Source organism: Kitasatospora sp. NPDC028055, from assembly GCF_040637885.1.
Classification (GTDB): Bacteria; Actinomycetota; Actinomycetes; order Streptomycetales; family Streptomycetaceae; genus Kitasatospora.
In genome coordinates this window covers 1-41,788 of the sequence record NZ_JBEZXE010000063.1, presented here as the reverse complement: position 1 = coordinate 41,788, position 41,788 = coordinate 1, and the positions used below count along the sequence as shown (strand labels likewise).

The window sequence follows — 41,788 nt, the reverse complement described above, 5'->3', positions numbered from 1 at the left end:
CCGGAGGGCGGGCGGGGCGGCGTTGGGGTGCGTGCATCGCAAGGCGGAGGAGGGAGCCCAATGCAGCGCATTGGCGACCGACGACAACGCAGCGAGGTGCGTGCCCCAGCGCCGCCCCGCAGGCGGGGGTTTGACGACGGGCCCTAGATCCCCTGTTTGCGCAGCCGGGCCGTCGCGAAGCCTGCGAGCCCGGCGGCTGCGGGGGCGGTGAGGTCGCTCCAGGACAGCGGCGCGGTGTCCAGTACGTCACGCAGGAACGGCAGGTAGAGGGCGGCCGCCGCGAGTGCGGCGGAGGTGAGGACGGCCAGCGGGAGGAAGAGGTTCGCGCGGGTCAGCAGGCGTTCGCGCAGCCCGAGGACGGTGCCGAGCTGGGCCGTCAGCAGGGCGAGGAACAGGACGGTCTGCCACGGGCGGCCATCGCCGTGGGCCCAGAGCCCGGCGCCGAGCGAGGCTGCTGCGACGACGAGGCCGAGCAGCAGCACCCGCTGCCACACGCCCGAGCCGAGGATGTGCTGGTGCGGCGGGCGCGGGGGCCGGGTCATCGCGCCGGGGGAAACGGGCTCGGCGCCCATGGCGACGCCGGTGAGGCCGTGGGTGAGCAGGTTGATCCAGAGGATCTGGCCTGCCCGCAGCGGCAGTGCGAGGCCGAAGAGCGGTCCGGCCAGCATCACCAGGATCTCGGCCGCACCGCCGGCCAGCCCGAAGACCAGGAAGCGGCGGATGTTGTCGTAGACCCGGCGGCCCTCCTCCACCGCGCCGACCACGGTGGCGAGTTCGTCGTCGGCGAGGACCAGGTCGGCGGCCTGGCGGGCGACCTCGGTGCCACGCCGGCCCATGGCGACGCCGATGTCCGCCTGGCGCAGGGCGGGACCGTCGTTGACGCCGTCGCCGGTCATCGCGGTGACGGCGCCCCGGGCGCGCCAGGCCTGGACGATGTCCAGTTTCTGTCGGGGGTCGGTGCGGGCGAAGATCCGTGCCCGGGTGAGGTCGGTGACCGCACCGGTGGCGATGGCCTGCCCGTTGACCACGACCTCCGGTCCGGCGCCCGGTTCGAGCAGGCCGACCCGGACGGCCAGGGCGCGGGCGGTGGCGGGGTGGTCGCCGGTGATCAGGACGGGAAGGATGCCGGCGCGGCGGCAGGTGGCCAGGGTGGCGGCCGCCGACGGCTTGGGCGGGTCGGCCAGGGCGGTCAGGCCGAGCAGCCGCAGGCCGTGTTCGGCCTCTTCGGGCGGCTCCGGCAGGCGATCGAGGTGCCGCTCGGCCACGGCCAGCACCCGGTAGCCCTCGGCGGCGAGGGCGGCGGCCGCCCGTCGGGCCCGCTCCAGCAGTTCCGGAGGGTCGGCCAGGACGGCGGGGTCGAGGACCGCCTCCGGGGCGCCCTTGAGGCAGGCCACCAGGGCTCCGTCACGCCTGCGCTGGACGGTGCTCATTCTCTTGCGGGTGCTGTCGAACGGAGTCTCGGCGACCCGGGCGTAGGTCTCCCGCAACTGTCGGTAGTCGAGGCCCGCTCTGGCGGCGGCCGTCAGCAGGGCGGCTTCGGTGGGATCGCCGAGCGCTCCCCATTGGCCGTCCTTGTCCGTCGGGGGCCGCAGGGCGGCGTCGTTGCACAGCGCGGCGGCGGTGAGCAGACTCTTCACCTCGTCGTCGGGGGTTCCGTCGATCCGGATCCCACCGGCCGGTCCGTACCCGGGACCGGTCACGGTGGCCGTGGAATGCGGTGTCCAGAGGCGCTCGACGACCATGCGGCCCTCGGTGAGCGTGCCGGTCTTGTCCGTCGCCAGCACGGTGACCGAGCCGAGCGTCTCCACGGCCGGCAGCCGCCGGACCACGGCGTGGCGGGCGGCCATCCGGCGCGCGCCCAGGGCGAGGGCGAGCGTGACGACGGCCGGCAGCGACTCGGGTACGGCGGCGACCGCAAGGCTGATGGCCGTCACCCCCATCTCGCCGGGCGGCTGCTGCCGGAGCAGGCCGAGGACGAAGACCAGCGCGCAGAGTCCTATCGCCACGGCGGCCAGCACCCGTCCGAGCCCGGCCAGCCTCCGCTGGAGCGGCGTGGGTTCGGGCCGGGGCCGCAGCATGGCGGCGATCCGGCCGAGCGTGCTGTCGGCGCCGGTGGAGGTGACCACGGCCAGGGCGCGGCCCCTCAGCACGACCGTCCCCGCCCGGACCCTGTCTTCCCCCGGGGCCCCGGGTTCGACCGACTTGGGCACCGGCAGGGACTCGCCGGTCAGCATCGACTCGTCGAGCAGGAGCGCCGCCGCCTCGGTGAGCCGGGCGTCGGCCGGCACGATGTCCCCCTCGGCGAGGGCGACGACGTCTCCCGGGACGATCTCGGCCGACGACACCGTGCGCTGCACCCCGTCACGCACCACCAGCGCGGCCGGGGCGGAGAGTCGGGAGAGTGCTGCGACGGCGCTCTCCGCCCGGACCTCCTGGACCACGCCCACGCTGGTGTTGATCACGATGACCAGCGTGATGACGATCGCGTCCGGGTGGTCGCCGATCGCCAGTGTCAGTGCGACGGCTGCGAGCAGCACGGTGATCAGGGGATCCCGGAGCTGGTCGGCCACCCGGGCCCACAGCGGCACCCGGTGGTCGGCCGCGACCTCGTTGCGGCCGTGCTCGGCGAGCAGTCGCGCGGCCTCGGTACTGGTGAGTCCACGCGCTGGGGCATGGGCTGCGACTGTCACGGCGGTGGCCCGTCAGTCGGCGAAAAGGTGCGGATGGGGCGGCGCGGTAGCGGCGGCCTCGGGATGATGGCGGAAGTGGTGGATCTGGGCGTCCGGACCGGGGAAGTACTCCGTCACCCGGCCGTCCTCCGACCAGCGCACGTCGTACGGCGGGCTGCCGTCCGGATGGTGCAGGCCGACGATCTCGCCGTCCCTGCGCGCGGCGCCCGGCCGGGTGCCCTGGACGATGATGCGGTCTCCGACGGCGGCTCTCATGGCGTCCTCCCTGACTCGGTGCGGGGCCGGGGCGCGGCCGCCGTCCACCTCCTATCGCACCACCGGGCACCGGGCCGGGGCTGGGGCCGGTCGGTCCCTGATCCCGGGCCCGTCAGACCCTCGGGGAACCGCGGCGGGCTCGCCAGACTGATCCGTGAGAACAGAAGCCGCCCGACACCGAGGAGGCGCGCCATGTTCGCCGCAGCCGCCACGCACAGGCGCCCCGTATCGCGCACGTCCCTGCGCGGGCACGTCCGCCGGGCTGCCGGCCGTGACCACAACCCGCTCTGCCGTCCGCTCGACCGGGCGTACAGCCGCCTGGTGACCGGGGCGGCGCTGATGGTGCTCGTCACGTTGGTGCTGGCTGCGGTCGCCGCCCTCCTGGTGTACCGCTCGGAGGCGCACGACGCGGCGCAGACCGCCCGCCACCGGCATGTCGTCACCGCCGTCACGACGGGTCCCGCGCAGTCGGACGACCCCAGGGCGGGCAGCGCGCGGGAGCACGCCCCGGCGCGGTGGACGTACCCGGTCGGGCCCGGTGCGGGCAGCATCCCCGTGCCGGACGGCACGATGACCGGCGCGGCGCTCCCGGTCGGGCTGAACGACGCCGGGCAGCCGGTCGGCGCCCCCCGGTCGAACGGACTGCTCGTCTCGGACGCCGTCCTGGTGGGTGTCGGCGCGGTCACCGCGCTCGGATTCGGTACGGAGGGCTGGGTCGCCCTGCGCCGCCGTCGGCTGGACCGGCGGGCGGAGGCGGACTGGGAGTCCGCGTGGGAGCAGGTGGAACCCGGGTGGTCCGGGCGGCGGTGAAGTCCTGGCTACAGGTGGAAGCGCCGGGTCTCGCCCGGCCGGATCGTCGCCTCGGCCCCGCGCAGGCGGATGCGGACCGGTTCCTGGCGGTCCTCGCGCAGACTCACCGTGACCGTGCGGCGGTCGACGGAGATTCCCAGGCCCCAGTGGCCCCGATAGCGCAGGTCCAGGTCGAGCCGGCCGAGGGCGGAGGGCAGGTGCGGGTCGAGCCAGAGGGCGTCCTCGCGGACCTCCAGGCCGGTGTAGCAGCGCTGGAGGAGGTCCACCGCGCCCGCCATGGCGCCCAGGTGGACGCCTTCGGCCGTCGTGCCGTGCTGGCTGTCCCGGAGATCGGCCACCAGGGCGTCACGGAAGTACCGCCAGGAGGCTCGGCGGTCGGAGCGGGTGAGCACCCAGGCGTGCACCACCGAGCTGAGCGTCGAGCCGTGGACCGTGCGCCGCAGGTAGTAGTCGGTCGTGCGGCGCAGCAGCTCGTGGCCGGCCGGGTGGCCGAGGCGCCGCAGCAGGTCGCGGACCTCGCGGGCGGAGAAGAGGTACCAGAGCATCAGCGCGTCGGCCTGCTTGGAGGCCTTGTAGCGGTTGACGGTGTCCCCCTCGGCTTCCAGGATCCGGTCGAGTCGGCGCAGGTCGGGGTAGCGGAGCCGGTAGGCCGTCCAGTCGAGTTCGGCGAGCCGCTCGTAGCCGTCGAACTGGCTGAGGACCCCTTCGTGGAAGGGGACGTTCAGGCGCCGACCGACGTCCTGCCAGCGTTCGAGCTCCGCGTCGTCGAGGGCCAGGCGCTCGCGCAGTTCGTCGCGTCGGTAGCCGGGCAGGACGTCCAGGGCGTCCTGGGCGCGGGCCAGCACCCAGGAGGCCAGCACGTTGGTGTAGGCGTTGTCGTCGAGTCCCGGCCGGTCCGCCCACGGGTAGGCGTCGTGGTACTCGTCGGGGCCGAGGACGCCGCGGATCGACCAGCGCTCCCGGGGCCGGTCGTAGGAGGCGGCCGAGGACCAGAAGCGGGCGATCTCCAGCAGCGTCTCGGCGCCGGCCGTGGCCAGGAAGTCCCGGTCCCCGGTGGCCTGGTAGTACTGCCAGATGTTGTAGGCGGCCGCCGAGCCGACGTGGCGCTGCAGGTGACTGTGATCGGGCAGCCAGCGGCCGGACAGCGGGTTGACGTGCAGTTGCTGGGACTCCTCGCTGCCGTCGCTCGCGCTCTGCCACGGGTACATCGCTCCGCGCAGTCCGGCTTCGCGGGCCTCTCGGCGGGCGGCGTGGAGGCGGCGGTGGCGGTAGCGCAGCACGGCCCGGGCCAGTTCGGGGAAACGCAGGTTGAGCAGCCGGAGGACGAACAGCTCGTCCCAGAAGACGTGCCCCCGGTACGCCTCGCCGTGCAGTCCCCGGGCGGGAATGCCGACGTCGAGGTCGACGGAGTGCTCCGAGTAGGCCTGCAGCAGATGGAACAGGTTCAGGTGCAGTGGACCGGCGCCGTCGAAATCGGCATCGATCCCGCAGCGGCGCCACAACTCCGCCCACCGCAGGGCGTGTTCGGCGAGCAGCTGCCCGAAGTCGCCGGCCTCGGCGGCGAGCCGGCGGGAGGCGCGCAGCGGGGTCCCGATCGCCCGGTCGCGGGAGGTGTGCACGGCGACCGTCTTCGTGACGGTGACGGACCGGCCCGGTTCGGTGTCCAGGGTGAGGAGGTGGGCCGCCCAGCCCTCGCGGCACTCGGCCGCCGGCTCCGCGGCAGCGGCCGTCGTCCGGCAGCAAAGAGCGATCCGCAAGGGCGAGTTGACAGCCTCGACTTCGAGTCGGAGCAGCCCCGCAGCGTCCGCCCCCTGTCCGGCCGGCAGAAGGTGACGCGAGGCCAGCCCCCGGTAGCGGGCGACCCCCGTGTTGGCCACGTTGCCGTCCAGGCCCGAGCGGACCTGCAGCGGGCCGGACCAGTTCTCCGGCGTGAAGCTGCTCTCCAGGGCGAGCAGGTGCGGCTGGGCCTGGCTGGCGATGCGGCGCTGTACGAGCCGGGTCCGCCGTCCCTGCTCGTCGACGACGAGGGCGGTGCGGGTGAGCAGCCCCCGTCGCAGGTCCAGCTCCAGCACCTGCTCGGCCGGCGGTCCGGTGAACCACGATCCGCCCACCGGCCGGAACGTCAGCGGCAGCCAGTTCGGGCTGTTGATCAGGTCCTCGTTGCCGATCACCCGCCCGGCGACCGTCGACTCCGCCCGGTCGTAGCAGCCCGCCAGGTACGTCCCCGGGTAGTGCACCCCGTCGGCCACCGCCTCCGGCGCGGCGCCCCGGCTGACCACGTACCCGTTGCCGAGCGCGCACAGCGCCTCCCGTAGCCCCTCCTCAACCGGGTCGAAGCCCTCGTAGCGGAGCGTCCACGGGTCCGGCATGTCGGGATACCCCGCGGGTGGGTCTGGTGCCACGAGGTGACCTCCCGTGCCGACTGGCCTGCCTCCAGTCTGCCCACCCGGCTGCCGCGCCGCCTCACGCCGGTCGGCGGGGGCGGCCAGGGCCGGTCGGCCCTTCCACCGGCCTGGGCGGGCGCGGAGGCTGGAACGGAGCAGGAGGTGCGCCATGCCGACCGTTCCACCGCAGACCAGCGCCGAGGCCCTGCTGGCCGACGGCACCACGGTCGAACTCCGGCCGCTCGGCCCGGACGACCACCGCGCCGTGCTCGCCCTGCACGCCGAAGGGATGTCGGAGGAGAGCCGCCGGCTGCGGTTCTTCGGGGTCAGCCGCAACGCGCCCGTGCGGGCCGCCGACCGGCTGTGCGCGCCGAGGCCGGGGCTGCTGGCGCTCGGCGCCTGGGCCGGCGAGGACCTGGTCGGCGAGGCGGACTGCGAGCGGCTGGACCACCCGGCGGAGACCGCCGAACTGGCCCTCGCGGTGGCCGACCGCTGGCACCACCGAGGAGTGGCGACCCTGCTGCTGGAACACCTGGTGCACCGCGCCCGGGCGGATGGCATCCGCTTCTTCGAAGCCGACACCCTGTTCGGCAACCGCGCCGTCCACCAGGTCTTCGCCGACCTCGGGCTACCCGTCGAGCGCCGTTACACCCAGGGCGAGGTCAGGATCCGGGTACCGCTGGAGGAGAGCGACGAGCGCTACCGCTCAGCCGTGGACGAACGCGGCCGCCTCGCCGACATCGCGAGCCTCACGGCCCTGCTGCGCCCGGGCTCGGTCGCGGTGGTCGGGGCGTCCCGCCGGCCGGGTTCGGTCGGACGGACCGTCCTCGGGAAGATCCGGCGGGGCGGCTTCACGGGCACGGTCCGGGCCGTCAACCCGCACGCCAGGGACATCGACGGGGAGCCCGCGTATCCCTCCGTCCGTGCGCTGCCCGCCGTGCCGGACCTCGCCGTGCTGGCCGTGCCCGCCGGGGCCGTCCCCGGGGCGGCCGAGGAATGCGGCGCCGCCGGGGTCCGAGCCCTGGTGGTACTCACCTCGGGTCTCGACGCGCAGGAGGCCCGCGGGCTGATGCGCGCCTGCCGCCGGCACAGCATGCGCCTGGTCGGGCCGAACAGCCTGGGTATGGCCCAGACCGACCCGGCCGTCCGGCTGGACGCAGAGTTCGGCGGCGCCTTCCCCAGACCGGGCACCGCCGGAGTGGCGGTGCAGAGCGGCGGCGTCGGGATCGCACTGCTCCAGCGGTTGGCCTGGCTGGGCGTCGGGGTGTCGAGCTTCGTCTCGCTCGGCGACAAGTACGACGTCAGCGGGAACGACCTCCTCCAGTGGTGGGAGGCGGACGGTCGCACCGACCTCGTGCTGCTCCACCTGGAGTCCTTCGGCAGCCCACGCGCCTTCGCCCGAACCGCCCGCCGCGTCACCCGCACCATCCCGGTGCTCACCGTCGACGCCGGGCGCTCCACCGCCGGCCGCCGGGGCGCCGCCTCGCACACCGCGGCCGCAGCCACCCCCACCGTCACCCGCGAGGCGCTGTTCCGGCAGGCCGGCATCACCGCGACCCGCAGCATCGAGGAACTCGTCGAGGCCGCCGCGCTGCTGCACGCCCAGCCGCTGCCCGCGCCGCGCGGCGCGGTCGCCGTGGTGTCCAACGCGGGCGGCATCGGCATCCTGGCTGCGGACGCCTGCGCGGAGGCCGGACTGGAGCTGCCGGAGCTCCCGGCAGGCCTCGGTGAGCTGCTGCCGCCCGGTGCTTCCACCCGCAACCCGGTGGACACCACGGCGGCCGTACGGCCCACCGAACTCGCGCTGTTCCTCAGAGCGTTGGAGCGTGAGGAGGCGGTCGACGCCATCCTGGTCTGCCTGGTGCCGACGGCACTGCGCGAACCCTCCGGCCAGGACCCGGCACATGCGCTGCTGGAGGGCCCGGCCCGGCGCCGCGTCCCGATCGCGGCCGTACTCCTCGACCAGCAGGTGCCCGTCTGCTACCGCGGCTGCGCCGACGGTGGCCTGCTGCCGGCCTACTCGGACTCGGTCGCCGCCGCCCGTGCCCTCGCCCACGCGCGGGACCGCGCCCGCTGGCTCGCCGAACCTCCGTCCGCGCCCGCCGACGCCCCGGACTGTGACGTGCACACCGCCCGCAGCCTGGTCGACGGCTACCTCACCGCCCACCCCGAGGGCGGCTGGCTCGACCCGCTGACCACCGCCGACCTCCTGGAGGCCTACGGGCTGCCGCTGACCACCTCGGTGTGGGCCCGCGACGAGCACACGGCGGTGGTGGCGGCGAACGGGCTGCGCGGCCTCGGGCACGAGCGGAAGGTGGCCCTGAAGGCGTACTGGCCGGACCAGGTGCACAAGAGCGCGGTCGGCGCCGTTCGCACCGGTCTCGCCACCGACGCCGAAGTGCGTGCCGTGTACCGGGAGTTCGATGAGCGGTTCGGCGCGGAACTGGCCGGAGCGGTGGTCCAGCCGATGGCCTCACCGGGAGTCGAACTTCTCGCCGGCGTGGTCCAGGACCAGGTGTTCGGCCCACTCGTCGTGCTCGGCATGGGCGGCACCGCCGCCGACGTCCTGGCCGACCAGGTCGCCAGGCTCGCCCCGCTGAGCGAACGCGACCTGACCACCATGGTCACCGAACTCCGGAGCGCGCCCCTGCTGACGGGCACCGGCGTGGCGCCGCCCGTGGACCTCCTGGCGGTCCGATCCGTCCTCGCCCGGCTGTCCCGGCTCGCCGAGGACTTCCCGGAGCTGGTCGAGACCGACCTCAACCCGGTCATCGCCCGTCCCGACGGTGCCGTGTGCGTGGACGCCCGGGTACGCCTCGAACGCCGCCCGTCCTTCGACCCCTACCTGCGGCGGCTACGGCGCCCCTCCGCCGCCGAAGGGCAGTGAACGCCATGAGGCGCAGCATCCTCGACGGCAGCCCCGCCGACACCTTCCCGTCCGCCGACCCCACACCGTCGCCGGGTCGCACGCTCGTCCGGGACTGCATGAGCCGCCCCGGTATCGCGGTCACCTCCGGCACTGATTTCGCCACCGTCGCCGCCGTGTTGAGCGCCTCCCGCCGCGGCATCGTGCCGGTGACGGCCACCGACGGCGCCGTCGTCGGCGTGGTCGCCGCCTCCGACCTCCTCGCCGCCCACGCCGGGCGGGACCCGCAGCGGGAACTGCTCGCGCGTGACCTCATGACCGTTCCGGCCGTCACCGTCACCGAGGACGCGAGCGTCGCCGAAGCGGTGGCCCAGATCGCCGAGCACTCCCTGCACCACCTGCCCGTCGTGGACGCCGGCGGCCGCCTGGTCGGCCTGCTCTCCACCCACGACCTGCTCGACGCCCTGCGCCGAGAGGACGAGGCCATCCGCTCCGAGGCGCTCGCCATCGCCCTCACCCCGGGCAGCGGAGTCGTTCCCGGCTCGTTGCACATCCGCTGCGAACGCGGCCTGGTCTCGGTGACCGGCCGCACCCGCGCGCGCAGCGATGCCGCTGCCCTGTGCCTCCAGATCGCCCGCATCGACGGCCTGAACGCCCTCGCCGACCACCTGTCCTGGGACATCGACGACATCCAGTAGTTCTCCGCCTTCCTCGTTCACGTCGAGCCCGACGCCATCGAGCCAGCCGGCGCATTCGTCCGCCCCACCAAGGCTCGTCAGCGGATCAGCACCCGCTCGCCCGAACGCGGGACGACCGCTGTCCAGCCGAGTTCCCGGTCGATCCGGTCGCGCAGCGCCTCCGAGCCCTCGGGCTCCCCGTGCACGAGGTAGACGGCGCTGGGCGGCGCGGCCTGGCGCAGCCAGTCGATGATCTCGGCGGCGTCGGCGTGCGCGGAGAAGGCGGGGACGTTGACGACCTCGGCGCGCACCGGGACATAGGTGCCGTACATCTTCAACGTACGGGCGCCGTCGACCAGGTCGCGGGCACGGGTGCCCTCGGCGGCGTAGCCGACCACGACGACGGTGTTGCGCGCGTCGGGCAGCAGGCGGGCGAGGTGGTGGACGACTCGGCCGCCGGTGGCCATGCCGGAGGCGGAGACGATGACGGCGGGGCCGTGGGCGTGGTCGAGGGCGAGGGAGTCCTGGAGGGAGTGGACCAGTGTGAAGGGTTCCGGGTCCAGGGCGGCCGGGCCCTGGGCCAGGACGTCGGGGCGCAGCTGGTCTGAACCGGCCGCGAACGCCTCCCGGTAGATCTGCAGGGTGGCCAGGGCCATCGGGCTGTCCACGTACACGGGTACGGCGGCCGGTAGCCGGCCGGACCGCCGCAGCTCGGTGAGCTGGTGCAGCACGACCTCGGTGCGGTCGACGGCGAAGGACGGAATGACGGCCGTCCCCCCGCGGGCAAGCGTCCGTTCCAGTGCGGCGGCGAACCACTCACGGGCGGCCGTCTCCTCGTGGTGACGGTGGCCGTACGTGGACTCCATCAGCAGCACGTCGGCCCCGGTGAACGGTTCCGGCGGGCGCAGCAGGGGGTGGACGGGGCGGCCGAGGTCCCCACTGACGGCGAGGGTGTGGCCGTCCTCCAGCACCAGGTGCGCCCAGGCGGAGCCGAGGATGTGTCCGGCGCGGTGCATTCGGAGCACGTTGCCGGTGGTGATCTCGACATCGGTGTCCAGCGGGACGGGGTCGAACATCCGTAGCGCGTTCTCGACGTCCTCGTCATCGTAGAGCGGCTGGGCCGGCCGGTGCTTGGACCAGCCGTGCTCGTTGGCGTGGTCCGCCTCCTCCTTCAGCAGGTGGGCGCTGTCGCGCAGGATCAGTTCGGCGATCCGGGCGGTGTCGGGGGTGGTGAGTACGGGGCCACGGAACCCATCGCGGACCAGCCGGGGCAGGTACCCGCAGTGGTCGAGGTGCGCGTGGGTGAGCACGACGGCGCGGACGTCGGCCGGGTCGAGCGGCAGCGGGCGCCGGTTCAGCCTGCGCAGGTCGGCCAGACCCTGGAAGAGGCCGCAGTCGATCATCACACGGGCGTGGTCCGTCTCGACCAGGAACTTGCTGCCGGTAACAGTGCCCACTCCGCCGAGGAAGGTCAGCAGACCGGCCCGGGGGGTGCCGGTGCTCGTCGTCATGGCCGCCTCCAGCGGGATGCGAGGTTTCCTCCCATCGTCCGGCCGCCCGGCCGCGCTGTCCTGGGCCGAATCGGCCCCCGGGGAGGACCGTCCGGCCCTGTGCGGCCGCCACCGGCCGACGGACAGTGAAGGCGGGGCCCACCCGAGGAGGAGTGAGGACGATGCAGCACCGCAGCGTGAACGACGTGATGACCCGCGAAGTCGTCACCGCGCGGCCGGATACGCCGGTCAAGGAGGTGGCGGCGCTGTTCCACCGCAACGACATCACCGCCATCCCGGTCGTCGACGATCAGGGCCGACCGCTGGGGCTGGTCTCCGAGGCCGACCTGATCCGCAAGGAGGCCGTCCTGCCGGACCCGGAGGGCCGCTACCCCGGCCGCTGGCTGGTCGGGAAGGATCGCGCCCGCGCCGAGGCCGAGACGGCGGGCGGACTGATGACCAGTCCCACCGTCACGGCCCGCCCCGGCTGGTCCGTCCCGGAGGCCGCCCGCGCCATGGACAAGCACAAGGTCAAGCGACTGCCCGTGGTCGACGAGGCCGGCCGCCTGGTTGGCATCGTCAGCCGCCGGGACCTGCTCCAGGTCTTCCTGCGCCATGACGCGGCTATCCGTGAGGAGATCGACCACGACGTGCTCGGGCAGACCCTCTGGCTCGCCCCTGGCGACGTCCGGGCCGCCGTGCACGACGGCGTGGTCACGCTCACCGGACGGCTGCCGCGTCGCAGCCTGGTCCCGATCGCCGAACGGCTCTGCCGGACGGTGGATGGCGTGGTCGCCGTCCACGCCACCCTCGACTGGACCGAGGACGACACCGAGCCGGCCCTGGAACACCCCCGCGCCTACCGTGCGGCGTCGTAGGAGGTCCGTGATGACCAGCGCACCGAGCACCGTCGCCGACGTCATGACCCACGCCGTGGTCGCCGTCGGCCGCGACGCGGACTTCCGCGAGATCGCCGAGACCCTGCAGCGCTGGCAGGTCAGCGCAGTCCCCGTGCTGACCGGCGACGGCCGGGTGATCGGGGTGGTCTCCGAGGCCGACCTGCTCACCGCCCGCGACCGCGACAGCGAGCGGGCCGAAGCCCTGACGGCGGGGCTGATGATGTCCGTCCCCGCGGTCACCGTGCACCCCGGCAGTCCGCTCAACGAGGCCGCCCGGGCGATGGCCCGTGGCCACCTCAAGCGGCTCCCGGTGGTCGACGAGGAGGACTACCTTGTCGGCATCGTCAGTCGGGGCGACCTGCTGAAGGTCTACCTCGGCGACGACCGCGAACTCGCCGACCGGGTCCGTTTCGAGCTCGTCGCCACCCTCGGCCCGAGCGCCGCGGTGGACACCGACGTCCGCTCCGAGAACGGTCGGATCACCCTCACCGGCGGCCTGCCGGACACCGTCTCCGCCGACATCCTGGAACGCCTGGTGCGCTCCGTACCCGGTGTGGTCGGCGTCGAACTGCGGCTCGCCGCGCCGGCCTGACCGGAGACGTACCGTGGCCGCGTTCGTGCTCGCCGCCGTCGACGGTTCGCCCGAGAGCCTCGCCGCTGCGGGCTGGGCAGCGGACGAGGCCGTCCGCCGCGGCCTGCGGCTGCGTCTGGTGCACGCCTGGCCCTGGCCGCAGCACGCGGCTCCCGGGCTGCCCGGTGTGAGCGAGGTCCGCGGCCGAGTGGTCGGCGTGCTGGCGGACGCGGCCCAGAGGTTGCGAGCGGACCACCCCGGGCTGGAGGTGGATGTCGCCCTGATGGACGAGCACGCGCCCGCCGGGGTAGTGGCTGCCGCGGCCTCCGCGGAGCTGGTGGTGCTCGGCCGAACCGGGCGGCACCTGGGCCCGGTCACCCGGGCGGTGATCCGCGGTGTCCGCTGCCCGGTCGTCGTGGTGCCCGACGGCCGACGTTGTGCGGAGGGCGGCACGAACGCGCAGAATCGGTGATGTCACACCCCACCCACCCTCGGAGCCGGCCATGGACGCGCCCCAGCCCGTACGCGTCTTCCTGCTGGACGACCACGAGGTGGTCCGCCGGGGGGTGCGGGACCTGCTGGAGGCCGAGGAGGACATCGAGGTCGTCGGCGAGGCCGGCACCTGTGCCCAGGCACTCGCCCGGGTGCCCGCGCTGCGCCCGGACGTCGCCGTGCTCGACGTTCGGCTCCCGGACGGCGACGGCGTCACCGTGTGCCGTGAGCTGCGGGACCGGATGCCCGGCCTGGTCTGCCTGATGCTGACCTCCTTCGACGACGATGACGCCCTCCTCGACGCGATCATGGCCGGAGCGGCCGGCTACGTCCTGAAGCAGGTCAAGGGCGCCGACCTGGTCAGCGCCGTCCGCACGGTGGCCTCCGGCCAGTCCATGCTCGACCCGGCGACCACGCACAAGCTGATGGAGAGCCTGCGCCACCACGACGAGAACGAGACCGACACGGTGCTCGCCGGACTCACGCCGCGCGAGCGGGAGATCCTCGCGCTGGTGGGTGAGGGCAAGACCAACCGGCAGATCGGCCAGGAGCTGTACCTCGCCGAGAAGACGGTGAAGAACCACGTCTCGCGCCTGCTCGCCAAGCTGGGCGTCGAACGCCGTCTCCAGGCAGCCGTCCTCGCCGCCCACGCCGAACCCGAGCAACAGCACCACCAGCGACCGCGCTGAGCAGTCAGGCCCGATGGGCCCGGAGGTGGTGCCGAACGGCCCAAGCGGTACGCCGTTCCCTCGCCGCACGGTGGAGGTGATCGACCTCCCGTCAGCGCCGGTGCCCGGCGCGACAGTGCCGCAGCCGTCCACTCCGGGACAACTGCTCGCCAAGCGCCTCGGCCACGGAGAGATCGACCGCGACGAGTACCACGCCCGACTGGACACCCTGCGCGGCGGCAACCCGCACGCCTTCGGCTGACGTCGGCTGATCCACGCACCATGGAGGCGGTCATGCCCACCCTCGCCCTCGACGCCACCGCGCTGGAGAAGCTCGTCTCCGCGGCGGTCGCGGCGCCCTCGATCCACAACAGCCAGCCCTGGCGCTTCCGGCTCCAGCCGGACACCTCGACCATGGAGGTTCGGGCAGACCTCAGCCGGGCGGTGCCGACCGCCGACCCCCAGGGCCGAGCGCTGCACATCTCCGTCGGTGCGGCCGTGCTCAACCTGCGGGTCGCCGCCCGCCACCTCGGCTGGGCACCCGAGGTACGGCTACTACCCGACCCGGGCGAACCGGACCTGTTCGCCACCGTCCAGTTGGACGCCCCGGCCGCCGCACGTGCCCAGGGCACCGACAAGCTGTACGAGGCGATCTGGCACCGGCACTCCACCCGGACACCGTTCACCGGCAAGCCGGTTCCGCAAGCCGTCCTCGACGAACTCGTCACCGCCGCACGGTCCGAGGAAACCCTGCTCCACCTGCCCGACCACCAGGAGACCGTCCGACTTCTGCACCTCACCGCCGAGGCCGAACGCCGCAACACCACCGACGAGGCCCAGCGCACCGAGAGCCGCAGCTGGATCCGCACCGGGGAGGCACCGCCCTACGGCATCCCGGTCGACGCACTCGGCCCCCAGGACGCGGCCGGTCACCTGCCGATGCGCGACTTCTCCGCGATCCACGCCGCCGAGCACCAGGCGCCCGCCCCCTTCGAGAGGGAACCCCGCATCGCCGTCCTCGCCACCGAACGCGACACCCCGGAGGACTGGCTGCGGGCCGGCCTGGCCCTGGAACACGTCCTGCTCGCAGCCACCGTCCACGGCGTCCGCGCCTCGCTGCTGCACCAGGCCATGGAGTGGCCGTACCTGCGCTGGGAGGCCCGCGACCCGGACCGCGGCCCCGGCCACGTCCAGATGCTGATCCGTCTCGGCTACGGCCCCGAGGGCACGCCGACACCCCGGCTGGCACCCGGCGATGTCCTGGCCCCCGACGCCTAACCGTCGGGCAGTGGGACCCGCCACACCAGCTCGCTACCGCCCTCCTGACGGGCGTCCGCGGTGAAGGCGCCGCCCAGGGCGGTGGCGCGGTCGGCCAGGTTGGCGAGGCCGCTGCGGCGGCCGCCCTCGGGTAGGCCGACGCCGTCGTCGGTGACCGCCACGGTCAGCTCCTCGCCGGCGGTCACGGTGACGTCCACGGCCGAGGCCTTCGCGTGACGGGCGGCGTTGGACAGCGCCTCCTCCAGGACGGCGACGGCCGCCTCCGCGATCTCCGGCGGCACGGTGACGTCGAGCAGGCCGCTCATCTGCAGCCTGGGAGCGAAGCCGAGTGAGCGGGCGGCGCGTTCGAGCACCTCGACGATGCGGGTCCGCAGTCCGGTCGCTGCCGGGCCCTTCTCGCGCAGGCGCAGGCCGAAGATGGTGGCGCGGATGGTCTTGGCAGTCTCGTCCAGGTCGTCGATCGCCCGCAGGACGCGGTCGGTCGCCTCGGGGTGATCGATGAAGCGGGTCGCGCCCTGGAGGGTCATGCCGGTGGCGAAGAGGCGTTGGATGGCCAGGTCGTGGAGGTCGCGGGCGATCCGGTCGCGTTCCTCCAGGAGCGCCACCTGCTCGGAGTCGCGACGCCGTTCGGCGAGTTCCATCGCGACCGCCGCCTGGCCGGCGAAGCCGAGCAGGGGCCCGGCCTCGTCCTTCTCGAACAGCGGCGCGCCGGCGGCGCGGGCGAGCAACAGCACGCCCCGGATCCCGTGCTCGGCGGAGCCGACGGGCACCGCGAGCGCCGGGCCGAGCCCCCGCCAGCGCGGCGGGCCCGCGGTGATCCGAGGATCCGTCTGGACGTCCGGGCTCACCACGAGCCCGCCCGTGCGCAAGGCCGCGCCCACGAGGGAACCCTCGACCGGCAGCACCAGGCCGCGGTGTTCCTCCGCCCCCAGCCCGACCGCGATGCGGACCTCCAGTTCGCCGGTGTCCGCCAGCGGCACGGCGACGACGGCGAGGTCCGCGCCGGCGATCTCGGTCGCCCGGGCGAGCAGCAGGTCGAGTACCTCCTGTTCCGCGCTCCCGGAGAGCAGGCTGCTGGTCACCTCGGCGCTCGCCTCCAGCCAGCGCTGCCGTTGCCTGGCCCGGTCGTAGAGCCGGGCGTTGTCGATGGCGACGCCCGCGGCGACGGCGAGGGTGGCGAGGACGGACTCGTCCTCGGCGTCGAAGTCGCCGTCGCCGCGTTTCTCGGTCAGGTAGAGGTTGCCGAACACCTTGTCCCGGATCCGGATCGGCACTCCCAGGAAGCTGCGCATCGGCGGGTGGTTGTCCGGGAAGCCGTAGGAGGCCGGGTGGTCGGAGATCCGGCTGAGCCGCAGCGGCTCGGGGCGGCGGATCAGCTCGCCGAGGATGCCGTGTCCGGACGGCAGGTCGCCGATCTCCTTGACCTGGTCGTCGGTGACCCCGACCGGGATGAACTGTGACAGCCGCTGGTCCTCGCCGATCACCCCGAGCGCGCCGTACTCGGCGTCCACCAGGGTGACGGCCGCCTCCACGATGTGCTGCAGGGCCTGGGCCAGCTCCAGATCACGCCCGACCGCCAGCACCGCCTCCAGCAGGCTGTGGACCCGGTCCCGGGTCCCGCGAGCGGCGTCCAAGCGGGCCTGGAGCTCCTCCAGGAGCTCGTCCAGCCGCAGCTTCGGCACGGGCTCGGAGCTCTCCGACTCGCTGTCCAAGGGATCCTCCCTGGCTCACCCCCGATGGCCCACAGACCAGCGTAGGCGCGCCCGCCGTGGCACGTCGGGCGAAAGGGGTCCATCGGCCCAGTGCGAACACCCCACCAGCCCCCTGGCAGCGGGCACCGGCGCGGAGAACGCTGGAAGGGCGAACGGAACCGCCCCGGCTCCGCCGCCCGAGAGGAGCCACCGTAGTCATGAAAGCGCTCACCTACCACGGCCCCGGCCGCCGCACCTGGGGCGAGGCCCCCGACCCGACCGTCCGCGACCCCGAGGACGCCGTCGTCCGGGTCGACGCGGTCACCATCTGCGGCACCGACCTGCACATCCTCAAGGGCGACGTCCCCGAGGTCACCGAGGGCCGCGTCCTCGGCCACGAAGCCGTCGGCACCGTGACCGAGACCGGACCGGGCGTGCGCACCATCGCGGCCGGCGACCGCGTGCTGGTGTCCTGCATCTCCGCCTGCGGCCGCTGCACCTACTGCCGCGCGGCGAGCTACGGCCAGTGCACCGGCGGAGGCGGCTGGATCCTCGGCCACCTGATCGACGGCTGCCAGGCCGAGTACGTCCGCACCCCGTTCGCGGACACCTCCCTGTACAAGCTGCCGGACGGTGTACGGGACGAGGACGCCCTGCTGCTCGCCGACATCCTGCCCACCTCGTACGAGGTGGGGGTGCGCAACGGCCGGGTCGGCCCGGGTGACACCGTCGCGATCGTCGGCGCCGGGCCGATCGGGCTCGCCGCCGTCCTCACCGCCCGGCTCTACAGCCCCTCCCGGATCATCGCGATCGACCTCGCCCAGAGCCGCCTCGACGCCGCCAAACGCTTCGGCGCCGACACGACCCTCACCGTCGCCGAAGCCACCCCGGAGGCCGTGCGGGCACTCACCCGGGACGGACTCGGCGTCGACGTCGCCATCGAGGCCGTCGGCGTCCCCGAGTCCTTCGAACTGTGCACCCGCCTGGTACGCCCCGGAGGCAGGGTCGCCAACGTGGGCGTGCACGGCAAGCCGGCGGTGCTCCACCTCGAGGACCTCTGGATCCGCGACGTCACCATCACCACCGGCCTGGTCGACACCCACAGCACCCCGCTGCTGCTCGACATGCTGGCGGTCGGACGACTGGACGTCGGCGGGCTGGTCACGCACCGCTTCGGGCTGGACGAGATGCAGGACGCCTACGACGTCTTCGCCGATGCGGCCGACACCGGCGCGCTCAAGGTCGCGCTCTTCCGGACGTGACCCGCCATGGACGGAGGAACCGCCACCATGACCGAACGCCCCGACCCCGTCGCCATCGCCCGCCGGATCGTCCAGCGCCGCGACCAACTCGGCCTGACCGAAGGAACGCTGGCCTACCGGGCAAGCATGGCACCGGCCTACCTGCGCCAACTCCTCAAGACCGGGCCCCAGTTCGATCCGCCCGCCTTCGTCCGGATCGCCACCGCGCTCGGGACGAGCTGGCCGGAGCTGCTGTCCGGCCACCGCCCGGACGCACCACCGGGGCAGGCCGAGGCCGACCCGCGCCCACTGTTCCACCTGACCGAGCCGCAGTGCTGGGAACTCCTCGGCAGCCACGGCGTGGGCCGGGTCGGCCTGCCCGTGGGACCCGCGCCCGCCGTCCTTCCGGTCAACTACACGGTGGACGCCCGCACGATCGTCTACCGCACCTCCCCCAGAGGCACCGCCGCCCCGGCCGAGGGCTCGCCCGCCTCGTTCCAGGTCGACCACATCGACGACCACCGCAGCGACGGCTGGAGCGTCCTGATCCTCGGCGAGGCCCACCACATCGACGACCCGCAGGAGCAGCAGCGGCTCGCAGCGCTACCGGGCGCCACACCCTGGGCCGGCGGCGCCCGCCCGCTGTGGGTGCGCATCCGGCCCACCGAGGTCACCGGCCGCAGGATCGGCGCAGGGTGAACGCTCAGCCTGGGTTGTCGGGGTGAGCCGGTCGGACTCCCGAGACGTGGGCGAGCCGGCCGACGGCGGCGGCGGTGAGTTCGGCTTCCGGCACCTCGGTGAGATCGCGCCTCCGTGGCCTGGTCGGCGGCCTCTGCCGATCTCAGACCGATCCGTTCAGCAACTTTCCTTTGAGAAATAGGAGTTGGACGCCTTCGCGCGTGCGGAGGCGACGGACGACGGTGCTGTTCGAACGCGGCGCTCCAGCGGATTCGCTCCGGGCGAGCCTGGGTCGAACGGGCACTTTTCGAGCACCTCCTGGGCTTGCTTCAGCACCTCCTCCAGCCGGTTGCGCAGGACGTCGGGGAGGGTCGCGTAGCCCAGCGCGCAGGCGGCGAGAGCCCGTTCGAGTGCCGCGCCGTGAACCGGGTCAAGACGGCGTCGGACACCCGCGTGGGCGAGGAGGTCGCGCAGCGCGTAGCCGTCGCCGGATTCACCTGTCCGGCTGGCCAGGTGAGCGAGGAGCTTTCGGGCGGCGAGCGTGTCCAGGTCGGCCGCGTCGAGCGCGGTCAGTGTCAAGCGGGTGGTGAAGACGGCCAGGCCCTCGTCCGGTTCAAAGGCGAGGCAGTGGTCGATCGCCCGTTCGGCTGCCCGCTGATCGCCGGGGCGGCACAGCGCGGTGAGCACCGCGTGGACCTGGAGGGTGACGTCGCCCTCACCGGTGAGGTGGACGGTGCGGCGGGCGTCGTCCATGCTGCCGCGCAGCGGCATGAAGACGGCGAGCTGGTCGTCGACCGACACCCAGCCCTCCTCGCGGCGCTCGAAGGCGATGGTCCAGGGAAGTGGTGGCGGTAGGCCTCCAGCGCGATCTCGCGGCCGGCCCACGCCTGCACGAGCTCGGCTCCGCCTGGCTCTTCGCGCAGCGCCGCCCAGCCGTCCGTAGGGTCCGCGAGGCCTACCGCTTCGGCGAAGACGGGCCGGGCGATGGCTGCCGGGGCACGGGAGGGAACGTTGTCGACGAGCCAGCGCAGGCCAGCGGTCGCCGAACCGGTGAACCCGACCGCGATGGCGACGGCGTGCGCGGCGAGCAGCGCCTGCCGGTCGGGCAGCTCGGGCTGGGTCAGCTGGGCGAGTACGGCTGCGGAGTCGGCGCGGAAAACCAGCACAGCCGCGGCCCAGGCGGGCCCTTCACCCCACCGGCCGGTCTCCGCGCAGGAGGTCGGGTACACGACCTCCGCGAGCAGGCCGGCCTGGTGGAGTTCGGCGGTCCAGCTGCTGATCACGGTGGCGGCGGGGGCCGAAGGCGCCCGGGGCGGGAAGGGCGATGCGCAGTCGCAGGTGCTGGCGCGGGTCGCGGAAGCGGACGAACCGTCACGCGGGCCGGCCGAGGCGCTCCAACAGGTCGGGCAGGTGGCGGGCGAGGACCGTGTCCTGGCGGGCCGGGTCGCCGTAGAGGGAAGCGAGGAGCACCCGTGAGGTGCCAGGGGCGTCGCCGTGGCCGCGCCGCACAATGCGGGCCGGGGCGGGTTTGGGCAGGCGCGGCCAGGCCGGGGTTCGGGTTGCGGTGACCGGGACGACGATCTCGTGGGCCCGGCCGCCGGCCCAGCCGAGAGCGGCCGGGTCGGGTTCCTCGACGAGTAGCGCGTGCGGACCCGAGCGCAGGTTGGTGCGGTCGCGCACGATGAAGGACAGGTCGATGGCCTGCTGGTGGTGGGTGGCCATGTTGCGCGCGAACCCGGCGTCCGCCGAACCGTCGACCGGCACCGTCACGCTGGTCGAGCTGCCGAAGGCGGGGGTGCCGGAGGCGGCCAGGCCCGCGCCGAGCACCCCAAGGCACAGGGCGACCGCGGCGGCCAGCACACCGGGTCGCCAGGCCCGCGACCGCGACGCGGCCGGACGACCGTCGGGCAGGACGCTGTCGCCGCTACGGGGCTCTTCCGCAAGGTCCATGACCGCCTGCCGCTCCTGTCCGCCACTCGGCCGGGCCTGTAACCCGGCTCATATATCGTCTGCCGATATCGGATTTCGTAGACGTAGTGGTGCGGGTGCGCGCCGCCAAGGAGTGGGTCATGAGAAAGCCACCTACCCAGGCTGGCGCCGGGCAGTTGCAGCGGCACCTGGGCGTGTTCGACGCCGTGGTGATCGGCCTCGGGTCGATGATCGGCGCCGGGATCTTCGCCGCCCTCGCCCCGGCAGCCTCGGCGGCCGGCTCCGGACTGCTGCTCGGCCTGGCGCTGGCGGCCGTGGTGGCGTACTGCAACGCCACCTCCTCCGCCCGCCTGGCCGCCCGCTACCCGCAGTCGGGCGGTACCTACGTCTACGGCCGCGAACGCCTCGGCGACTTCTGGGGCTACCTGGCCGGCTGGGGCTTCGTGGTCGGCAAGACCGCCTCCTGCGCCGCGATGGCCCTGACCGTCGGCTCCTACGTCTGGCCCGCCCAGGCCCATGCGGTCGCGGTCGCCACCGTGGTCGCGCTGACGGCGGTGAACTACGTCGGCTTGCAGAAGGCCGCCTGGCTCACGAGGGCCATCGTCGCCGTGGTGCTGGCAGTGCTCGCCGCGGTGGTGACCGCCTGCTTCACCAGTTCCGGCGCCGACACCAGCCACTGGACCATCGGCACCGACACGGGCTGGCACGGCGTGCTCCAGGCCGCCGGGCTGCTGTTCTTCGCCTTCGCCGGGTACGCGCGCATCGCCACCCTCGGCGAGGAGGTCCGCGACCCGGGGCGCACGATCCCGAGTGCCATCTCGGTGGCGCTCGGCATCACCCTGGTCGTCTACGCCGTCGTCGCGCTCGCCGTCCTCGCCGTCCTCGGCCCCGACCGGCTCGCCCACACCACCGCGCCGCTGGCCGACGCGGTCCGCGCCGCCGGGGTGCCGGGCCTGGCCCCGGTGGTGCGCGTCGGCGCCGCGGTCGCCGCCACCGGCTCGCTGCTCGCGCTGATCCTCGGCGTCTCCCGCACCACCCTGGCCATGGCCCGTGACCACCACCTGCCCCACGCCCTGGCCGCCGTCCACCCGCGCTTCCAGGTACCGCACCGAGCTGAGCTCACGGTCGGCGCGATCGTGGCGGTCCTGGCGGCGTTCGCGGACGTGCGCGGCGCGATCGGCTTCTCCTCCTTCGGGGTCCTCGCCTACTACGCCGTCGCCAACGCCTCCGCCCGGACCCTCACCCTCGCTGAAGGACGCCCGCCCAGGATCGTGCCGATCGTCGGAGCGATCGGCTGCGCGGTGTTGGCGTTCGCGCTGCCCGCCACCTCGGTGTTGTGGGGCGCGGTCGTGATCGCGCTCGGCGCCGCTGCCTACGGCATCCGCAAGACCCGCGCCCGCAGCTGACTGGATGTCAGGGCCGGAGCTGGTCCGGGGGCAACAGCTCGCGGGCCAGCTCGGCCAAAGCCTGCCGGTCCTCCGTCAGCGCCCGCTTGCCGGCTTCGGTGGCCCGGTAGACGCGGCGCGCCCGCCCGTCCACCACCCGCTGCTCGGAGGCCAGCAGTCCGGCCGACTCCAGCCGGTGCAGCGTCGGGTACAGCGTCCCCGGGCTGATCTTGTACCCGTGCGAGGCCAGTTCTTCGGCCATCCAGGCGCCGTGGATCTCCTCCTCGGCCGCGTGGTGGAGGATGTGCAGCCGCACCGCTCCCCGTTGGAACTCCCGCACCCCCGACCTCCCAGGTATTCACGAATCCGATATCGGCTACCGATACTACGCTCCGGGTCGGCTCGTTCACCAACAGGGCGCCCGCAACCGGACCCCCACTCCGAACGTCTACATTTATGTAGACGACAGTGTCGGAGGGCCCCCACCCGCACACCCGGGGCAGCACCGCCCTCCAGAAGACCACGCGTAACGACACCACCTGCCGCCCAGCTCGCCTACGACGGCTCGCACATCGACGGCTCGCTGTTCACCACCGTCACCGACTTCGCCCGCCACACCCACTGGCTCAACCATCCCGCCGAGTTATGGACCAACTACGGCCTGGGCGTCTTCGCGATCCTCATGCTCCCCGCCTGGTGGCAGGCCCGCCGCTCCGACGCCGCCACCATGACCGCCGCCCTCGCCGCACCCATCGCCGTCGTCGCGGCCTTCGCCGTCGCCGAGGTCATCAAGACCGCCGTAGGCGAGCTGCGGCCCTGCCTCTCGATGCCCGGCTCCTGCACTCTCGGGTGCGAGGCCGGGGGCTTGGGGTCTGTACAAGGAATGGCTCTGTCCCGTAATCGGTGGTAACGAAGGGTGACGGTTGTTGTTGGCGTGGCATGCGTGATGTCAACGGGCTTGTGACTGTGGTGTTTTCGGGACTGTCGGCGCTCGTCGTCGATGCCGTGACAGACGAGGGCGAGGTCATCCGCGTGTCGGCACGGACCCGGGATGATCCGGTGCCCTGCCCGATGTGCGGGCAGCCGACGGGGCGGGTGCACGGCTTCCACGGGCGGGTGGTCGCGGACGTGCCGGTGGACGGGCGGCGCGTCGTGGCGTCGGTGCGGGTCCGGCGCATGGTCTGCCCGGTCCTGGGCTGCCCGCGGCAGACGTTCCGCGAGCAGGTCGCCGGACTGATCGAACGCTACCAGCGGCGCACGAGCCGTCTCGCCGACCAACTCGGTTACATCGTCAAGGAGTTAGCGGGCCGGGCGGGCGCCCGCCTTTCCCGCGTGCTGGCCTGCGCGATCTCCCGCTCGACCGCCCTGCGCCTGCTCATGCGCCAGGCCCTGCCACGGCTGTGCGTCCCGCGCGTGCTCGGCGTCGATGACTTCGCCCTGCGCCGGCGTCAGCGTTACGCCACCGTGCTCGTCGACGCCGAGACCGGCGAGCGGATTGACGCCCTGCCCGACCGCACCGCCCAGCCCCTGGCCGCGTGGCTGCGCGAGCACCCCGGGGCCGAGTATGTCTGCCGCGACGGCTCCGGCTCCTACGGCGAGGCGATCCGCAGGCCCTCCCCGAAGCGGTGCAGGTCAGCGACAGGTGGCACCTCTGGTCGAACCTGTGCGGGAGGGTCCTGGCCGAGGTCCGCTCCCACGCTTCCTGCTGGGTGACCGTGGTGAACCCTGCCCGGCCCGGGGGTGTGCGCGAGCAGACCAGCCGCGAGCGCTGGAAGCGAGTCCACGAGCTGCTCGGCCAGGGCGTCGGCCTGCTCGAATGCGCCCGCCGCCTCGACGTCGCCCTGAACACTGTCAAGCGGTACGCTCGCACGAAGGAGCCCACCACAGAGCGTCGCGCGCCCCGCTACAAGCCCACGCTCGTCGACCCCTACCGTGACCACCTGCGCCGGCGTCGGGCCGAGGACCCCGCGGTGCCCGTCACCCACCTCCTGCGCGAGATCAAGGAGCTGGGCTACACGGGCAGCGCGAACCTCCTGGTCCGCTGCGTCACCCAGGGCCGTGCCGAGGGCGACAAGCCCGTCACCACTCCGCAGCGCTTCGCCCGCCTCATCCTCAGCCGCCCCGAGAATCTGCGCGACAAGGACGCAGCACTGCTGAAGGAACTCACCGCGGCATGCCCCGAGATGACCGAACTTGTTTGCCTGACCGCCGAGTTCGCGCAACTATTGACGCCGACCGAGGGGAACGACGCCAAGCTCACCGCCTGGATCACGTCAGTTCGCTCCGCCGACCTGCCCCACCTGCACTCCTTCAGCAACGGCCTGGAGCTCGACCGGGCTGCCGTCGACGCTGGACTGACCCTCCCGTTCCACAACGGCCGCACCGAGGGAGTCAACACGCGAACCAAGAGGATCACGAGGCAGATGCACGGCCGAGCCGGGTTCCCCCTGCTCCGGCACCGCGTTCTCCTCCGGCGATCACCACAGAGCGCTACCACCGATTACGGGACAGAGCCGTTCATCCAGCCGGAGGGTGCCGCCGTCGGGAAGGCTGTGAATCTTCTGGGCGATCGGACCCCTGATCCGCATCGCGTCGCCCGCCTCCCGGACCACGACGTTCTCGAAGGAGTAGTCGCCGCCGGCAACGAAGAACTTGAGCGGGACCAGGCGCTGGTCGGGAAGGTCCCTCCTCAGGAGGCGGCCGTCAGCATGTGCTGGCCTGCCCGCAGTGCGACGAGAGGCGCTACCGGCGTCTGGGGCCGAGATGGGGGAGTCCTCGACGGGCTCCTCGCACCTGATCGAAAGCGCTGTCGCGGCCTCTGGCGCACACCTGCAGCCGATACCAGCCGGCGCCGATGAGGCCGAGGCTCGGCAGCCCGGCGATCGGACCGAGGGACGAGAGCATCGAAGCCGAGCTGATCGACCTCGGCAAGAGCCTGGTTGCAAGCCTCCAGGGCTGGTGAGCACCGGAGTGCACGGCCGTCGGCCGGGGGCTCTACCCGGCAAGCCCTCCAGGGCTGATGACGACCCGAGGGTAAGGCACCAGGTCACCAAGTGTACCGAGTGGCCGGGTGGTGGCTGTTCTGCAGCGACTGGTCGGTAGTGCATCGTCGCAGGTCAGTGCGTTTTCCGGAGACCTTTCCCGTGGTTGCAAGCTGTTCTTGGTCTTGTGCCGGTGTTGCAGGGTGATGGTGCGGCTCCGTCGCCTGTGTTGACCAACCGGCGATGACAGCAGTGAATCTCGAAGTTGTAGCACATATAGGCAATTACTGGTGTGCTTAGTGAGAAATCAGAGGATTTGCTCCGATGGCCAACTATTCTTCTCCATTGGCGAGTTGAGCGAGCATGATGATCATTTTGAGTCCCTGGAGGGCGCGGTGCGGGTGAGGGTGGTTGTTGCACCGGATACGTCGAGCGTGCGGTGGGAGGACCTGCACGGGGCGACGCGCGGAGTGGTGTACCGGTTGCTGAGCGGCTAGGACGAGGCCCTCGTCCAGGCCCTGCATGACGGCGGGTGGCAAGGGAGGTCGCTGAGGCCGGTGGGGGTGGCGGGGCCGCTGTTCGTGGGTGCGTCGCACCGCAAGGCCTGTGCGCGACCACGCTGTGGAGCTTCAAGAACGACAACCAGGACCCCTGGTTGCGGGTCACCCGAACCCGGCGTGCCGTACCCGCCTTCATGGCCACCGTGGACGGCAACGCGCCGCTGCGCCGCGGCTGGCACCTGATGCGCCGTTCCCTGACCCGCTACGACGCCCAAGGCTCCCTGCTCGGCGACAGGGCGGCCAGCGCAAAGTCCGCCCCGGTCGAAATGTGCGGTCACCGGAAGGAACTGCCGAGCTGACGTGCAATCAGACAAGTCAGCATGAGGTCAGCATTGGGATGAGTTCACCCTGCTGCACACGTGAACACATGAGAGCACTCACCCCGAGTCCCCGAACGCGACAACAAGCGGTGGGGAGCCACCTGGAAGCTCCTGGACAGGGACACCACACTCGCCCGCCGCGCAGTCGTCCAGCAATCCCTGCGCAGGCGCCCCCGGCCGCGCAACCCCTCCACAGCCTGGACACGGCGCCAGGTCATCCCCTCGCTCCTCGTCCTCAAGATCGAACACCGTCACGGTTTCGCCCCCGAGAACATCCCCCAGGAACTACCCGACCGGTGGTTCCGGATCTTCTGACCGGATGCCAACTGCCCGTTCCCACCCCACTCGCGCAGGTTCCGGCGCACGGTCGCGATTCTGCTCGTCCAAGCCGCCGAAGACATGGACGCCCAACAGGCAGCCGAGTATCTCGTCTTCCCGCCCGGCACCAACCTGCTGACCGCCCCGGCTCAGCAGCCGGCGCCCGCCTACTCTGGCGAACGCACGGACGAACTTCGCGAAAGCCTCTACCGGCTCGCCGACCACCTCGCAGCCATCCCCGCGGCCGACCACGCCGCCGACCTACTCGCACAGCCGAATCCGTGACCCGTTTCAACGAAGTCGAACATAGTGCTACGAGTGACCGGTTCTACTCGGTCCGCAGCGCGGTGGCGGTCCGGGAGCGCGCCGCCCAGCCGGCCGGCAGCAGTGCCCCGAGCAGGGCGATCGCGATCCCGCCTGCCAGCAGCGGAAGCAGTATCCCGGGGGTGTAGACGTGGGTCACGCTCGACGGCAGGTTCCTGCCGATCGCGCTCCCCATCTGGGTCAGCGTCACCTTCTCCACCGCCATCCCGATCGGGACCCCGATCAGCCCGGCGATCAGGCCGGTGAGGCTCACCGAGGTCAGCACCATCGCGATGGTCTGCTTGGGCGTCATCCCGAGGGCCTTGAAGATCCCCAGGTCGTGGATCCGTTCCCGGGTGTCCTGCACCACGGTGTTCAGCACGCCGAGCGCGGCGACCGCGATCATCATCAGTCCCCGAACCGGACGCCGAGCCCGACGCGGACTCCAGTCTCCTCGCGGGGATCACCGACCGGGAGCGCGAGGTGCTGGCACTGGTCGGACAGGGACTGTCGAACGGTGAGATAGCCGGGCGGTTGGTGATCAGCGCGGCGACGGCGAAGACGCATGTCGCACGCTTGTTCGCCAAGCTCGAAGCTCGGGACCGCGTCCACCTCGCGATCATCGTCTTCGAGGCCGGACTCGTGCCGCGTAGACGGTAGGGCAGGATGAGAGGAACGATCGAGACCACGAGTTCGCCGCGTTCCAGATGCGGCAGCCACGCGTCCAACACGTTGCCCTTGCGGTTCTCGTTGGACTCGACCAACGAGATGCGCTCGATGGCCGAACTGCCTATACCCTCACAGGACGCCCTCTCAGATGGCGAATGAGTGCTTGAGTTGGCGAGCTGAGCGGTCGCCGTCGATGGAGATGGCGACTTGGAGGTTTCGTCGATCAATGAGGGCGGTGCGCCGAAAGGGTTTGTCATGAGGCCGGATGTCGACGAAGATCCCCTCATGACGACCAGAAAGGGCCATGCCCGCTAAGCGCCCCGCTCCGCTCTCCACCGCTCGCGCGCCGCCGCTCACTGCTCACCGCAGGGACCGATCGCCGTGACCACCCACCGAGGAGAGCCCGTCCGTGCCGAACAATGCACTTGTTCCCTACGCCCACCTCCCCCGAGCACACCACAACCGCCACGTCCTGACCAGCACCATCGACGTACTCGGCGCCGCCCACTGGCTGCTTGCCGAACGCGCTCCGCAACCCGGCGACGAACTCCGGCCCTTCGACGCGCTGGTTGTCTCCGTCCACACGGGCGGCAACGTCGAACTCACCGAGCTGAGCGCCGTGCGAGCCCGCTGGCCACGCCTGGACCGCCTGTCGGACAGTGGGTTCGTCGTCGCCGCGTCGCGCGCCGGACGGGACGAGGATGCGAACCAGGTCCAGGTCTTCGACGCCCTCGGGCGCGAGACCTCGTCCTTCTCCGTCGGAGACGCCATCGAGCACCTGCTCGTTGACGAGTCCGACCATATCTGGGTCGGTCACTTCGACGAGAACCCGGACGGAATCCGCCGCTGGAGCGCCACGGGCCGGCTCACCTGGACGTCGGACGGCGCCCGCATCCCCGGCCTCTTCGACTGCTACGCCCTGAACGTGTCCAGCACCACCGCCTGGGCGTGCCCCTACACGGACTTCCCGCTCGTCGAGATACGCCCCGACCGTACCGACAAGCCCGTGAGGGTGTGGTCGAACCGCGTTCGGGGCGCCAAGGCGGTAGCCATCCACGGCGAGCGAGTGGCCTTCTACGGCGGCTACGGCGAGGAGCGGGACCGACTCGCCTACGGAGAGCTCACCGAGACATCTGTCGAGCCAACCGACGTCGGCCGGCTCTCCCTGCCCGATGGCCCAGCCTACAGCCGCCGACGGGTCGTCAGCCGAGGAAGCAGGATTTATGTCCAGACCGAGCCGTTCGCCACGTGGGGCGTGTTCGACCTCAGCAGCTGACACCCAGATCAGATGGTCTGTTCCTGGGCCTGGTGAGTGCCGCCCGCCGGTGCCCGACCTTGACGCCCTGGACCACCTCACCGCCGCCTCCCACGGCGCCCGACGCGTCGGCGAGCGCGAAAACCTCGGCCACCTGCGGACCGCGCCGGACGACGCCGCCCGGGCCGACGGACTCGCTGGCCCGCATGGGGCGTTGCCCACCGTGTTGGGCATCGTCGCAGCGATCAACTCCGCTGTGCGATCCGGCGGGCGGTTTATGGCGCATCACACTAGCTCGTTCGAGTGAGGAAAGTACTCGATCACCCCGTGTGCGCAGCCCGGGCGATAGACCGGTCCGGTGACGAACATGGGCATGCTCGATCAGCGGATGAGGTTTTCGGCCGGCAGGGTCGGTGCACTCTGGGAAGGGGTACCTCCGGCCTCGGAGTTCGCCACCGTTGTGGGCACCCGGACGGTGCGACCGTTGCCGGCGCCTGTCGTGGGGCCGGTGGGCAGCGGTCGCGCTCCGGTGTGCGTGGACCTCCTGCACTACCGGCAGTCGGCGACGGAGGCGTTGCGTGGGCTGGCCCGGTCCCGCACCACAGCGGAGTTGCTCGATTCGGCGCACCTGATGTGGTGCGGCCCGGCCTGCCGCGAGACCGTGGCGTGCACGTTTCTGCACTACCCCAGGACCACTCCAGCGCCATCGGTCCCCCGTTCGGCCCGGTCCCGGTACAACAAGGACACTGCGGACCTGTTTCTCCTCATGGGAGGTGGCGGCTACGAGGCGGGTACCTCGAAGTCCCACGAGGCGAACCTCTGGCCTCTCCTCCGCGCGGTCGTGGCCAGGGTCGACGCCGGGGAAGGAACGAGGATCGACTATTCCGACTGGGCGAAGAAGGGCGACACCACGGCCGCGGAGGTGGTGGCCTACGCCTGCCGGGACACCCTTCAGTGGATGGCCACCTGGTGCGGCGAACGGTACGCGAGCCAGCCGGCCGTCCTGCACTACGTCGCCCTGAGCACGATCTGCGACGACATCTGCATCCCGCCGTTGGACCTGGTGCGCGGCGACTTCCGCATGTACGGCCGTTCGGCCGCCGACGTCGTCACCGCCATGGACGAGCAGGGCTGGGGGCACGACGCGGTGCACGCGCTGCTCGCCCTGGTCCGGGAGTACTTCTTCCAGTACGTCGAGAAACTCGACCACGCCCCCACCAACGGGCAGGTCGGCCTGCACGCCCAGCTCAACGACTCCCCGTCGGCATGGGACGCCAGCGTCTACCGGATGAACTCCGCCAACAACTACGGCTGCAGTATCGGGCTGGCCCGCATCTGTGACACCGGCCCCGCCTCGTTCAGCTGGCTGATGGACAGTTCCATCGCCGACGCCATCTCCATGGACCTGGCCAAGTCCGCCCTGGACGTCTATCGCCTTGATATCCACCAGCCCACCGCCAACCAGCAGTTGGCGGCCCGGCGGCAGAGGGCCTACCACTCGATCTACCTCGACCTGATCGACGACCTGGTGGCGAGCGGGGCGCACGACAGTCTGGTGCACTACGGCCGCGCCGGCCTGCTGTACGTGCCGATCATGGAGCGCTACCACGAACGCCGCCTCGGTAGCCGCGTCCCCGTGCAGCCGGCCGTGTCCGCACAGCTGAGCAGCCTGTTCGGCGACGAGCCCGTGGACCCGTCGACCGAGCAGCGTTACCAGGCCCAGCGCGCCACCCCGGCCGCCGGGACACAACCGGTCCTGGGCGGGCCGACTGGCCTGGGCACCTCCGCGGCCAGGATCATCCTCCGTGGCAACACGCCGCCGCGAGGCACTGCCTGACCGGCCACTGCCGCCGGGCGCCCTGGCCCGGCTCGTCGGGTACGCCTACTCCGGCTCTGCCGCGCTGAGGGAGTAGACCAGCGGAACACACGGGTGCCCGGCCGGGCCGGGAAGCGGGCGACCAGGGAGAAGTCGGCTCTTGCCGGGACCCCAGCCGGAGGCCGGCGCGCTGAATCCTCGCTCCGACCTCCTCGGCGGCTACCACGCCTGGCACGCCCTTGCCCGCCCCGACCAGGACTGGACCCAGTAGCGAAATGGTTTTCGTTTTCATTAACTGCTAGTGTCGACTTACCACCGCGGACCAGAAGGCGGCCCTGTCCGACGCCTTCGAGGAACCGCGCGGTCCCCCGTCGCCCGACGTACGCACCTCTCACCAGATCTCACCAGAAACAGGGAAGTCGTGACCAAGATCGCCCCCGCCCGCCGGGACCGCAAGGCCCGCCCCAACCCTCTGCACGAGGCCCGCATCACGTACATCGACTACAAGGACACCAACCTCCTGCGGAAGTTCATCTCCGACCGCGGCAAGATCCGGAGCCGCAGGGTCACCCGGCTCACCGTCCAGCAGCAGAAGGCGATGGCGCGGGCCATCAAGAACGCCCGCGAGATGGCGCTGCTGCCGTACGTCTCCGGCGCCCCGGCCGCAGCGAGGGCGGGCCGGTGAGCGGCCGGCTTCCGGTCACCGTGCTGTCCGGGTTCCTCGGCGCGGGCAAGACCACCTTGCTCAACCACCTGCTGAACAACCGCGAGGGCCTGCGGGTCGCGGTCATCGTCAACGACATGAGCGAGATCAACATCGACGCAGCCCTGGTCCGCGAGGGCGGCGGTGCCCTCTCTCGGACCGAGGAACGCCTGGTCGAGATGACCAACGGCTGCATCTGCTGCACCCTGCGCGACGACCTGTTGGAGGAGGTCGACCGGCTCGCCCGGGCCGGGCGCTTCGACTACCTGCTGATCGAGTCCAGCGGCATCTCCGAGCCGATGCCCGTCGCGGCCACCTTCGCCTTCGCCCGCGACGACGGCGCCACCCTGGGCGACGTGGCCCGCCTGGACACCATGGTCACCGTCGTGGACGCCGCGAACTTCCTGCCCGAACTGCGCGGCGGCGACGAGCTGACCGCACGCGGCCTCGACCAGTACGAGGACGACGAACGCACCGTCAGCGACCTGCTGATGGACCAGGTCGAGTTCGCCGACGTCCTGGTCCTGAACAAGACCGACCTGGTCACGGCCGAGGAGGCCGACCGGCTCGCCGCCACGCTCGGCCGGCTCAACCCCGCCGCCCGGATCGTCCGCGCGACCGGCGGGCGAGTTCCGCCCGCCGAACTCCTGGGCACCGGCCTCTTCGACCTGACCAAGGCCCAGGAGGCTCCCGGCTGGGTGGCCGAGCTCAACGGCGACCACGTGCCGGAGACCGAGGAGTACGGCATCACCAGCCTGGTCTTCCGCGCCGAACGGGCCTTCCACCCCGGCCGGCTCTGGGAGTTGGTGAGCGAGCGCCTCGACGCGGGGGAGTTCGGCACCGTACTCCGCTCGAAGGGCTTCTTCTGGCTGGCCGCCCGCCCGGCCGTCACCGGCCTGTGGTCCCAGGCCGGTTCGGTCGCCCGCTTCGAACCCTCCGGCATGCGCCCGACCACGACCCTGCCGACGGACCTGGCCGGTCTCACCGACGCCACGGCGCTGACGGGCCTCGGCGACGAGCAGGTGCGGAACGGCCAGGAGCTGGTCTTCATCGGCACCGGGCTGCGGGCGGACGAGCTGCGCACCGCGCTCACCCACTGCCTGCTGGACGACGCCGAGCACGCGGTCGGGCCGCACGTCTGGACGGCGTTCGAGGACCCGTTTCCCGCCTGGGACGAGTACGAGCTCCAGCAGGAGCACGACCACTCCCACGCGTAGGCATCCACCCGCCAGGAGCTGTGGTCAGGCGGGGCCGGCCTCCGCGGCGGTGCGCAGGCGGCGGATCTCCGGGTTGCGGCGCAGGTCCGGGAACCTGGCGCAGAGCTGTCGCACCACCTCGGCCAGGAACGCCCGTGCGGCCTCGGCGAGTTCGGCGTACGCCACGGTGCCCGTTCCGCCGCGCTCCTGACGGATGCGGACGGTGTCGCCCCGCCGTTCGAAGCGGTACTCGCCCGCGCCCCCGGCGGCGGAGTAGCGGGCGCGCTTGGCGTCGGCCAGCTCCCGGGCCGCGCCGAAGAGCCCGAGCGCGATGTCCAGGACCGGACCGGTGCCGCTGAAGTCGGCGCCGTCCAGGCGGAAGGTGTACGGGCCCCGGAAGGCCTCGTAGGTGAGGTCGTAGAGGTCGGCGGTCGCGAAGTCCATGGTGGCGTTCGGGCCCCGGTCGGCGCCGCCGGTCTCGGCGGGGGAGAAGGAGAGATCGATCATGGTGCGGTCCGTTGCGGGAGGGGATGGGGATACGGCGGATCGCCGGGGGCCGACGCGCGGCCCCCGGCGATCCGGTTCAGGGTCAGTAGGGGTGGGCCGTCCTGGCCGTCCTCCTGCCCCGCTTGGTCTTCACCACGACGCGCAGCCGGGTCGTGTGCCGGCCGTTGCCGTCCCGGCCGATGATCCGGCCGAAGTCGTGCTCGTAGATCCGGCCTTCACGGCCACCGGTGTTGGGCCGGCTCTTTCCCTTCTTGATGGTGGTGTGGATGAGGTACTTGACCTCCTTGACGTTACGCGAGCGGAAGCGGCTCTTGCCCGCGATCCGGCTGCCCGCACCGTGCCCGCCGAGGATGTGCGGCAGGTCGATCTGGCAGGAGTTCCGGTTGTGCGCGACCACCCAGTCGTCGCCGGAGCGGACGCTGTAGGTGTGCTGGTCGCCGATGGTGAGGTTGACGACCAGCTGGTCGGGGACCTCGCCCAGGTCGGTCACCCGGGTGACGGTGATCGGGGTGCCGGCCGGGGTCACCAGGGCGTCGCCGACGCGCACCTCGGCGGCGTCGGTCCAGCCCCGGCCGCGCACCCAGACGGGGTGCTCGGCGGTGGCGCGCAGCGCCTGACCCGCCTCGGCGCCGCGCTGCGTCCCGGTGCCGAGACCCGCGCCGGTGCCGAGACCCGCCTCGGTGCCCCGACCCGCCTCGGCGCTTCGGTCCGCCGCGGTCTCGATGTCGACCAGGTGCTTGGTGCCGTACCCGTAGATGACCGACAGGACCGGCTCGGGCCGGGTCTCGCCGGTGGCCGGGTCGGTGGACAGCACCTCGTCGCCGACCTGCACCGCGCCGATCGGCAGCTGTCCGCCGTCGCCCATGAGCACCGGGGTGTCGGGGGCGAAGGAGTTGCAGCCGGTGCGGCGGAACACGGACCGGGCGCGGGAGGCGAACCTCCTGGTCCGGCTGGCGGCGCGGGTCGCGCGTGCGGCGGTGAAGCCGGCCCGCACCGCGGTGTTGGCGCCGACCAGGCCGGCCGCGGCGGTGACGCCCATCTCGGCGGCCTTGCGCCAGTTGCCGGTGGCCGCGTACGAGACCGCCGAGATGCCGGCGGCCACCGAGCCGATCGGGCCGGGGATGTACGACGCCACCTCGGAGACCCTGGCGACGACGTGCACCGTCTTCTTGAGCCACTTGGGCATGCCCCAGTTGCCGTCGAGGTCGGTGCAGTTGATCGGGTCGCCGGTGCAGTAGTCGTACGGGCTCGCGTTGCCGCCCGGCATCGGGTCGACCTGGAGGAAGCGGCCGAGGGCCGGGCTGTACAGGCGTGCGCCCATCAGGACGTCGCCGTCCTGGGCCTCGGCGGAGCGCTGCTTGCCGCCGAGCCAGCCGTAGCGGACCGCGGCCTGGCCGTCCTGCGGGATGCCGAACTCGTCGAAGTCCAGCACCACCGGCTTGGTCAGCGCCGGGTCCGTGGTGAGGACCACCGAGCCGAACAGGTCGGTCAGCTGGAGCTGGACGTCACCTGACTTGCCGGTGGTGGCCACCAGGTCGGAGTCCGGGCCGGAGACGTTGCGGGTGACGGTGCCCTGGGTGGTGTCCTCGACCGTCCAGCGGACCTCGTCGGAGTCGTCGCCGTAGTGGTTCAGCTTCGACGTGGCGTTGGCCCAGGTGCCGTCGGCCTGCTTCTTGGATGTGGTGAACGCGGTGAAGCGGTGGGCGGCGTCCAGGGCCCACTGCTGCTTGGTGTCCCCCTTCTCCTGGGCGGCGACCTTGTCGTTCGCCCAGTAGGTGTTGGCGGAGCCGGTCGCGGTCCTCACCGTGCGCCCGAAGGCGTCGTAGGCGAAGGCCGCGTCGGTGAGCCGGTCGGCACTGTCGTAGGTGTGGTTCTCCGCGACGGCCCCGGTGGTGCCGCAGGTGCCGTCGGGGGCCGAGGGCAGGGTGGTCTTCGACAGTCGGTTGGAGTGGCCGTCGAACGCGTACTGCCGGGTGACGCAGCCGCTGGTGGTGGTCGACTGGCGGGCCTTCACCAGGCGGCCGAGCCGGTCGTACTCGTAGCTGCGGGTGGCGGTGGAGCTGGTGTTCCTGGCCACCTGGCCCTGGGTGGAGACGTCACTGGTCTGCGCCCAGACCACGGAGTTGTCCGAACTGCGGGTGTAGGTACGGCCGGTGGCCTCGCCGACGGCGTTGAAGGTGTCCTTGCGGACGATCCCGCCGGGGTAGGTCTGCTCCACCAGCTGGCCGTCCGGGCCGTAGCTGGCGGTGAACTCGCCCGCGACGCTGTCGTTGACCGAGGTGACCAGGCCGCGCGGCTCCTTCGCGCGGTCGTAGGTGTACGTGGTGGACCCGGTCGGGTCGCTCACCTTCACCGGCTTGCCGAACCGGTCGAACTCCGTGGTGGTGGTGCCACCGTCGGCGTCCGTGTACGAGACCAGGCGGCCGAGTGCGTCCATGACGCGGGTGATCGACTTGCCGCCCGCCGTGGTCCGCACCGCGTCGCCCGTCGCCGGGTCGTACTCGGTGGTGACCGGGGGCAGCGGCTGGCCCTCGTCCGAGCTGATCTCGGTGGAGACGACCCGGTCCGCGGCGTCGTAGCCGATGACGGTCTTGCGGGACTTGCCCGCGTTGGTCTCGGTGGTCTCCTCCGGCTCGCCGAACGGCGAGTAGCGGGTGACCCGCTTGACCGGGAGCGTCGTCGGCATCCGGGTCGAGTCCGCCCCGGTGACCGCACCGCCCGGCAGGGTGGCGCACGGGCTGCCGGCCCACTCCGGACGGTTGCCGCACAGGGCGTCGTCCGGGTTGGCCCCGGCGGTGTAGAACACCGACTTGACGGTGCCCGCGTCGTTCCCGGTCGAGCCCGGCTTGCGGGACTCGACGGCTCGGCCGGCGGCGTCGTGCTTCACGTACGCGGTCAGCTTGGCGCCGAGCGCGTCGGTGGTGACCGAGGTCGCGGCCTTCACCGTCCAGCCGGAGGTGCCGCCGATCGGCGCGTCGTAGCCGGTCCTGGTGACGCGCAGTTCGACGTCGTCGGCGTAGCCGTCGATGCGGGCGCCGTCGGTGGCGGTGGTGACCAGGTGGTAGGCCCGGCCGTCGGGCTTGCCCTCGTCGTAGGTGTTGGTGTTGTGGTCCCGGGCGACGACCGGGGTGCCGGCCGGGAGGGTCGGGTTGAGCGTGGTCTTGGTCAGGGTGACCCGGTCCAGACCCGCCTGGTAGTACGGCGCGACGGCGGCCGGGTTCTTCCCGGTGACGGTGAGCCGCAGCTCGTGGTCACCCCGGGCGAGCCGGACCGTCCCCCCGGCCGTGAAGGCGGTACTGGTGACGCTCGGGCCGTAGCCGTCGAAGGTGCCGCCGACGTTCTGGCCGTCGACCGACAGCTGGACGATGCCGTAGTCGGGCGCCTTCGTCAGCAGCGCGCCGAGCTGGTACTCGCCCTCCTCGGGCACCGAGACCCGGAAGGAGGCGTTGTCCCCGACCTCGTTGGCGCCGAAGAACACCTGCGCGCCGCCGGACCAGCCGGCCCCCGCGCAGCACTGGGCGAGCGTCTGCACCCGAACCGGGTCGGTCGCGCCCAGCTGGACCAGGCTCTCGCCCTCGGCCGTGGCGGACGCGGGCGCGCTCTGGCCCTCGACCTGCTCGGCGAGCGAGGCGCGGTAGACCGGGCCGAGCGTGTCGACGACGTCGAGGCCGTCCGCGGAGAAGACCGTCCGGTGGTCCAGCAGCCGGGCGCGGGAGGCGGAGTCGGCCGGCAGGCCCAGTTCCGCGACGAGGCGCTCGGATTCCGGGTGGGTGCCGAGCGCGATCGCGCGGTCCGTCGCCTCCAGGGTGCGGACGGGGTGGCCGTAGCGGTCGTACTCCTGGGTGTCGATGTCACCGCCGGGGGTGACGGACGGGCTGGCCGTGTTGACCTCGTTGCCGGAGGCGTTGAGGTAGTGGACGGTGGCCGGCTTGTACCCATCCGGTCCCGGCTTGGCGGCCGAGGCGGTGCCGGTGCCCGGGTCGTCCTCGGGGCCGTACACGGCGGTGGCGTCGGTGGGGGCGTCGGTCTGCGCCCACTTGGCCACGTCCGAACCGGCCAGGTCGTACGGACCGCCCGACGCGCGGGTCAGCGGCACGTCGTAGACGACGGCCGTCGCGGTCTCGCCGACGACCTGGTCCTTGGAGCCCTGCGCCAGCGCGGCGCGCCGCACCTTGAGCAGGCGGCCCGGGTCCTGGTCGGCCGCGGCCTTGCCGTAGTCGAAGTCCCACGGCAGGTCCCCGGCCGGGGAGATCCGGGTGACCCGGCCCGCGTCGTCGTAGCCGTACGCCGTCTTCAACGGCTGGGCCAGGCGGGGGTCCCAGACCTGGACGAGGCGGCCGCGGTCGTCGTACAGGTAGTGCGCGACCTCGACGGCCTCCTGCTTGGACGTCGCCGGGTTCCACGACCAGACCTTGACCGACTTCACCCGGTCGGTGAAGTCGCCGGGGGCACCGGCGGCGGCCGTTGTGCTGGTCGCGTAGTCGTAGTCGGTGACCTCGCAACCGCGCGGCAGCGGGTCCACGGCGCAGCCGTTGGCGTCGTCCACGCCCGGTTCCACGGGTGCGATCACCCGCTTGACCAGCGCGCGCCGGTCGGTGGAGTCGTAGACGTACCGGGTGGTCGACGCGGCGTCCGGACCGGTGGAGGACTGCACGGTGTACACGTCGGAGTCGCCCTGGCGGGCGAACACCGTGGTGGAGCCGTCCAGTTCGGACAGTGTGTAGGTACCGCCGGTCGCCTTGAGGCCGAGGTGCTCGGCACCGGGCTCGGGGTAGAGCGTGCCGTCCTGCGCCCGGGCGAAGGTGACCGAGGTGTCGTCGGTGGCCTTGAGCACCGCGGCGTCGGCGCTCGGGAAGGCGAGCGAGACGTACTCGGCCGCCTCGCCCTGTGCCCCGCCGGCCCACTGCGGACCGAACGGTGCGACCAGCTCGCGCACCGACATGCCGTCGAAGTAGACGGGCTTGTCGGCGTTGTCCGAGTGCCCGTTGTAGAGCCGGACCTGCGCCTCGGTGGCGTCCGCGGCGAGCGTGACGTCGGTGGTGAGCTCCGCCCAGGCGTCGGTGTACGGCGCCTTGCGCGAGACGGTCGTGGTGAGCGCTCCGGCCTTGCCGTGGACGACCACGATCCGCATGCCGCGGTCGTCGTACCCGGCGGTCAGGCCGGTCGAGGACGGCACGTAGACCCAGGCCTTGACCCGGTAGGTGTGGCCGGGCTTCATGCCCAGCTGCAGGCCGCCCGAGCCACCGAGCAGGGCGTAGGTGTCACCGGACTTGTTGGCGTCCGGCAGCACCTTGAGCGAGTCGGTCGAGGAGCCCTGGCCCCGGTCGGTGGCGCGCAGCGCGGTGCCGGGGGTCGCCAGGAAGCCGGTGGTGTCGGTGGACACCTGCTGCTGGTTCGCGGTCAGCCGCTCGCCCTGCTCCTGCCAGCCGCGGCCGGTGCCGCGCGAGGAGGAGGAGCGCTTGGTGGCCATGCCGAACTCGTCGGTGTCCGTGACGTCGACCGAGTAGTCGCCGGTCAGGAGGTTGACGGAGCCCGGCCCGACCGGGGTGCCGGCCGCGCCGTCGGCGTTGGGGTCGGCGGTGAAGGTCGACCAGGCCGTCGGGTACGCGGGGTCGGTGTCCTTGTCGGTGTAGAGCAGCGCGCGCACCTGCACGACGCCGCCGACCTGGCCGAGTGACTCCAGCACCGACCAGTTGGCGTGGGTGCCGAGGTCGGCCAGCCGCGGCCGGGCACCGGTGACCGGCGTGTTGTCGGCCTTGGCGAGGTGGGCCGCCGGGACGTCGAACTCGGTGGCACCGGGGCCGCGGCGGTACTGCCAGGTGACCCGGGTGAACTGGCTCTGGGCGTCGACGGCGAGCTTGACCCGCTTCGCGGCCTGGGTGCCGTCCACCGGCGAGGTCACGCCCGCCTTGCCGACCCGGAAGGTGTAGACGGCCGGGTCCGAGAGGTTGTCGGCCCGGTCCTTCGTCTGCACCTTCAGCACGTGGGTGCCGTCGGTCGCAGGGGTGATCGAGGCGGTGGTCGCGCCGGTCGCGTCGACCGTCGTCGGCGACTTGCCGTCCACGGTGTAGAGGTAGCCGATCACGTCGTCGGTGCCGGCCGGCGGGGTCAGGGTGAAGCGCCCGGCCTGGCCCGCGGCGCCGTGCCAGGCCTCGTCCGACGGGTAGTCGGGCGAGGTGACGAAGGGCGCGCCGGGCTTGGTGGTGTCGGCGACGACGACCACGTCCTTGGGGGCCCACGGGGAGTTGTCCGTGCCGTCCCAGAGGCGGGCGCCCATCGAGTAGGTGACGCCCTCGTCGAGCTTCGCGATCCCGAAGTCGGCGGGCTTCACCTGGGCGTAACTGCCGTTCGGGACCTCCTTGTAGACGCGCTTGACGAAGACGCCGGCGCGGTACAGGTCGAAGTCGGCGCCGACCCGGCCGCCGCCGTCGGGGTCACTGGCCAGCACCTGGAAGGTGGGCGTGGCCGAGGAGGTGTAGCGGGGGTTGCCCTGGTGGGCGGGGAACACGTCCACCGCCGGCGGGGCCGTCGGGATCGTGTTGTACGTGACCGACAGAGACGGCGGGTTGGAGCCCTCGGCGGAGTCGAAGCGCTTCCAGGAGTACGGGCTGGTCTCGGTGGAGGCGCGCAGGCCCAGGGCGTTGTTGGTATAGCCGTTGTCCGACCACGCGGTGACCAGGCTCGTCACGTCCTGACTGGCCCAGGCGTTGCCGCAGCCCGCGGCCTCGTTGCCAGTGGTGGTGCTGCTGGTGGCCCACATCTTGTTCCAGCCCGGCTGGTTGTTCCAGCGGGTGGCGGTGGACGCCAGACCGGTGTCCCAGACCTCCCAGGACCACGGCTCGCAGGACCACGAGTGGAACATGTAGAGGTTGAGCTTCGCCGAGAGGATGTGCTTGCCGTGGTACGGCCCCTCCGGGAAGTGCAGGAACGACCGGGCGACCTGGCCGCTGCCGTTGTTGCCGAGTTTCAGCTCCGGCGAGGAGGACTGGTCGGTGTCGTAGCCCTGCTGGACGAAGGTGTCGAAGGACGGCCCGAGGGTGAGCGCCGGGTCGATCGTCACCGGGTAGCTGGTCGCCGGATCGGTGAGGAAGCCCGCTTCCGGGGTGAAGACCAGCTCGGCGTCGGAGCCGGAACCGCGCAGTTCCATGGCCACCGGCGCACGGTGGTTGTGTTCCTGCGAGTTCGGGTCGACCCTCGCGTCCCACATCACCGGGGCGGGGATCTTCGCCTGGACCTTGCCGGACGGACGCTCGGTCAGCTCGATCGAGCCGTCGTCCTTGCGGACCGCGTCCAGGCCGCTGGTGTCGATCGGCAGCACGATCGTGCCGGCCTGCGAGACGGCCGAGCGGTCCTTGACGATCAGGAACTGCTCGAAGCCGGTCCGGGTGGCCTCCAGGACGAGGTCCACGCCGGGGCGGGCGTCGGCATAGGTCGCCTTGCTGCCCTCCAGCTTGGGCTTGGGCAGCCGGCCGAGCCAGCCGAACTGCACCTGCTGCTCACCGCTGCCGATCTTCACCAGCTCGCGCTCGGCGGGCTTGGCGGGGGCGGCGGGCTCGGCGGGGGCGGGCTCGGTGGGCTTCGCGAAGGGCGTGGACTGCGCCGGCTGGGCCTCGGGCGTCGGCGCGCCGACGGGCGGGCGGGTCTCGCTGCGGTTGGCGCGAGCGGCGGCCGGGGCCGCTGGGGCCGCCGAGGGCGCCGAGGCCGCCGAGGCCGCCGGGGCCACTGAGGCCGCCGGCGGGGCTGCGGGGGCGACGGCGTCACCGGCCTTCACCGAGGCGTCGCCGCCGGCGAACGTCAGACCCTCCGGGTGGACCTTCGGTGCGACCTTGCCGTCCGAGGTCTCGACGAGCGTGGTGTCGACCGGGACCCAGGCCTCGCCGACCTTCACCCGGACCGGTCCGGCCGCGGTGTCCTGGGTCAGCGTGCCCTCGGGGTTGGCCCAGAGGGTGGTGGTGGCGGTCCGAGCCCCGGTGACCTCGATCCGGTGGCCGTTCAGCCGCGCGGCCAGCAGCGCCGACGTGGCGTCCGGCGCCTCGTTGACCGGCGCGGTGTTGGGTGCGGTCGCCGACGCCTTGGTGCCGCCGGGCGCCGCGAAGGCCTCGGAGGTCATCGCGTCGAGCGCGACCCCCGTCTCGACCAGCATCGCGAGCGCCGCTATGACGGCTGTTCGCCGCAGTCTGCGCGTAGTGAAGGCCCCGCCCCCGAACTCGGGCGAGGCCTGCTTCCTCGATGGCAAGAGAGTTATCTCCGTGAATAGTGATGGTAAAGATTTTGCTGCCCTCCAAAGATCGCAGAGCCGTTCGGCCCGGAAGACCAGATTGGATATCGAATCGGCAAAGTCTGCAGGGTGATGGTCCCTTATGTCCGAATATCAACAGGGATCGGCGACTCTGCGTCAGTTGGCCACCAGGGGAGCCGATTTGTTCGCTCGCGAAACAGGATTCCCGTGCCGCTCCCGAAAGTCACTCCGGGGGTCTCGAAGTCCCGAGTGCGCTCATGAGTCCCGCACGAGTGCGCAGTTCGACGGAGGTGCGGTTGCGCTGGCTGCGGACGTACCCTGGACCACCTCGACGTCGCCCTCGAACTCGGCGGCCCCGCCGGGGCTCCGGCCGTCGAGGGCGTCCAGCGGGTCGAAAACGCTTACGGGTGGGTGTTCTTGGTGTTGGGCTGGGTCTTCTGGTTGTAGATCTCCTTGCCGTCCGCGTCGTAGGCGTGGACGTAGGGGCTCGGGGGGAAGGACTTCGGGTCGGAGGAGCCGGTGGAGATGGCCGCCGTGTAAGCGAACGCGCCGTCCGCCATGACGGCCGGGTACTGCGTGGGGTCGTCGCCGTAGCTGATGGTGACCTTGGCGACCTCGGGCGTGTAGTGCCCGGCGCCCACCGACAGGAGCTGTCCGGCACCGGCCGGCGTGCTGAAACTGTCGAAGAACTCGATCAGGTGACCGGCACCCCACAGGCGGTCGTTGATGAACGTCGCGGGCACGGACATGCTCCTGCCCTTGTCGCCCTTCGACTCGCACTGCACGTACTGCTTCGCGGAGTTGACCGCGATGACGACACCGTCGGTCTCCTGCGCGGCGACGGGAGCGCGGACCGCGATCACCGCGTGGTACCGCGATGCGTCGGAGCCCAGGCAGGAGGCCAGGATCCTGGCGAC

Annotated in this window: 30 protein-coding genes and 4 pseudogenes; 21 read left to right on the top strand and 13 right to left on the bottom strand. The window is 72.3% G+C overall.

Annotated elements, in window-relative coordinates; translation table 11 throughout:
• Positions 1-143: 143 nt before the first annotated feature.
• Positions 144-2,690 carry a cation-translocating P-type ATPase gene (locus tag AB0F71_RS36075; RefSeq protein WP_360244157.1) on the bottom strand — a complete coding sequence of 849 codons (2,547 nt, stop codon included), beginning with the start codon at positions 2,688-2,690 and terminating at the stop codon, positions 144-146.
• A gap of 12 nt (positions 2,691-2,702) precedes the next feature.
• Positions 2,703-2,945, bottom strand: coding sequence for a DUF1918 domain-containing protein (locus AB0F71_RS36070; RefSeq protein WP_360244154.1), 243 nt, complete (start codon positions 2,943-2,945; stop codon positions 2,703-2,705).
• 192 nt (positions 2,946-3,137) lie between these two features.
• Between AB0F71_RS36070 and AB0F71_RS36065 the strand changes: the two genes are divergently transcribed.
• The gene (locus tag AB0F71_RS36065) at positions 3,138-3,755 is read left to right on the top strand and encodes a hypothetical protein (protein WP_360244151.1); all 618 of its coding nucleotides are present in this window, start codon (positions 3,138-3,140) and stop codon (positions 3,753-3,755) included.
• Between the two features lie 8 nt (positions 3,756-3,763).
• Here the strand turns inward: AB0F71_RS36065 and AB0F71_RS36060 are convergent, their stop codons facing one another.
• Positions 3,764-6,124, bottom strand: a complete 2,361-nt coding sequence (locus tag AB0F71_RS36060) for a glycosyl hydrolase family 65 protein (protein ID WP_360244148.1) — start codon at positions 6,122-6,124, stop codon at positions 3,764-3,766.
• 184 nt (positions 6,125-6,308) lie between these two features.
• On the opposite strand from AB0F71_RS36060, the gene AB0F71_RS36055 reads away from it, so the two are divergent.
• Positions 6,309-9,026, top strand: coding sequence for a GNAT family N-acetyltransferase (locus tag AB0F71_RS36055; RefSeq protein ID WP_360244145.1), 2,718 nt, complete (start codon positions 6,309-6,311; stop codon positions 9,024-9,026).
• A gap of 5 nt (positions 9,027-9,031) precedes the next feature.
• Positions 9,032-9,703, top strand: a complete 672-nt coding sequence (locus tag AB0F71_RS36050) for a CBS domain-containing protein (protein WP_360244142.1) — start codon at positions 9,032-9,034, stop codon at positions 9,701-9,703.
• Between the two features lie 77 nt (positions 9,704-9,780).
• Here the strand turns inward: AB0F71_RS36050 and AB0F71_RS36045 are convergent, their stop codons facing one another.
• The gene (locus AB0F71_RS36045) at positions 9,781-11,193 is read right to left on the bottom strand and encodes an MBL fold metallo-hydrolase (protein ID WP_360244139.1); all 1,413 of its coding nucleotides are present in this window, start codon (positions 11,191-11,193) and stop codon (positions 9,781-9,783) included.
• Positions 11,194-11,354: 161 nt separating this feature from the next.
• Between AB0F71_RS36045 and AB0F71_RS36040 the strand changes: the two genes are divergently transcribed.
• The 6 genes from AB0F71_RS36040 to AB0F71_RS36015 all read left to right on the top strand — a co-directional run bounded on the left by AB0F71_RS36040 (position 11,355) and on the right by AB0F71_RS36015 (position 15,080).
• Complete coding sequence (locus tag AB0F71_RS36040) at positions 11,355-12,050, top strand: CBS domain-containing protein (protein ID WP_360244136.1); 696 nt, start codon at positions 11,355-11,357, stop codon at positions 12,048-12,050.
• Between the two features lie 10 nt (positions 12,051-12,060).
• Positions 12,061-12,663: a CBS domain-containing protein gene (locus AB0F71_RS36035; protein ID WP_360244133.1), complete on the top strand. Its 603-nt coding sequence runs from the start codon at positions 12,061-12,063 to the stop codon at positions 12,661-12,663.
• A 13-nt stretch (positions 12,664-12,676) separates the two neighbouring features.
• Entirely contained in the window at positions 12,677-13,114 is a 438-nt protein-coding gene (locus AB0F71_RS36030) for a universal stress protein (RefSeq protein WP_360244130.1), read from the top strand.
• 31 nt (positions 13,115-13,145) lie between these two features.
• Complete coding sequence (locus tag AB0F71_RS36025) at positions 13,146-13,823, top strand: response regulator transcription factor (protein ID WP_360244127.1); 678 nt, start codon at positions 13,146-13,148, stop codon at positions 13,821-13,823.
• Between the two features lie 100 nt (positions 13,824-13,923).
• On the top strand, positions 13,924-14,064 hold the full coding sequence (locus AB0F71_RS36020) for a hypothetical protein (RefSeq protein WP_360244124.1): 141 nt from the start codon (positions 13,924-13,926) through the stop codon (positions 14,062-14,064).
• Positions 14,065-14,096: 32 nt separating this feature from the next.
• On the top strand, positions 14,097-15,080 hold the full coding sequence (locus tag AB0F71_RS36015) for a nitroreductase family protein (protein ID WP_360244121.1): 984 nt from the start codon (positions 14,097-14,099) through the stop codon (positions 15,078-15,080).
• Here the strand turns inward: AB0F71_RS36015 and AB0F71_RS36010 are convergent.
• Positions 15,077-16,792, bottom strand: coding sequence for a GAF domain-containing protein (locus AB0F71_RS36010; protein ID WP_360244118.1), 1,716 nt, complete (start codon positions 16,790-16,792; stop codon positions 15,077-15,079). The genes AB0F71_RS36015 and AB0F71_RS36010 overlap by 4 nt on opposite strands.
• 197 nt (positions 16,793-16,989) lie before the next feature.
• Between AB0F71_RS36010 and AB0F71_RS36005 the strand changes: the two genes are divergently transcribed.
• Together AB0F71_RS36005 and AB0F71_RS36000 are read left to right on the top strand one after the other, a co-directional pair.
• Complete coding sequence (locus tag AB0F71_RS36005) at positions 16,990-18,033, top strand: zinc-dependent alcohol dehydrogenase family protein (protein ID WP_360244115.1); 1,044 nt, start codon at positions 16,990-16,992, stop codon at positions 18,031-18,033.
• A gap of 27 nt (positions 18,034-18,060) precedes the next feature.
• Positions 18,061-18,711 carry a pyridoxamine 5'-phosphate oxidase family protein gene (locus AB0F71_RS36000; RefSeq protein ID WP_360244112.1) on the top strand — a complete coding sequence of 217 codons (651 nt, stop codon included), beginning with the start codon at positions 18,061-18,063 and terminating at the stop codon, positions 18,709-18,711.
• Positions 18,712-18,867: 156 nt separating this feature from the next.
• Here AB0F71_RS36000 and AB0F71_RS35995 read toward each other — a convergent pair whose 3' ends face one another.
• The 3 genes and pseudogenes from AB0F71_RS35995 to AB0F71_RS35985 form a co-directional block, all read right to left on the bottom strand.
• Positions 18,868-19,491 carry a hypothetical protein gene (locus AB0F71_RS35995; RefSeq protein ID WP_360244163.1) on the bottom strand — a complete coding sequence of 208 codons (624 nt, stop codon included), beginning with the start codon at positions 19,489-19,491 and terminating at the stop codon, positions 18,868-18,870.
• A gap of 95 nt (positions 19,492-19,586) precedes the next feature.
• A pseudogene (locus AB0F71_RS35990) lies at positions 19,587-19,973 on the bottom strand (thiopeptide-type bacteriocin biosynthesis protein); the annotation flags it as partial.
• Positions 19,974-20,061: 88 nt separating this feature from the next.
• Entirely contained in the window at positions 20,062-20,640 is a 579-nt protein-coding gene (locus AB0F71_RS35985; protein WP_360244109.1) for a hypothetical protein, read from the bottom strand.
• Positions 20,641-20,759: 119 nt separating this feature from the next.
• Between AB0F71_RS35985 and AB0F71_RS35980 the strand changes: the two genes are divergently transcribed.
• Positions 20,760-22,025 (top strand): APC family permease, encoded by a 1,266-nt coding sequence (locus AB0F71_RS35980; protein WP_360244106.1) that lies wholly within the window; start codon positions 20,760-20,762, stop codon positions 22,023-22,025.
• A 7-nt stretch (positions 22,026-22,032) separates the two neighbouring features.
• On the opposite strand, the gene AB0F71_RS35975 is transcribed toward AB0F71_RS35980, so the two are convergent.
• Positions 22,033-22,344 carry a PadR family transcriptional regulator gene (locus tag AB0F71_RS35975; protein ID WP_360244103.1) on the bottom strand — a complete coding sequence of 104 codons (312 nt, stop codon included), beginning with the start codon at positions 22,342-22,344 and terminating at the stop codon, positions 22,033-22,035.
• A 342-nt stretch (positions 22,345-22,686) separates the two neighbouring features.
• Here AB0F71_RS35975 and AB0F71_RS35970 point away from each other — a divergent pair, with 342 nt between their 5' ends.
• From AB0F71_RS35970 to AB0F71_RS35955, 4 genes and pseudogenes are all read left to right on the top strand, one after another.
• Positions 22,687-22,914, top strand: a complete 228-nt coding sequence (locus AB0F71_RS35970; RefSeq protein WP_360244100.1) for a hypothetical protein — start codon at positions 22,687-22,689, stop codon at positions 22,912-22,914.
• Between the two features lie 59 nt (positions 22,915-22,973).
• A pseudogene (locus AB0F71_RS35965) lies at positions 22,974-24,475 on the top strand (ISL3 family transposase); the annotation flags it as partial.
• 1,165 nt (positions 24,476-25,640) lie between these two features.
• Positions 25,641-25,844 carry a hypothetical protein gene (locus tag AB0F71_RS35960; RefSeq protein ID WP_360244098.1) on the top strand — a complete coding sequence of 68 codons (204 nt, stop codon included), beginning with the start codon at positions 25,641-25,643 and terminating at the stop codon, positions 25,842-25,844.
• A 420-nt stretch (positions 25,845-26,264) separates the two neighbouring features.
• Positions 26,265-26,468: a hypothetical protein gene (locus AB0F71_RS35955; RefSeq protein ID WP_360244095.1), complete on the top strand. Its 204-nt coding sequence runs from the start codon at positions 26,265-26,267 to the stop codon at positions 26,466-26,468.
• Between the two features lie 43 nt (positions 26,469-26,511).
• Here the strand turns inward: AB0F71_RS35955 and AB0F71_RS35950 are convergent, their stop codons facing one another.
• Complete coding sequence (locus AB0F71_RS35950; RefSeq protein WP_360244092.1) at positions 26,512-26,895, bottom strand: ABC transporter permease; 384 nt, start codon at positions 26,893-26,895, stop codon at positions 26,512-26,514.
• Between the two features lie 44 nt (positions 26,896-26,939).
• On the opposite strand from AB0F71_RS35950, the pseudogene AB0F71_RS35945 reads away from it, so the two are divergent.
• From AB0F71_RS35945 to AB0F71_RS35925, 5 genes and pseudogenes are all read left to right on the top strand, one after another.
• Positions 26,940-27,146 (top strand): annotated as a pseudogene (locus AB0F71_RS35945) (helix-turn-helix transcriptional regulator); the annotation flags it as partial.
• Positions 27,147-27,564: 418 nt separating this feature from the next.
• Complete coding sequence (locus AB0F71_RS35940) at positions 27,565-28,431, top strand: hypothetical protein (RefSeq protein WP_360244089.1); 867 nt, start codon at positions 27,565-27,567, stop codon at positions 28,429-28,431.
• An 820-nt stretch (positions 28,432-29,251) separates the two neighbouring features.
• Positions 29,252-30,247 (top strand): hypothetical protein, encoded by a 996-nt coding sequence (locus tag AB0F71_RS35935; RefSeq protein ID WP_360244086.1) that lies wholly within the window; start codon positions 29,252-29,254, stop codon positions 30,245-30,247.
• A gap of 409 nt (positions 30,248-30,656) precedes the next feature.
• Entirely contained in the window at positions 30,657-30,911 is a 255-nt protein-coding gene (gene rpsR / locus AB0F71_RS35930; protein ID WP_360244160.1) for a 30S ribosomal protein S18, read from the top strand.
• Complete coding sequence (locus AB0F71_RS35925; RefSeq protein ID WP_360244083.1) at positions 30,908-32,146, top strand: GTP-binding protein; 1,239 nt, start codon at positions 30,908-30,910, stop codon at positions 32,144-32,146. The genes rpsR and AB0F71_RS35925 overlap by 4 nt, the downstream gene beginning before the upstream one ends.
• A 24-nt stretch (positions 32,147-32,170) precedes the next feature.
• Here AB0F71_RS35925 and AB0F71_RS35920 read toward each other — a convergent pair whose 3' ends face one another.
• The 3 genes and pseudogenes from AB0F71_RS35920 to AB0F71_RS35910 all read right to left on the bottom strand — a co-directional run.
• The gene (locus AB0F71_RS35920; RefSeq protein ID WP_360244080.1) at positions 32,171-32,632 is read right to left on the bottom strand and encodes a hypothetical protein; all 462 of its coding nucleotides are present in this window, start codon (positions 32,630-32,632) and stop codon (positions 32,171-32,173) included.
• Positions 32,633-32,714: 82 nt separating this feature from the next.
• Positions 32,715-40,775 carry a DNRLRE domain-containing protein gene (locus AB0F71_RS35915; RefSeq protein WP_360244077.1) on the bottom strand — a complete coding sequence of 2,687 codons (8,061 nt, stop codon included), beginning with the start codon at positions 40,773-40,775 and terminating at the stop codon, positions 32,715-32,717.
• A 497-nt stretch (positions 40,776-41,272) separates the two neighbouring features.
• Positions 41,273-41,788, bottom strand: a pseudogene (locus AB0F71_RS35910) (hypothetical protein); the annotation flags it as partial.

Bases quoted from the DNA above. Each gene is read 5' to 3' on its own strand.
- AB0F71_RS36070 (WP_360244154.1), bottom strand. From the start codon at position 2,945: ATGAGAGCCGCCGTCGGAGACCGCATCATCGTCCAGGGCACCCGGCCG.
- AB0F71_RS36065 (WP_360244151.1), top strand. From the start codon at position 3,138: ATGTTCGCCGCAGCCGCCACGCACAGGCGCCCCGTATCGCGCACGTCC.
- AB0F71_RS36060 (WP_360244148.1), bottom strand. From the start codon at position 6,124: ATGCCGGACCCGTGGACGCTCCGCTACGAGGGCTTCGACCCGGTTGAG.
- AB0F71_RS36055 (WP_360244145.1), top strand. From the start codon at position 6,309: ATGCCGACCGTTCCACCGCAGACCAGCGCCGAGGCCCTGCTGGCCGAC.
- AB0F71_RS36050 (WP_360244142.1), top strand. From the start codon at position 9,032: ATGAGGCGCAGCATCCTCGACGGCAGCCCCGCCGACACCTTCCCGTCC.
- AB0F71_RS36045 (WP_360244139.1), bottom strand. From the start codon at position 11,193: ATGACGACGAGCACCGGCACCCCCCGGGCCGGTCTGCTGACCTTCCTC.
- AB0F71_RS36040 (WP_360244136.1), top strand. From the start codon at position 11,355: ATGCAGCACCGCAGCGTGAACGACGTGATGACCCGCGAAGTCGTCACC.
- AB0F71_RS36035 (WP_360244133.1), top strand. From the start codon at position 12,061: ATGACCAGCGCACCGAGCACCGTCGCCGACGTCATGACCCACGCCGTG.
- AB0F71_RS36025 (WP_360244127.1), top strand. From the start codon at position 13,146: ATGGACGCGCCCCAGCCCGTACGCGTCTTCCTGCTGGACGACCACGAG.
- AB0F71_RS36015 (WP_360244121.1), top strand. From the start codon at position 14,097: ATGCCCACCCTCGCCCTCGACGCCACCGCGCTGGAGAAGCTCGTCTCC.
- AB0F71_RS36005 (WP_360244115.1), top strand. From the start codon at position 16,990: ATGAAAGCGCTCACCTACCACGGCCCCGGCCGCCGCACCTGGGGCGAG.
- AB0F71_RS36000 (WP_360244112.1), top strand. From the start codon at position 18,061: ATGACCGAACGCCCCGACCCCGTCGCCATCGCCCGCCGGATCGTCCAG.
- AB0F71_RS35985 (WP_360244109.1), bottom strand. From the start codon at position 20,640: ATGGACCTTGCGGAAGAGCCCCGTAGCGGCGACAGCGTCCTGCCCGAC.
- AB0F71_RS35980 (WP_360244106.1), top strand. From the start codon at position 20,760: ATGAGAAAGCCACCTACCCAGGCTGGCGCCGGGCAGTTGCAGCGGCAC.
- AB0F71_RS35970 (WP_360244100.1), top strand. From the start codon at position 22,687: ATGCTCCCCGCCTGGTGGCAGGCCCGCCGCTCCGACGCCGCCACCATG.
- AB0F71_RS35955 (WP_360244095.1), top strand. From the start codon at position 26,265: ATGGACGCCCAACAGGCAGCCGAGTATCTCGTCTTCCCGCCCGGCACC.
- AB0F71_RS35950 (WP_360244092.1), bottom strand. From the start codon at position 26,895: ATGATGATCGCGGTCGCCGCGCTCGGCGTGCTGAACACCGTGGTGCAG.
- AB0F71_RS35920 (WP_360244080.1), bottom strand. From the start codon at position 32,632: ATGATCGATCTCTCCTTCTCCCCCGCCGAGACCGGCGGCGCCGACCGG.
- AB0F71_RS35915 (WP_360244077.1), bottom strand. From the start codon at position 40,775: ATGCTGGTCGAGACGGGGGTCGCGCTCGACGCGATGACCTCCGAGGCC.